The organism is Nonomuraea maheshkhaliensis (assembly GCF_039529435.1).
Classification (GTDB): Bacteria; Actinomycetota; Actinomycetes; order Streptosporangiales; family Streptosporangiaceae; genus Nonomuraea; species Nonomuraea maheshkhaliensis.
The window spans coordinates 55,146-105,927 of the sequence record NZ_BAAAMU010000010.1; the positions used below are offsets into that span (position 1 = coordinate 55,146).

General features: G+C 68.6%; 60 protein-coding genes, 1 tRNA gene and 1 pseudogene (1 of these 62 running past the window's edge). 31 read left to right on the forward strand and 31 right to left on the reverse strand.

Features of this window, described 5'->3' with window-relative positions:
• A protein-coding gene (locus tag ABFX54_RS09240) for a class I SAM-dependent methyltransferase (RefSeq protein ID WP_346103178.1) crosses the window boundary here: on the reverse strand, positions 1-141 show its 5' end (the start). It extends 654 nt beyond the left edge of the window; only the first 141 of its 795 coding nucleotides appear in the window; the start codon lies at positions 139-141; its stop codon lies off the left edge, out of view.
• On the reverse strand, positions 134-877 hold the full coding sequence (locus tag ABFX54_RS09245) for an SDR family NAD(P)-dependent oxidoreductase (RefSeq protein WP_346103180.1): 744 nt from the start codon (positions 875-877) through the stop codon (positions 134-136). The genes ABFX54_RS09240 and ABFX54_RS09245 overlap by 8 nt, the downstream gene beginning before the upstream one ends.
• Before the next feature lie 117 nt (positions 878-994).
• Between ABFX54_RS09245 and mshA the strand changes: the two genes are divergently transcribed.
• The 3 genes from mshA (at position 995) to ABFX54_RS09260 (ending at position 3,593) form a co-directional block, all read left to right on the forward strand.
• The gene (gene mshA / locus ABFX54_RS09250) at positions 995-2,269 is read left to right on the forward strand and encodes a D-inositol-3-phosphate glycosyltransferase (RefSeq protein ID WP_346103182.1); all 1,275 of its coding nucleotides are present in this window, start codon (positions 995-997) and stop codon (positions 2,267-2,269) included.
• A gap of 39 nt (positions 2,270-2,308) precedes the next feature.
• The gene (locus ABFX54_RS09255; protein ID WP_346103184.1) at positions 2,309-2,788 is read left to right on the forward strand and encodes a type III secretion system chaperone family protein; all 480 of its coding nucleotides are present in this window, start codon (positions 2,309-2,311) and stop codon (positions 2,786-2,788) included.
• 61 nt (positions 2,789-2,849) lie between these two features.
• The gene (locus ABFX54_RS09260; protein ID WP_346103186.1) at positions 2,850-3,593 is read left to right on the forward strand and encodes a phosphoglyceromutase; all 744 of its coding nucleotides are present in this window, start codon (positions 2,850-2,852) and stop codon (positions 3,591-3,593) included.
• A gap of 48 nt (positions 3,594-3,641) precedes the next feature.
• On the opposite strand, the gene ABFX54_RS09265 is transcribed toward ABFX54_RS09260, so the two are convergent.
• The 4 genes from ABFX54_RS09265 to phoU all read right to left on the reverse strand — a co-directional run bounded on the left by ABFX54_RS09265 (position 3,642) and on the right by phoU (position 6,462).
• A complete protein-coding gene (locus tag ABFX54_RS09265; RefSeq protein ID WP_346103188.1) occupies positions 3,642-4,853 on the reverse strand; it encodes a cytochrome P450 in 1,212 nt (403 codons plus the stop codon).
• Between the two features lie 40 nt (positions 4,854-4,893).
• Complete coding sequence (locus tag ABFX54_RS09270) at positions 4,894-5,343, reverse strand: GbsR/MarR family transcriptional regulator (RefSeq protein ID WP_346103189.1); 450 nt, start codon at positions 5,341-5,343, stop codon at positions 4,894-4,896.
• A 113-nt stretch (positions 5,344-5,456) separates the two neighbouring features.
• Positions 5,457-5,738: a hypothetical protein gene (locus ABFX54_RS09275; RefSeq protein WP_346103191.1), complete on the reverse strand. Its 282-nt coding sequence runs from the start codon at positions 5,736-5,738 to the stop codon at positions 5,457-5,459.
• Between the two features lie 79 nt (positions 5,739-5,817).
• Positions 5,818-6,462 carry a phosphate signaling complex protein PhoU gene (gene phoU / locus ABFX54_RS09280; RefSeq protein WP_346103193.1) on the reverse strand — a complete coding sequence of 215 codons (645 nt, stop codon included), beginning with the start codon at positions 6,460-6,462 and terminating at the stop codon, positions 5,818-5,820.
• Between the two features lie 124 nt (positions 6,463-6,586).
• Between phoU and ABFX54_RS09285 the strand changes: the two genes are divergently transcribed.
• A complete protein-coding gene (locus ABFX54_RS09285; protein WP_428834515.1) occupies positions 6,587-7,768 on the forward strand; it encodes a sensor histidine kinase in 1,182 nt (393 codons plus the stop codon).
• The gene (locus tag ABFX54_RS09290) at positions 7,765-8,457 is read left to right on the forward strand and encodes a response regulator (RefSeq protein WP_346103194.1); all 693 of its coding nucleotides are present in this window, start codon (positions 7,765-7,767) and stop codon (positions 8,455-8,457) included. The genes ABFX54_RS09285 and ABFX54_RS09290 overlap by 4 nt, the downstream gene beginning before the upstream one ends.
• Before the next feature lie 38 nt (positions 8,458-8,495).
• Here ABFX54_RS09290 and ABFX54_RS09295 read toward each other — a convergent pair whose 3' ends face one another.
• The gene (locus tag ABFX54_RS09295) at positions 8,496-9,149 is read right to left on the reverse strand and encodes a copper chaperone PCu(A)C (protein ID WP_346103196.1); all 654 of its coding nucleotides are present in this window, start codon (positions 9,147-9,149) and stop codon (positions 8,496-8,498) included.
• Between the two features lie 179 nt (positions 9,150-9,328).
• Here ABFX54_RS09295 and ABFX54_RS09300 point away from each other — a divergent pair, with 179 nt between their 5' ends.
• The 4 genes from ABFX54_RS09300 (at position 9,329) to ABFX54_RS09315 (ending at position 11,140) form a co-directional block, all read left to right on the forward strand.
• Positions 9,329-9,811 carry a CarD family transcriptional regulator gene (locus ABFX54_RS09300; RefSeq protein WP_043624891.1) on the forward strand — a complete coding sequence of 161 codons (483 nt, stop codon included), beginning with the start codon at positions 9,329-9,331 and terminating at the stop codon, positions 9,809-9,811.
• A 17-nt stretch (positions 9,812-9,828) separates the two neighbouring features.
• On the forward strand, positions 9,829-10,299 hold the full coding sequence (ispF, locus tag ABFX54_RS09305) for a 2-C-methyl-D-erythritol 2,4-cyclodiphosphate synthase (RefSeq protein ID WP_346103199.1): 471 nt from the start codon (positions 9,829-9,831) through the stop codon (positions 10,297-10,299).
• Positions 10,300-10,485: 186 nt separating this feature from the next.
• Positions 10,486-10,773 (forward strand): GlsB/YeaQ/YmgE family stress response membrane protein, encoded by a 288-nt coding sequence (locus ABFX54_RS09310; RefSeq protein WP_346103200.1) that lies wholly within the window; start codon positions 10,486-10,488, stop codon positions 10,771-10,773.
• Between the two features lie 97 nt (positions 10,774-10,870).
• A complete protein-coding gene (locus tag ABFX54_RS09315) occupies positions 10,871-11,140 on the forward strand; it encodes a GlsB/YeaQ/YmgE family stress response membrane protein (RefSeq protein WP_106244160.1) in 270 nt (89 codons plus the stop codon).
• Between the two features lie 315 nt (positions 11,141-11,455).
• On the opposite strand, the gene ABFX54_RS09320 is transcribed toward ABFX54_RS09315, so the two are convergent.
• Positions 11,456-12,661, reverse strand: coding sequence for a DUF2637 domain-containing protein (locus tag ABFX54_RS09320; protein ID WP_346103202.1), 1,206 nt, complete (start codon positions 12,659-12,661; stop codon positions 11,456-11,458).
• Positions 12,662-12,965: 304 nt separating this feature from the next.
• Between ABFX54_RS09320 and ABFX54_RS09325 the strand changes: the two genes are divergently transcribed.
• The 4 genes from ABFX54_RS09325 (at position 12,966) to ABFX54_RS09340 (ending at position 15,890) form a co-directional block, all read left to right on the forward strand.
• Positions 12,966-13,352, forward strand: a complete 387-nt coding sequence (locus ABFX54_RS09325) for a PPOX class F420-dependent oxidoreductase (protein ID WP_346103204.1) — start codon at positions 12,966-12,968, stop codon at positions 13,350-13,352.
• Between the two features lie 43 nt (positions 13,353-13,395).
• Positions 13,396-14,787, forward strand: coding sequence for a cysteine--tRNA ligase (cysS, locus tag ABFX54_RS09330; protein ID WP_346103205.1), 1,392 nt, complete (start codon positions 13,396-13,398; stop codon positions 14,785-14,787).
• A gap of 44 nt (positions 14,788-14,831) precedes the next feature.
• Positions 14,832-15,797, forward strand: a complete 966-nt coding sequence (gene rlmB, locus ABFX54_RS09335) for a 23S rRNA (guanosine(2251)-2'-O)-methyltransferase RlmB (RefSeq protein WP_346103207.1) — start codon at positions 14,832-14,834, stop codon at positions 15,795-15,797.
• Positions 15,798-15,817: 20 nt separating this feature from the next.
• Positions 15,818-15,890, forward strand: a tRNA-Thr gene (locus tag ABFX54_RS09340).
• A 109-nt stretch (positions 15,891-15,999) separates the two neighbouring features.
• Here ABFX54_RS09340 and ABFX54_RS09345 read toward each other — a convergent pair.
• Positions 16,000-16,632: a site-specific integrase gene (locus ABFX54_RS09345; RefSeq protein WP_346103209.1), complete on the reverse strand. Its 633-nt coding sequence runs from the start codon at positions 16,630-16,632 to the stop codon at positions 16,000-16,002.
• Positions 16,633-17,078: 446 nt separating this feature from the next.
• Complete coding sequence (locus tag ABFX54_RS09350; RefSeq protein WP_346103211.1) at positions 17,079-18,023, reverse strand: ADP-ribosylglycohydrolase family protein; 945 nt, start codon at positions 18,021-18,023, stop codon at positions 17,079-17,081.
• Positions 18,024-18,425: 402 nt separating this feature from the next.
• Here ABFX54_RS09350 and ABFX54_RS09355 point away from each other — a divergent pair, with 402 nt between their 5' ends.
• Positions 18,426-19,853 (forward strand): hypothetical protein, encoded by a 1,428-nt coding sequence (locus ABFX54_RS09355; protein ID WP_346103213.1) that lies wholly within the window; start codon positions 18,426-18,428, stop codon positions 19,851-19,853.
• Positions 19,854-20,083: 230 nt separating this feature from the next.
• Here the strand turns inward: ABFX54_RS09355 and ABFX54_RS56880 are convergent.
• From ABFX54_RS56880 to ABFX54_RS09380, 4 genes and pseudogenes are all read right to left on the reverse strand, one after another.
• Positions 20,084-20,821 (reverse strand): annotated as a pseudogene (locus ABFX54_RS56880) (DUF3885 domain-containing protein).
• A gap of 97 nt (positions 20,822-20,918) precedes the next feature.
• Positions 20,919-21,626 carry a site-specific integrase gene (locus ABFX54_RS09370; protein ID WP_346103369.1) on the reverse strand — a complete coding sequence of 236 codons (708 nt, stop codon included), beginning with the start codon at positions 21,624-21,626 and terminating at the stop codon, positions 20,919-20,921.
• Between the two features lie 318 nt (positions 21,627-21,944).
• The gene (locus ABFX54_RS09375; RefSeq protein WP_346103220.1) at positions 21,945-22,136 is read right to left on the reverse strand and encodes a helix-turn-helix domain-containing protein; all 192 of its coding nucleotides are present in this window, start codon (positions 22,134-22,136) and stop codon (positions 21,945-21,947) included.
• Positions 22,133-23,671 carry a replication initiator gene (locus ABFX54_RS09380; RefSeq protein WP_346103222.1) on the reverse strand — a complete coding sequence of 513 codons (1,539 nt, stop codon included), beginning with the start codon at positions 23,669-23,671 and terminating at the stop codon, positions 22,133-22,135. The genes ABFX54_RS09375 and ABFX54_RS09380 overlap by 4 nt, the downstream gene beginning before the upstream one ends.
• Between ABFX54_RS09380 and ABFX54_RS09385 the strand changes: the two genes are divergently transcribed.
• Together ABFX54_RS09385 and ABFX54_RS09390 are read left to right on the forward strand one after the other, a co-directional pair.
• Positions 23,657-23,836 (forward strand): hypothetical protein, encoded by a 180-nt coding sequence (locus ABFX54_RS09385; RefSeq protein ID WP_346103224.1) that lies wholly within the window; start codon positions 23,657-23,659, stop codon positions 23,834-23,836. The two genes, ABFX54_RS09380 and ABFX54_RS09385, sit on opposite strands and share 15 nt — an antisense overlap.
• Positions 23,833-24,078, forward strand: a complete 246-nt coding sequence (locus ABFX54_RS09390) for an HFCD family protein (protein ID WP_346103226.1) — start codon at positions 23,833-23,835, stop codon at positions 24,076-24,078. Before ABFX54_RS09385 ends, ABFX54_RS09390 begins: the two co-directional genes overlap by 4 nt.
• Positions 24,079-24,105: 27 nt before the next feature.
• Here ABFX54_RS09390 and ABFX54_RS09395 read toward each other — a convergent pair whose 3' ends face one another.
• The 4 genes from ABFX54_RS09395 to ABFX54_RS09410 form a co-directional block, all read right to left on the reverse strand.
• Positions 24,106-24,618: a DUF4240 domain-containing protein gene (locus ABFX54_RS09395; RefSeq protein ID WP_346103228.1), complete on the reverse strand. Its 513-nt coding sequence runs from the start codon at positions 24,616-24,618 to the stop codon at positions 24,106-24,108.
• A gap of 37 nt (positions 24,619-24,655) precedes the next feature.
• The gene (locus tag ABFX54_RS09400; protein ID WP_346103230.1) at positions 24,656-25,030 is read right to left on the reverse strand and encodes a hypothetical protein; all 375 of its coding nucleotides are present in this window, start codon (positions 25,028-25,030) and stop codon (positions 24,656-24,658) included.
• Positions 25,031-25,448: 418 nt separating this feature from the next.
• The gene (locus tag ABFX54_RS09405; RefSeq protein ID WP_346103232.1) at positions 25,449-25,607 is read right to left on the reverse strand and encodes a hypothetical protein; all 159 of its coding nucleotides are present in this window, start codon (positions 25,605-25,607) and stop codon (positions 25,449-25,451) included.
• Between the two features lie 215 nt (positions 25,608-25,822).
• Positions 25,823-26,185: a winged helix-turn-helix transcriptional regulator gene (locus ABFX54_RS09410; RefSeq protein WP_346103234.1), complete on the reverse strand. Its 363-nt coding sequence runs from the start codon at positions 26,183-26,185 to the stop codon at positions 25,823-25,825.
• 156 nt (positions 26,186-26,341) lie between these two features.
• Between ABFX54_RS09410 and ABFX54_RS09415 the strand changes: the two genes are divergently transcribed.
• Positions 26,342-27,232 carry an NAD(P)-dependent oxidoreductase gene (locus ABFX54_RS09415; RefSeq protein ID WP_346103236.1) on the forward strand — a complete coding sequence of 297 codons (891 nt, stop codon included), beginning with the start codon at positions 26,342-26,344 and terminating at the stop codon, positions 27,230-27,232.
• Positions 27,233-27,299: 67 nt separating this feature from the next.
• On the opposite strand, the gene ABFX54_RS09420 is transcribed toward ABFX54_RS09415, so the two are convergent.
• The gene (locus ABFX54_RS09420; protein ID WP_346103238.1) at positions 27,300-27,539 is read right to left on the reverse strand and encodes a hypothetical protein; all 240 of its coding nucleotides are present in this window, start codon (positions 27,537-27,539) and stop codon (positions 27,300-27,302) included.
• 119 nt (positions 27,540-27,658) lie between these two features.
• Between ABFX54_RS09420 and ABFX54_RS09425 the strand changes: the two genes are divergently transcribed.
• Positions 27,659-28,054 (forward strand): hypothetical protein, encoded by a 396-nt coding sequence (locus ABFX54_RS09425; protein WP_346103240.1) that lies wholly within the window; start codon positions 27,659-27,661, stop codon positions 28,052-28,054.
• A gap of 338 nt (positions 28,055-28,392) precedes the next feature.
• Here ABFX54_RS09425 and ABFX54_RS09430 read toward each other — a convergent pair whose 3' ends face one another.
• Positions 28,393-30,216: a serine/threonine-protein kinase gene (locus ABFX54_RS09430; protein ID WP_346103242.1), complete on the reverse strand. Its 1,824-nt coding sequence runs from the start codon at positions 30,214-30,216 to the stop codon at positions 28,393-28,395.
• Between the two features lie 248 nt (positions 30,217-30,464).
• Here ABFX54_RS09430 and ABFX54_RS09435 point away from each other — a divergent pair, with 248 nt between their 5' ends.
• The 3 genes from ABFX54_RS09435 to ABFX54_RS09445 all read left to right on the forward strand — a co-directional run bounded on the left by ABFX54_RS09435 (position 30,465) and on the right by ABFX54_RS09445 (position 32,216).
• Positions 30,465-30,779: a hypothetical protein gene (locus ABFX54_RS09435; RefSeq protein WP_346103243.1), complete on the forward strand. Its 315-nt coding sequence runs from the start codon at positions 30,465-30,467 to the stop codon at positions 30,777-30,779.
• A 646-nt stretch (positions 30,780-31,425) separates the two neighbouring features.
• Positions 31,426-31,707 (forward strand): hypothetical protein, encoded by a 282-nt coding sequence (locus tag ABFX54_RS09440; RefSeq protein ID WP_346103244.1) that lies wholly within the window; start codon positions 31,426-31,428, stop codon positions 31,705-31,707.
• Positions 31,708-32,039: 332 nt separating this feature from the next.
• Positions 32,040-32,216 (forward strand): hypothetical protein, encoded by a 177-nt coding sequence (locus tag ABFX54_RS09445; protein ID WP_346103245.1) that lies wholly within the window; start codon positions 32,040-32,042, stop codon positions 32,214-32,216.
• Here the strand turns inward: ABFX54_RS09445 and ABFX54_RS09450 are convergent.
• On the reverse strand, positions 32,211-33,317 hold the full coding sequence (locus ABFX54_RS09450; RefSeq protein ID WP_346103247.1) for a DUF418 domain-containing protein: 1,107 nt from the start codon (positions 33,315-33,317) through the stop codon (positions 32,211-32,213). The two genes, ABFX54_RS09445 and ABFX54_RS09450, sit on opposite strands and share 6 nt — an antisense overlap.
• A 228-nt stretch (positions 33,318-33,545) precedes the next feature.
• Here ABFX54_RS09450 and ABFX54_RS09455 point away from each other — a divergent pair, with 228 nt between their 5' ends.
• Entirely contained in the window at positions 33,546-34,196 is a 651-nt protein-coding gene (locus tag ABFX54_RS09455) for a 2'-5' RNA ligase family protein (RefSeq protein WP_346103249.1), read from the forward strand.
• A 59-nt stretch (positions 34,197-34,255) separates the two neighbouring features.
• On the opposite strand, the gene ABFX54_RS09460 is transcribed toward ABFX54_RS09455, so the two are convergent.
• The 5 genes from ABFX54_RS09460 to ABFX54_RS09480 form a co-directional block, all read right to left on the reverse strand.
• Positions 34,256-35,602 carry a carotenoid oxygenase family protein gene (locus ABFX54_RS09460; protein ID WP_346103250.1) on the reverse strand — a complete coding sequence of 449 codons (1,347 nt, stop codon included), beginning with the start codon at positions 35,600-35,602 and terminating at the stop codon, positions 34,256-34,258.
• A gap of 201 nt (positions 35,603-35,803) precedes the next feature.
• Positions 35,804-36,082 carry a hypothetical protein gene (locus ABFX54_RS09465; protein ID WP_346103252.1) on the reverse strand — a complete coding sequence of 93 codons (279 nt, stop codon included), beginning with the start codon at positions 36,080-36,082 and terminating at the stop codon, positions 35,804-35,806.
• A gap of 258 nt (positions 36,083-36,340) precedes the next feature.
• Positions 36,341-37,072, reverse strand: a complete 732-nt coding sequence (locus ABFX54_RS09470) for an SDR family oxidoreductase (RefSeq protein WP_346103254.1) — start codon at positions 37,070-37,072, stop codon at positions 36,341-36,343.
• Between the two features lie 114 nt (positions 37,073-37,186).
• The gene (locus ABFX54_RS09475; protein ID WP_346103256.1) at positions 37,187-38,302 is read right to left on the reverse strand and encodes an NAD(P)/FAD-dependent oxidoreductase; all 1,116 of its coding nucleotides are present in this window, start codon (positions 38,300-38,302) and stop codon (positions 37,187-37,189) included.
• Between the two features lie 42 nt (positions 38,303-38,344).
• Positions 38,345-39,319, reverse strand: a complete 975-nt coding sequence (locus ABFX54_RS09480) for a helix-turn-helix transcriptional regulator (RefSeq protein ID WP_346103258.1) — start codon at positions 39,317-39,319, stop codon at positions 38,345-38,347.
• A gap of 106 nt (positions 39,320-39,425) precedes the next feature.
• Here ABFX54_RS09480 and ABFX54_RS09485 point away from each other — a divergent pair, with 106 nt between their 5' ends.
• The 3 genes from ABFX54_RS09485 (at position 39,426) to ABFX54_RS09495 (ending at position 40,942) form a co-directional block, all read left to right on the forward strand.
• Entirely contained in the window at positions 39,426-39,821 is a 396-nt protein-coding gene (locus ABFX54_RS09485; RefSeq protein ID WP_346103371.1) for a RidA family protein, read from the forward strand.
• On the forward strand, positions 39,799-40,026 hold the full coding sequence (locus tag ABFX54_RS09490; RefSeq protein ID WP_346103260.1) for a DUF488 family protein, N3 subclade: 228 nt from the start codon (positions 39,799-39,801) through the stop codon (positions 40,024-40,026). Before ABFX54_RS09485 ends, ABFX54_RS09490 begins: the two co-directional genes overlap by 23 nt.
• 97 nt (positions 40,027-40,123) lie before the next feature.
• Positions 40,124-40,942, forward strand: a complete 819-nt coding sequence (locus ABFX54_RS09495; RefSeq protein WP_346103262.1) for a methyltransferase domain-containing protein — start codon at positions 40,124-40,126, stop codon at positions 40,940-40,942.
• Between the two features lie 17 nt (positions 40,943-40,959).
• Here the strand turns inward: ABFX54_RS09495 and ABFX54_RS09500 are convergent, their stop codons facing one another.
• Positions 40,960-41,643: a DUF4352 domain-containing protein gene (locus ABFX54_RS09500; protein WP_346103264.1), complete on the reverse strand. Its 684-nt coding sequence runs from the start codon at positions 41,641-41,643 to the stop codon at positions 40,960-40,962.
• Positions 41,644-41,779: 136 nt separating this feature from the next.
• Between ABFX54_RS09500 and ABFX54_RS09505 the strand changes: the two genes are divergently transcribed.
• The 3 genes from ABFX54_RS09505 to ABFX54_RS09515 all read left to right on the forward strand — a co-directional run bounded on the left by ABFX54_RS09505 (position 41,780) and on the right by ABFX54_RS09515 (position 44,547).
• Positions 41,780-42,379: a chloramphenicol phosphotransferase CPT family protein gene (locus ABFX54_RS09505; protein WP_346103266.1), complete on the forward strand. Its 600-nt coding sequence runs from the start codon at positions 41,780-41,782 to the stop codon at positions 42,377-42,379.
• A 48-nt stretch (positions 42,380-42,427) separates the two neighbouring features.
• Positions 42,428-43,177 (forward strand): hypothetical protein, encoded by a 750-nt coding sequence (locus tag ABFX54_RS09510; RefSeq protein WP_346103267.1) that lies wholly within the window; start codon positions 42,428-42,430, stop codon positions 43,175-43,177.
• 140 nt (positions 43,178-43,317) lie between these two features.
• A complete protein-coding gene (locus ABFX54_RS09515) occupies positions 43,318-44,547 on the forward strand; it encodes a ricin-type beta-trefoil lectin domain protein (RefSeq protein ID WP_346103269.1) in 1,230 nt (409 codons plus the stop codon).
• 163 nt (positions 44,548-44,710) lie between these two features.
• Here ABFX54_RS09515 and ABFX54_RS09520 read toward each other — a convergent pair whose 3' ends face one another.
• Positions 44,711-45,463 (reverse strand): class I SAM-dependent methyltransferase, encoded by a 753-nt coding sequence (locus ABFX54_RS09520; RefSeq protein ID WP_346103270.1) that lies wholly within the window; start codon positions 45,461-45,463, stop codon positions 44,711-44,713.
• A 74-nt stretch (positions 45,464-45,537) separates the two neighbouring features.
• Here ABFX54_RS09520 and ABFX54_RS09525 point away from each other — a divergent pair, with 74 nt between their 5' ends.
• Entirely contained in the window at positions 45,538-46,107 is a 570-nt protein-coding gene (locus ABFX54_RS09525) for a CGNR zinc finger domain-containing protein (RefSeq protein ID WP_346103272.1), read from the forward strand.
• A 2-nt stretch (positions 46,108-46,109) separates the two neighbouring features.
• Here the strand turns inward: ABFX54_RS09525 and ABFX54_RS09530 are convergent, their stop codons facing one another.
• The 3 genes from ABFX54_RS09530 to ABFX54_RS09540 all read right to left on the reverse strand — a co-directional run bounded on the left by ABFX54_RS09530 (position 46,110) and on the right by ABFX54_RS09540 (position 47,977).
• A complete protein-coding gene (locus tag ABFX54_RS09530) occupies positions 46,110-47,054 on the reverse strand; it encodes a D-2-hydroxyacid dehydrogenase family protein (RefSeq protein WP_346103273.1) in 945 nt (314 codons plus the stop codon).
• A 221-nt stretch (positions 47,055-47,275) separates the two neighbouring features.
• On the reverse strand, positions 47,276-47,641 hold the full coding sequence (locus tag ABFX54_RS09535) for a ClpX C4-type zinc finger protein (RefSeq protein ID WP_346103275.1): 366 nt from the start codon (positions 47,639-47,641) through the stop codon (positions 47,276-47,278).
• A gap of 18 nt (positions 47,642-47,659) precedes the next feature.
• On the reverse strand, positions 47,660-47,977 hold the full coding sequence (locus tag ABFX54_RS09540; protein WP_346103277.1) for a hypothetical protein: 318 nt from the start codon (positions 47,975-47,977) through the stop codon (positions 47,660-47,662).
• A 367-nt stretch (positions 47,978-48,344) separates the two neighbouring features.
• On the opposite strand from ABFX54_RS09540, the gene ABFX54_RS09545 reads away from it, so the two are divergent.
• Entirely contained in the window at positions 48,345-50,159 is a 1,815-nt protein-coding gene (locus ABFX54_RS09545; RefSeq protein ID WP_346103279.1) for a glycosyltransferase family 2 protein, read from the forward strand.
• Positions 50,160-50,277: 118 nt separating this feature from the next.
• On the forward strand, positions 50,278-50,782 hold a 505-nt coding region (locus ABFX54_RS09550; protein WP_346103281.1), incomplete at its 3' end, for an energy-coupling factor ABC transporter permease.

Sequence of the window (50,782 nt, forward strand, 5' to 3'; positions counted from 1 at the left end):
GCCGTACCCGAGATCGACCACGAGCGGCCGTCCGGCCGAGCGCAGCAGCGGGCCGTGCACGGCGGCGATCCAGCGGTCGCCGCGCCGCAGCCGGTTGTGCCCGGTCGTCCCCCGGGTGATCGCCCCGACGGGCTTAGCCACCGACCCGGTGCACCTTGTGCTGGGCGGCCTGCGCCCGCGGGCGGATGACCATGCGGTCGATGTTCACGTGGGCGGGCCTGGTCACCGCCCAGGCGATGGCGTCGGCCACGTCGCCCGCGGTCAGCGGGTCGGGCACGCCGGCGTACACACGGGCGGCGGCCGCCTCGTCGCCCCTGAACCGGGTGACCGCGAAGCCCTCCGTCTGCACCATGCCCGGGGCGATCTCGACGATCCGCACGGGCTTGCCGACGAGTTCGAGGCGGAGGGTCTCGGCCATCGTGCGCTGGGCGTGCTTGGCCGCGACGTAACCGCCGCCGCCCTCGTACGCGTCGAACGCCGCCGTGGAGGTGAGCATGACCAGCACCCCGTCACCCGACTCCACCAGCCGGGGCAGCAGCGCCTGGGTCACGCGCAGGGAGCCGAGCACGTTGACGTCGTACATGCGCTGCCAGTCGTCCAGCCGGCCATCGGCCACCGGTTCGAGGCCGTGGGCGCCGCCGGCGTTGTTGACCAGCACGTCGCAACGCTCCAGCGAGGCGGCCAGCGCGTCCACCGACTCCTGCGAGGTCACGTCGAGCGTCACCGGCCTGATCGAGGGTGTCTCCGCGGCCAGTTTCTCCAGCCTTTCGCGACGGCGCGCCCCCGCCACCACGTCATACCCTTCGGCGGCCAGCCGCCGCGCGGTCGCCTCTCCGATCCCGCTGCTCGCACCGGTCACCACAGCCGTCTTCCGCATGTGTCACATCCTGCCAGGCGGGGTCGCGGACGGCGGTTGTGCACCCCCGGTTGTGACTGTCTGTCGGGAATGTCGAAAAATTCGGATTTGTTGTACATCGCTTGGAGGTGATGTCGAGTGAGGCGACGACGGGTGAGCCGGGTCGCGACCATCAGCATGCACACATCACCGCTGGACCAGCCCGGGACGGGCGACGCCGGTGGCATGAACGTGTACATCGTCGAGTCCGCCAAACGGCTGGCCGAACTCGGCGTGGAGGTGGAGATCTTCACCCGGGCCACCTCCCGTGACCTCCCGCCCGTGGCCGAACTCGTCCCCGGCGTCCTCGTCCGTCACCTGACGGCCGGTCCTTACGAGGAGATGGACCGCGCCGACCTGCCCGGCCAGCTCTGCGCGTTCCTGTCGGAGGTGCTGCGCACCGAGGCCGTCTACGACCCGGGCCGCTACGACGTCATCCACTCCCACTACTGGCTGTCCGGCCAGGTCGGCTGGCTGGCCAAGGAGCGCTGGGGCGTTCCGCTCGTGCACACCATGCACACCATGGCCAAGGTCAAGAACCGGCTGCTCGCCCAGGGCGACCGCCCCGAGCCCCAGGCGCGCGTGGTCGGCGAGGAACAGGTCGTGAGCATCGCCGACCGCCTCGTGGCCAACACCTCGGAGGAGGCGTCCGAGCTGATCGGCCTGTACGGCGCCGCCCCCGGCCGCGTCGTGGTCGTGAATCCCGGCGTCAACCTCACCCTCTTCCAGCCCGCTTCACAGGGCGCCGCCCGGCACCGGCTCGGCCTGCCGCAGGACGCCCACGTGCTGCTGTTCGTCGGCCGCATCCAGCCGCTCAAGGCGCCGGACGTGCTGCTGCGAGCCGCCTCCAGGATGCTCATCGACGACCCCTCCCTGCGCGGGCGCCTGGTGGTGGCCTGCGTCGGAGGCCCGTCGGGCAACGGCCTGGCCCGGCCCTCGTTCCTCGCGGAACTGGCCACCGAGCTGGGCATCTCCGACGTCGTCCGCCTCGTGCCCCCCGCTCCCCAGGAGGAACTGGCCGACTGGTACCGCGCCGCCTCCGTCACGGTCGTGCCCTCCTACAGCGAGTCGTTCGGGCTCGTGGCGCTGGAGTCGCAGGCGTGCGGCACGCCGGTGGCCGCGGCGGCCGTCGGAGGGTTGCGCACCGCCGTACAGGACGGGGTCTCCGGCCTGCTCCTGGACGGTCACGACCCCTCCCAGTGGGCGCGGGCGCTGCGCCGCTTCCTCACCGAGCCGCGCTGGCGCGACCAGCTCTCGGCGGGGGCGCGGACGCACGCCACCGCGTTCGGCTGGCAGGCCACGGCCGCCCACCTCAGGGAGGTCTACGCCGCCGCCGTCGCGAACCTGCACCCGATCTCCGTGGCCGCCGTCTGACCGCGCCTTCTGACCGTACTTTGTTCTAGCCTGGGCGGCATGCGCGAAGTCGTCGAAGCCGCGCTCAAGGCCGCGGACGTCTCCTATGACGAGCCGCGGCCGGGGGCGTTCCTCGCCAAGCTGCCCGGGCAGCACAAGCTCGCCACCATGACCTGGCTGATCGTGGGGGAGCGGATGCTGCACGTCGAGGCGTTCTTCTGCCGGCAGCCCGACGAGAACCACACCGAGTTCTACCGCTGGCTGCTGGGCAAGAACGGCTCGATGTACGGAGTGCACTTCTCCCTCGACCCCGTCGGTGACGTCTACCTGGTCGGCCGCCTGCCGCTGACCGCCGTCACGGAGGAGGAGATCGACCGGCTGCTGGGGTGCGTGCTGACGTACTCCGACGAGTGGTTCGACCGGGCGCTGGAGCTCGGGTTCGCCTCGTCGATCAGACGGGAGTGGGAGTGGCGGGCCAAGCGGGGAGAGTCGCTGGCCAACCTCCAGGCCTTCGCCCGCTTCGCCGACCCGGACCGGTAGCCTGCCCCCGCTTCGCCGACCCGGACCGGTGACTCCTCCTGGGAACCATAGGATTGGCCGCATGGCGACTTTGGTGCTGCTTAGGCACGGCGAGAGTGACTGGAACGCGAAGGGCCTGTTCACCGGCTGGGTGGACGTGAGCCTGTCGGCCAAGGGCGAGGACGAGGCGCGGCGCGGCGGCAAGCTCCTCCAGGACGCCGGGGTGCGTCCCGACGTCCTGCACACCAGCCTGCTGACCCGGGCCATCCAGACGGCCCAGCTGGCGCTGGCGCAGGCCGACCTGCTCTGGCTCCCGGTCAAGCGCAGCTGGCGGCTCAACGAACGCCACTACGGCGCCCTCCAGGGCAAGAACAAAGCCCAGACCCGCGAGGAGTTCGGCGACGAGCAGTTCATGCTCTGGCGCCGCTCGTACGACACGCCCCCGCCCCCCATCGCCGACGACGACGAATACTCCCAGGTGGGAGACGCCCGCTACGCCCTGCTGCCCTCCGAGCTGATGCCCCGCACGGAGTGCCTGAAGGACGTGGTCGAGCGGATGCTGCCGTACTGGTACGACGAGATCGTCCCCGACCTGGCGGCCGGCCGCACCGTCCTGGTGACCGCTCACGGCAACTCCCTGCGGGCGCTGGTCAAGCACCTCGACGGCATCGACGACGAGACCATCGCCGGGCTCAACATCCCGACGGGCATCCCGCTGGTCTACGAGCTCGACGCCGACTACCGGCCGGTGCGGCGGGGTGGCGAATACCTCGACCCCGAGGCCGCCAAGGCCGCCATCGAAGCCGTCGCCAACCAGGGCCGCTGACCCTCAGGTCGCCACGGGGGCGGGGCCACGCGGCCCCGCCCCGCGACCTCACATCGACGGCTTCCCGAGCAGCGGAAGGCGGCGCAGCCCGGTCAGCGACGGCGCCTGGATGAACTCCACGGAGTCCTCCGGATCGGTACGCAGGACGGCGAAGCGGTCGAGCAGGATGTTCAGCGCGATCCGCCCCTCCAGCCTGGCCAGGGGCGCGCCCAGGCAGAAGTGGATGCCCCGGCCGAACGCCAGATGCGGGTTGGGATCGCGATCGGGATCGAACGCCTCGGGGTCCCCGAACTGCCGCGGATCCCTGTTGGCCGCGGCCATCCAGCACATCACCAGCTGATCGGCCGGGATCGTCACCCCGCCGAGCTCCGCCTCACGCGTGGTGGCCCGGCCGAGCAGCGCGAACGGCGTGAACAGCCGCAGCGACTCCTCGATCACGGCCGGGACCGAGGCGCGGTCGGCGCGCACCCTGTCCTGCTGATCGGGGAAGGCGTCCAGGCACAGCACGGTGTTGCCGAGCAGCATCGTCGTGGTGATGTGCCCGGCCAGCAGGAGCAGGATGGCGAAGTTGACCACCTGCTCGTCGGGCAGGCGCTCGCCGTCCACCTCGGCCTCGACCAGCCTGGTGAGCAGGTCGGCGCGCGGCTCCCCGCGGCGCTCGGCCGCGTGGCCGGCCAGGTAGTCGCTCATCTCGCGCCACGGCTTCATCGTGGCCTCCAGCGCCGCGCCGCGTTCCTCGGGGGACGGGTTGACCGAGATGTCGGCGTCCCGCTGGAACAGCGCGTCCGCCCACCGCTTGAACAGCGCGCGATCACCGCTGGGCACGCCGAGCAGCTCGGCGATGACGATGACCGGCAGCGGATAGGCCAGGTCGCGCACCAGCTCGAACCGCTCGCCCTCCCGCGCCGCGTCGAGCAGCTCGTGGGTGATCGCGGCGATCCGCGGCTCCAGGTCCGCGACCACCTTACGGGTGAACGCGCTGCTCACCAGCTTGCGCAGCTTCCCGTGCTCCGGCGGGTCGATCTGGGTGATGAAGCCCTCCAGCGAGAAGCCGTCCTTCGGCACCAGGTCCTTCGGCACCACCCGCATCGTGTCGGAGGAGAAGGTCGCGGGGTCGCCGAGCACCTCCTGCAGCTCCGGGTATCCGTACACGGACCACATCCCGGTCCGTGCGTCGAACTCGACGGCCGGGCCGGTCCGGGGCCCGTGCAGCCAGAACAGTTGCTTGGGGACGTCGTACCGCTCGACGATGTGCGCCATCGTCACTCCTTGGTTGAGGATCCCTCTGCTGTGGCGTACGTCATGACGACTTCTCGCGGTATTCCTCCCAGCGCTCGATCAGCCGGTCGGTGTCCTGCATGAGGAAGGCGAAGAACTCGCGCGCCTCCGTCAGCCGGGCGCGCGGCTCCGGCCGGTCCTCGGGGAGCACCGACAGCCCGAAGTCCAGCGCGTCGAGACTGACCTCCAGGCCGGCGAGCTGAACCCGCATCGCGTGCGTCCAGCCGCCGTCGGCCACCCGGTAGCGGTGTTCGCGACCGGCCGTGGGCACCCGCTCGGCCATGCCGATCATCTCCATCTGCCTGGCGACGGTGCTGATCGCGGTCTTGCTCACGCCGAGCTCGGCCGCCAGGTCGGTGAGTGACTGGTCGGGCGGGTCGCAGACCATGAGCCAGGCGTGCAGGCGGCCCATCGTCCGCGTGCCGCCCAGCCGCTCCATGACCAGCCCCATCCGGTCGACGAACTCCCTCACCGGGGGCTCCACCGGCATCAACTCCGCAATTATCGTCAAGTACGTACTTTACGTACGGTACGCCGTGATTCGGGAGTTGTGAAGAACCGCGTCGTCGACCCGCCGGGACGAGGTCAGTTCTCGGGCGGGGGCCAGCTCGGCCAGGTGGGCGGCGGCGCGTTGTAGGTCTGCCAGAGCCTCGCCGCCTTCTCCAGGCAGGCGGGGCAGATCGGCTGGTCGGCCGAGCGGGCCACGGCGTCCGGGCCGGCCGGGCGGAGGGTGCCGAGCACGGTGAAACCCGGCGGCAGGCCGGTCTCAGGGTCGATCAGCACCGTCTCCACCGTCTCCGGGGCGGCGCTGAACGTGCGCTTGCACGCGAAACACCGCCTGGTCGCGCGCGCCTCTTCCTCCGCCATCGGCCAGACCTCCAGAACGGCACCCGTACCCGGCCCAGCATGGACCATCCCGTCCCGGCGTCAAGCCCGGCCCCGGTCGTCAGCTCGGGCGGGTCCCGGTGACGAGGTAGACGACGTCCTGCGCCACGCGTACCGCATGGTCGGCGTACCGCTCGTAATAGCGTCCCACCAGCGTGATGTCGATCGCCGGCTCGACCCCGTGCTCCCACTCCTTGGACAGGATCTTCCTGAACAGCCGCCGATGCAGCCGGTCCATCGCGTCGTCGTCCTGCTCCAGCTCGAGCGCGGACTCGACGTCGCGCGAGGCCACGCAGCTGCCGGCCTTCGTGACCAGCGTCTCGGCGATCTGGCCCATCTCCAGGATGGTGGAGCGCAGCTCGGGTGGGATGGCCGAGTCGGGGTGCCGCAGCCGGGCGACCTTGGCGACGTGGACGGCGAGGTCACCCATCCGTTCGAGGTCCGTGCCCATGCGCAGCGCCGTGATGACCATCCGCAGATCCACCGCGACCGGCTGCTGCCTGGCCATCAGCTCGAAGATCGAGGTCTCGATGTCGGCGAAGGTCGCGTTCACCTCCTCGTCGCGGGATATGACGCTCTCCGCGAGGGTGAGGTCGGCGTCGAGGAGGGAGGTGGTGGCACGGGAGATCGCCGAGCGGACAAGGCGGGTCATCTCGACCAGCTTGTCGGTCAGTGCGTCGAGTTCTTCGTGGTACGCGTCACGCATGCCGTCACCGTACGACTCGCTCGATGAACGAACCCCTACGGCCAGATGAACTTTCCAGGAAAGGGGCGTTCATCCCCTGATGAGGGGGTCTGTCCCTGCGAAAACGCCGCCTACCATCGGAGACATGAGTGAGATGGCCATGAGCTTCGCGGCCCTGGCCGGGTTCGTGGTGGGCGCCCTGGCGGTCCTGTTCTACCGCAATCAGATCGAGGCGCCCAGCCGCACCACCGCCGCGGACGGAATCGAGACAGGCGCCGCACTGCCACAGGGCGTCGCGTCCGTGCTGGCCGTGCTGCCCTCGTCCGCCGTGGTCCTCGACGCCCACGACCGCGTGCTGCGCGCCAGCTCGGCGGCGCGGGCGTTCGGGCTGGTCAAGGGCGACCGGCTGATGGCCGCTGAGCTGCTCGCCCTGGCGAGACAGGTGCGTCGCGACGGCGAGATCCGCGAGAGCGAGATCGACGTCGCCGGCCACAAGTTCGGCCAGGAGACCACGAACTTCGCCGTCCGCGTCGCCCCCCTCGGCTCCTACGGCCAGGTGCTGGTGCTGGCGGAGGACCAGACCGAGCGGCGCAGGGTCGAGGCCGTACGCCGCGACTTCGTCGCCAACGTCAGCCACGAGCTGAAGACCCCGGTGGGCGCCATGAGCCTGCTGGCCGAGACCATCCAGGACGCCGCCGACGACCCCGAGGCGGTCAGCCGCTTCGCCGGGCGCATGCAACTGGAGGCGGCCCGGCTCAACTACCTGATCCAGGACCTGATCACGCTCAGCCGGATCCAGGGCGCCGAGCCGATCCCCACCCCCGGCCAGGTCGTGATCGACGAGACCGTGTCCGACGCCATAGACCACTGCAACACCAGGGCCTCCGCCAAGGACATCACGCTCGTCACCGGCGGCACCGAGGGCCTGCGCGTCTGGGGCGACGTCGAACTGCTCGTCACCGCCCTGCGCAACCTGATCGACAACGCCGTCGCCTACAGCCCCGAGCACACGAGGGTCGTCGTCAGCGTGCGCCCCGCGGGCGATTCGGTCGAGATCAGCGTCAGCGACCAGGGGATCGGCATCCCCGAGGAGGCGCTGGAACGCATCTTCGAGCGCTTCTTCCGCGTCGACGCGGCCCGGTCGCGCGCCACCGGCGGCACCGGGCTCGGCCTGGCCATCGTCAAACACGTCGCCGCCGCGCACGCGGGCGAGGTGTCCGTCTGGAGCAAGGAAGGGTCCGGCTCCACCTTCACGCTCCGCCTGCCCGCCTTCGGCGGCACGGCGGTGGCAGTACCACCCTCGATTCCCCTGGAGGCAGCCCCATGACCCGTGTTCTCGTCGTCGAGGACGAGGAGTCCTTCTCCGACGCCCTGTCCTACATGCTGCGCAAGGAGGGCTTCGAGGTGTCGGTCGCGGCGACCGGGCCCGAGGCGCTCGACACGTTCGACCGCAACGGCGCCGACCTGGTGCTGCTCGACCTGATGCTGCCCGGGTTGCCCGGCACGGAGGTGTGCCGCTCGCTGCGGCAGCGCTCCAAGGTGCCGGTCATCATGCTGACGGCCAAGGACAGCGAGATCGACAAGGTCGTGGGCCTCGAACTGGGCGCCGACGACTACGTCACCAAGCCGTTCTCCTCGCGCGAGCTGGTCGCCCGCATCCGCGCGGTCCTGCGCCGCCAGGGCGACCTCGTCGAGGAGCTGGAGACGGCCGTGCTGGCCGTCGGCCCGGTGCGGATGGACGTCGACCGCCACGTCGTCGCCGTGCGCGGCGAGCAGGTGCAGCTGCCGCTGAAGGAGTTCGAGCTGCTGGAGGTGCTGCTGCGCAACGCCGGGCGGGTGCTCACCAGGGGCCAGCTCATCGACCGCGTCTGGGGTGCCGACTACGTGGGCGACACCAAGACGCTCGACGTCCACGTCAAGCGGCTGCGCGCCAAGATCGAGTCGGACCCGTCCAACCCGCGCTGCATCCTGACCGTGCGCGGCCTGGGCTACAAGTTCGACGCCACCGAGGAGTGAAGGGCCCCGGCACGTGTCCGGGGCCCTCTCACCCGCTGTCAGTGGGCCTCCTCCGCGGGGGCGGTGGCCGTCGGGGTGGGCGTGGGCGCCGGGGTGGCGCCGGGGGCCGGGGGATACTGCGCGAACTCACGGCTGCGCGTGACCACAGGCACGTTCATGGACACGACACCGGCCTGGGCGAACTGGAGGTCCAGCTTGATGCTCTCGCCGCCCCTGAGGCTCTTGGGGATCGCCTCCAGCATGAGCTGAGGGGTGGGCTTGCCGGTGTTGACGAGCTGGCCGACCGGGAGCTGGATCGGGGCGGTGACCTTGACGGTGCCCATGTTCCCTGCCGAGACGGCCTGCAGCGTGTCGGGGGCGCCGGCCGTGTTGAGGATGTTCAGGTAGATCGGGGCCGAGCCGCGCCAGGGGAGCTGCGCTCCTGAGTCGGGGCCGAGGATGAACGCCTGCGGGATGTGAATGCCGCTCTTGCTGCCGTACTGGCCGTTATCGAGCAACACTTGCGCCTCGTTCGGCGCGTACGGCTTGTTGGTGGTGGCGTCGAATCCTGCCCCGCAGCCCGCCAGCACGGGGGCGGCCAAGAACGCGGCGGCTACGACAATCCAGCGACGGCTGGTCACGGGCGGGTTCTCCTTGGTCTTGCGCAGGTGTCGCGCGTGCGTGATGTGCAGCGCCCACCATATCCACCCCAATGCAAGGTCATATCCGCACCCCCGCAGGTCATTCGCTATGTCCGGAAATGCGATTCATACTGTTGAGCGCTTGTCAAGCCCCAATATGCGGCGTTGACCTGCAGTTATGAGGATTTCACTGTTCCGGGAGGCTGTGGACGCGTGGTACCCTGGAGTACAGCGGAAGGGGTACTTGTCACATGACTTTCCAGGTCGGCGACACTGTCGTCTACCCCCACCATGGGGCTGCTCGGATCGAAGCAATCACGAAGCGATCCATCAAGGGTGAGGAAAAGACCTACCTGGTGCTCAAGGTCGACAAGGGCGACCTTACCGTCCAGGTGCCAGCTGAAAACGCGGAACTCGTCGGTGTGCGCGATGTTGTCGGCCAGGAAGGCCTTGAGCGGGTTTTCGACGTCCTTCGCATGCCGCACACGGAAGAGCCGACCAACTGGTCTCGTCGTTACAAGGCCAATCTGGAGAAGCTCGCCTCCGGTGATGTGAACAAGGTCGCCGAGGTGGTTCGGGATCTGTGGCGCCGGGATCGTGAGCGTGGCCTGTCGGCGGGTGAGAAGCGCATGCTCGCCAAGGCGCGCCAGATTCTCGTCAGCGAGCTGGCTCTTGCCGAGAAGACCAATGAGGACAAGGCTGAGGCCCTGCTCGACGAGGTTCTCAACTCCTGAACACACATCTTCCACGGGTGGGCGTCGGAGTCGACGTCCACCCGTTCGCATCGGATGACTCAGGACGCGAGCTCAACCTCGCCGGGCTGTCCTGGCCCGACCAGATCGGCCTCGACGGCCACTCCGACGGCGACGCCGCCGCCCACGCGGCGTGCGACGCGCTGCTGTCGGCGGCCGGCCTGGGCGACCTCGGGCGGCTGTTCGGCACGGCCGACCCACGCTGGGCCGGCGCCACGGGCGCGGCCCTGCTGGAGGAGACCGCGCGCCAGGTGCGCGCCGCCGGTTACGAGATCGGCAACGTGGCGATCCAGGTGATCGGCAACCGGCCCAAGCTGGCGCCACGCCGCGAGGAGGCCGAGAAGGCGCTCAGCGCGGCCCTGGGGGCGCCGGTGAGCGTCTCCGCCACCACCACCGACGGCCTGGGCCTGACCGGCCGCGGCGAGGGCATCGCGGCCATCGCGACGGCCCTCGTGGTCAACCTTTCCTGAGCGCCGGGCGTCTTTACGTAGGGATACGTGAGGGTGTCCCGGCGGGTCGCCGGCCGACCCGCTGAATGCGGAGGCGGCGGTTCGTCACTGGCGCGGTACGGGCCGCCGCCTTCCCATCTATGCGTAGTTTGCCTGATCAGAGGGTATGTGTCCCAAGACATGTGAACGTCTCGGGGGGAGCTACACATGATCGGCGCGATCGTATCCGCGGTAGTCATCGGCGCCATCGTCGGTGCGCTGGCCCGGCTGCTGGTGCCCGGCCGGCAGAACATGTCCATCGGCCTGACCCTGATCGTCGGCATCGTGGCGGCCCTGATCGGCACCCTGATCGCCCAGGCGTTCGGATGGGCCGACACGCGAGGGATCGACTGGATCGAACACATCCTGCAGCTCGTCCTGGCCATCGCCGGCGTGCTCCTCGTGACCAAGATGGGCATGGGACGCGGCGGCCGAGGCGGCCGAACAACGACCTGACCTGGCCATTTGTAAATTCGGCGCATAAAAGCCGTAGATCGGGTAGGCCACTTCCCGTGAGAGTGAACCGCTCACCCTCACGGGGAGGTTTCATGTCATGACCATCGAATCCATCCTTGGCGCCATCGTGATCGGCGCCGTGATCGGCGCAATCGGTCGTCTGCTGCTGCCCGGCAGGCAGGCCATCGGGTGGATCCTCACCATCGTCGTCGGCATCGTGGCCGCGCTGCTGGGGACGCTGCTCGCGCAGGTACTCGGTGTGGAGACGACCCCCGGCATCGACTGGATCGAGCTGGTGATGCAGGTGGTGCTCGCAATCGTCGGTGTGGGCCTGGTCGCGGGCCTGCGGCGCGGTCGCAGCGTCTGACGCGACCGCCTGAGGCGACGCGACGGCCTACGCGGCGTACGACGCGACGGAGCGTCTGACGTGGCGCAGGGCTCGGGCCGCGGCGGCTGACGCGATGGAGCGTCGGACGCGCCGGCGAAGCGGGATACATGGACCCGCCCGGGAAGCGATCCCGGGCGGGTCCCCTCATGCTGTCCTACAGGCCGTTTCCGCCGCGTTGACCCCTTCTCGGGCCTTCTGCCGCCCCGTCCCTCCCGGCGTGGGCCGTTCGGGGCCTTGGGACGGCCCATCGCCCGCGTCGAGCGTTCTGGGCTGCTGACGGCCCGTCCCTCGTGTTCAGTCCTCGGGCGGGCGCGGGGTGCTGCGCAGACGCTCGGCCGGGGCCGGGGTGTCGTCGTGGATCACCGGATGGGGCGCGGTGTCCTCCATCTCGCCCGCGTTCTCCGTCCGGCCGGCGACCTGCCTCCGCTCCTCCACGTCGGCCAACTCCGGGCCGTGCTTCGGGTCGGGCGTGTCGTCCGCGACGATGGGGTGCGGCTGGGTGTCGGCGTCCTTGTCGTCCGCGCTGGGACGGGGGTGGACGAGGACGTCGGCAGGCTTGACCCGATCCCCCCAGCGCACGGGCCGTGTCACCGGCTCGGGCTCAGGAGCAGGTGTCACTTCGGGCGCGGGCTGGGGCTCGTCAGCGGCTTCGTACGCCTGAGCCGGCCGCGGCTCGCCGGCGGCCTCATCCGCGGGGACGTCATCCGCGGGGACGTCATCCGCTGGGGCTTCGTCTGCCGGAGTCACGTCCGCTGGGGCCGGCCGAGGTGCGGGAGGGGCCTCATGAACGGGGCTGCCGGGCGCGGGCTCAGGGGCGGGACGGGGCGCGGGCACGGCGGGAGCATCGGTGGCGGGCTGAGGCGACTCCTCCTCCTGCACCGGCCACTCGCTCACCCGCGCCGACACCGGCGGCGTCTCGGGAGCGGCGGTGGGGCCGACCACCGGAGCGGACTCCAGAACGGGCGCGGCCGACGCCGTGGCGAGCGTGGGCGGGGTCTCGGCCTGGGGATGAGGCCGGTGGAAGGGCACGAGGTCCTGCTCCGCCGTACGTTCCGGATCCTGCTCGGCGGCCTGCCCGCGACGGCCCTGCACGTGCTTGATCAGCAATAACCACAGCCACAGCGCCAGGGCCAGCATCACCCACGGCGCCAGCGCCACGCCGATGGCCGCCTCCCGCACGCCGAACTCGAACCGCACCGCCGAGGCCACGTTCACCGCCGCGGCCGCCACGATGAGCAGCACCAGCACGAACGCCGCCTGCACGCGTACCAGCGTCCTGGCCGGGCGCAGCAGCAGCACGCCGATGAGCGCCACCAGGAGCAGCGCGTCGAAGGCGGCCGGATAGAGGAAGGCGAGGTCCTGCCGGGCCTCGCCGGTGAGGGCCAGCGCGCGCAGGTCGTCGAAGGACAGCGCGCAGGCGGCCCCGGCGAGGGCGGCGACCGCGAGACCGGCCAGAGCGAGGCCGAGTCGGCGGAGCACAGAGGGGGGAGTCACGTCCATGGCGGTTCGAGCCTACAGAAGATTGACTTCTTCCCCGCTCATGGCGGCGGGCGATTCCTCGGCCAGTCGCGGGATTCCGGCCTTCCGGCGCGCCCGGCGAGGCGTACCGCGTTCATCAACACCCACCGCGACGGAGAGAGCCGGCCGCGTCAGGAGAGGACTCCCGCACCGCTCCGCCGCAGCGACGAACCCCTGCGCCGTCACACCGGAGGACGGGACCTGGGCGGCCGTGAGCATCTTTGATGAGATCCTACGACGGACCGATCAACCGCCCGCCCGATCCATCACTCATGGGAGGCATTACATGGCCGCGCTGTCAGCCGATGTCCGCAAACTCCTGGACGCGCCGAATTACGCGACCGTGGCGAGTCTCAACCCCGACGGCGGGCCGCAGTCGTCGGTCGTGTGGGTGCGTACGGATGGCGACGACGTGCTGTTCTCGACCGTGAAAGGCCGCCAGAAGCCGCGTAACTTCGAGCGCGACCCACGGGTGAGCCTGCTGGTGATCGATCCGGACAACCCGCTGCGCTACGTGGAGGTGCGCGGCCGGGCGACCGTGACGCCCGACCCGGAGGGCGCGCTTATCGAGGAGCTGTCGCAGAAGTACCGAGGTCGCTCATGGGAGGACAAGCCGGGCACGGAGCGGCTCATCGTACGGATCTCGCCGGACTGGGTCTACTTGCGAGGCTGATTTATCGGCGTGATGACGGCTCTGAGGCGTTAGCCTTGCGTTCGTGAGCCTGCACATCTACGACACCAGTACACGCGCCATCCGTGAATTCGTTCCGGTCGAAGCCGGCCGGGCGTCGATTTACCTGTGTGGCGCGACCGTGCAGGCTCCCCCGCATATCGGACATATCCGGTCGGGCGTCAACTTCGACGTGCTCAGGCGCTGGATGGCGCGTTCCGGCTACGAGGTGACGTTCTGCCGCAACGTCACCGACATCGACGACAAGATCATCAGGGTGTCGGCCCAGGAGGGCGTGCCCTGGTTCGTCGTGGCCGAGCGCAACCAGCGGGCCTTCACGTGGGCGTACGACACGCTGGGCTGCCTGCCGCCGACCGTCGAGCCGCGCGCCACCGGCCACGTGCCCGAGATGATCACGCTCATGGAGCGGCTGATCGAGCGCGGCCACGCCTACGCCTCGGGCGGCGACGTCTACTTCGACGTACGCTCCTACGCCGACCGCTACGGCTCCCTCTCCAACCAGAAGCTGGAGAACATGCGGGCCGCGGCCGACACCGACGACGAGTCGTGCAAGCGCGACCCGCGCGACTTCGCTCTGTGGAAGGGCGAGAAGCCGGGCGAGCCGACCTGGCCGACCCCGTGGGGCCCCGGGCGTCCCGGCTGGCACCTCGAATGCTCGGCGATGGCCACGAAATACCTCGGCCCGGCGTTCGACATCCACGGCGGCGGGATCGACCTGATCTTCCCGCACCACGAGAACGAGATCGCCCAATCCCAGGCGGCCGGCGACGACTTCGCCCACTACTGGATGCACAACGGCATGCTGAAGATCGGCGCCGAGAAGATGAGCAAGTCGCTCGGCAACTCGCTGCTGATCCCCGACATGGTGCAGAAGGTGCGCCCGGTCGAGCTGCGCTACTACCTGGCGGCGCCCCACTACCGTTCCTCGATCGACTACTCGGAGGAGGCGCTGCTGGAGGCCGCGGCCGCGTACCAGCGGATCGAGGGCTTCGTGACGCGGGCCGCCGAGGTCATCCACGACGTCGACGCCGACGCGCCGCTGCCGCAGGCGTTCGCCGACGCGCTCGACGACGACCTGGGCACGCCCCAGGCGCTCGCCGTCGTGCACGAGGTGGTGCGCGAGGGCAACGTGGCGCTGGCGCGAGGCGACAAGGAGGCCGTGGCCCGGCTGCTGGCCGAGACCCAGAACATGCTCGACGTCCTCGGCCTCGACCCGCGCTCGCCGCAGTGGCGCACCGCCGGCACCGACCTGACGCCGGTGGTCGACGCGCTGGTGGCGGTGGCGCTGGAGCAGCGCAAGGCGGCCAGGGAGCGCAAAGACTACGCCGCCGCCGACGCGATCAGAGACCAGCTCTCGGCCGCGGGCATCACGGTCGAGGACACCCCCCACGGCGCCCGCTGGGAGCTCACCCGCTAGATCATCTGGGCCGAGATGGGCGGCGGCCCGAGTACCCTTGTTCCATGGCAGCTGGGGGTAGATCGTCGGGCAGGCCCGCGAAGAAGAAGGGCCCGGCCAAGGGCACCGGTGGGCAGAAGCGCCGGTCGCTTGAGGGCCGCGGCGCGACTCCGCCTGCCGAGATGCGTCACTGGTACAAAGACAAGGCCCGCGGCGAGCGCATCGCCCGCGAAGACCAGGGCGGCGGCGCGCGCCGCCCTGCACCCGCCAGGCAGCGCCGCTCGGAAGACGCCCCCGAATACATCGGCGGCCGCAATCCGGTGCTGGAGGCGCTGCAGGCCGGGGTGCCGTGCAACGCCCTCTACGTCGCGCAGCGCATCGACAACGACGATCGCGTACGCGACTCCATCAAGATCGCGGCCGAACGCGGCATCGCCCTGCTCGAAGTCACCCGCGACAAGCTCGACCGCCTGACCGAGGGCGCCGTCCACCAGGGCGTGGCCCTGCAGATCCCGGCCTACGACTACGCGCACCCGTCGGAGCTGGTGGAGCTCGCCCACGACGCCGGCGAGGTGCCCCTGATCGTCGCCCTCGACTCGGTCACCGACCCCCGCAACCTGGGCGCCATCGCCCGCTCCGCCACCGCCTTCGGCGCCCACGGCCTGCTCATCCCGTCCCGCCGCTCGGCCGGCGTCACGGGCGGCGCCTGGAAGACCTCCGCCGGCACCCTGGCCAACCTCCGCGTCGCCCGCGCCGCCAACCTCACCGCGGCCCTGCGCGAATACCGCGAAGCCGGCCTCTTCGTCGTCGGCCTCGACGGCGCCGGCCAGACCGACATCGGCGACGCCGACCTCCTGACCGAGCCCCTGGTGGTCGTCGTAGGCTCGGAAGGCAAGGGATTGTCCCGCCTGGTCCGCGAACACTGCGACGTGGTGACCCGCATCCCGATCCATGCCGCCACGGAGTCACTGAACGCGGGGGTGGCGGCGGGGGTGGCGCTGTACGAAGTCGCTCGTCACAGGCGTCTCTAGCGTCTACACTGGTAGGCCGTGCCGACGTAGCTCAATCGGCAGAGCATCTGTCTTGTAAACAGAAGGTCAGGGGTTCGATTCCCCTCGTCGGCTCTGCAACAAGAAGCCCCTGAACAGGCGATTCGCCGTCAGGGGCTTCTTGGTTTGTCAGGACAATGTCGAGATCTTGCTAACGGGCTTGCTAACACGGTGGCTCCCGTCTTCAGCCGTTGACGGCCCTGGCGAAGACGTCGGCGGCGGACGCCGCTTGCTCGTGGATGACGTGGGCGTAGACGCGCAGGGTGATCGCCGGGTCGGCGTGCCCCAGGCGGGCCGCGACGACGTGGACTGGGACGCCGGCCAGGAGCAGCGTCGTGGCGTGGATATGGCGGAGATCGTGTAGGCGGGTGTGGGGGAGCTGGGCTCTCGGGTTCTGGTTGTTGTGGGTCTCGATGAGCTTGGGCATCAGGGAGCTGGGCGTATCTGGGAACAGTGGGTCTCCCCAGCCGGTCGTGAAGACGTACGCGCCGCCGCCCTTCCACGACTCGCCGAGGCGGAGACGTTCCTCGTCCTGGCGGGCGCGGTGAGCCTTGAGGACCCTGACCGTGCCAGGGTCGAGGGACACCACGCGGGAACGTCCGCTCTTGGTGGTGCCCTCGACCCGCTGGCGGTCGATCACTGGCCCTGTGCCGGTGATGTGGATCTGTGGCTTGTCCAGGTCCACATCTGTCCAGCGGAGGTTGAGCAACTCGCCGCGACGAGCGCCCGTATAAGCGGCCAGGTGGAAGAAGGCGTACAGGCGGTGCTCGTGAGCCGTCATGAGGAACGCGCGGAGCTGGGCTGGGGTCCAGATCATGCCGGGCTCGGTGGCCTGGGTGCGTGGGAGCTTGGCGCGTTCGGCGGGGTTCTAACAATGGCTTCGGGCAACTGCGGCGGCGGCTCCCCGACCATCGCTCGAGCAGCCGTCCAAGTGCTCGGTTGGCCTAGGGGACGATCTTCTAGCGCTCACTATTAGTCATAGATTGATCACTGACGGCCGTGACGATCGCTGACTTCGGTTCTCACCGTAGGTGGCCTGGGCGATCGGCTGCCGCGACCCTCCTTCGTCGGGTCTTGCCATCGGATGCCGTGGCTGAGGTGGTATGAGCGTTGACGACAGCAGCGATGACAACGTCGGCCACCACGAGCGTTCGACGGCAGCCTCACGCTACCGCTGACCTTGGTCGATAATCCGGGCACCAAAGCAGTTGGTCCGCCTGAAAAGCGGACAGTCGTCGCACTCTGGTGGGCCCGGCTCAGCCGTCAGTTTGTGCTCGGACGCTCTGCGAGGTCACGAGCAAGGTCGAGCAGGTGAGGCAGGCGCAGGATTCGGCCGCTGCTTCCGGGTAGCGGAATGTGTAGGGGGTCGGTCCAGTGGGTGGGAATTGCTGTCGGTCCGTATACGGCTCCGGCCAGGCCGCCGGTGACAGCGGCGACGGTGTCGGTGTCGCCACCCAGGTCGATGGCGGCGCGGATGGCGTCCTTGTAGCTGCGGGTGGTGCGCAGGGCCCAGACGGCTGAGCCGAGACAGGGCCAGACGGCGCCGTTGAACTCGGTGGCGTGGTCGGGATGCCAGTCGGTCGCGAGGACGGTGGCGTAGCGCTGACGATGGTCGGGTTGGACGGCTGCGAGGGTCTGGGAGAGCTCGTCCACGGGGTCCGCGCCGTTCAGGGCGATACGTATCAGGTCGTGGAAGATCGCGGTGCCTTCCCGTGCCGCCGGGTCGCCGTGGGTGAGGGCGGCGATGTGTCGGGCGGCGTCCATGGTGGCCTGTCGGCCGTCGCGGGCGAAGTACACCGCCGACGGGGTGGCCCGCATGAGCGCGCCGTTTCCAGCGGCTCGGTGGCTGCTTTGGTAGTGGGCGGTGGCGGCCTGGTCCCAGGGCAGGCCGCGGGTCAGTACGTCTTCGGTCTGTAGTCCGATGTCTTTGGGATCATCGGCTGCCCACCGTTGGAAGCGGGCGAAGATGTCCGGCAGGTTCAGGCCGCCATGCTCCAACAGTGACTCGGCTACGTGAACGGCCATCTGCGTATCGTCGGTGGCCTCACCGGAGTCCCAGCCGCCGCCTCCGCTCATCTCGCCGCCGGCACTCGGTAGCGGGAAGCGGGAGGAGAACGCTCCTGGCGGGCCGAACTCGAATGGCGCACCCAACGCGTCGCCCACAGCCGAGCCGACGATCGCGCCAACGGCACGCTGCGTAAGGTTCACTTTGGCAGGCTACCGAGCTGATCGACGGAGAGGGCGGGGCAGGTCAAGACGGGTCAGGGCGCCGGGCAGAGCGTTGCGTACAGCAGCGGAATACAGCAACGTCGGCTTACGAGATCACACGTTGTCAACCCGCATCTACCGCTTGACTAGGGATGCGGGCCCTCGATGAGGTCACTGGCTCCCGTTTGCAAGCAGGAAGTCAGGAGTTCGAATCTCCTGGGCTCCACCAGGGAAAACGCCCCGCCACTGATCACGTGGCGGGGCGTTCGTGCCATTAACGTGCCATTAGCCCTTGGCGATCTGCTCTTGTTCGGCCTGCACGCGAGCGCTGAGGGAGTCGGCGATTCGCTAGATCGGGCGTCGCTAGGATGCCCCTACTCGGCGATCTTCAGGCGGGCCACTATGTATGTGATCTATCGATCGTGGAATCAAGGGATATTGGGCAAGTCGGTACGGCATGTGGCCGAGCCAACGGTGCTGGACTGGGTCCGCAATGTTTGGAGTGATGCTTGCGCCCAAGACCCCTATGACTGGCTCACACGCGAGCTGGGCACGACCGCCTATGGGCTGGACCGGCTTTTCTCGGAGGGGGGCCCAGCTCCGCAAACCATGCAGGAACTGCGAACTCTGGCCAGAACGCGGCTCCCGGAGTCCTACCAGTGCAACGTCGACGAGCACAGCGTGCGCGTTCTCGCCAACGGACTGGACTACGACGTGGCCTACTATCTCGTGGACGATGCCGCCGTCGCTGCCAATCTCGAGCGGTGGTCTTTCGCCGTACACGACGGGCCGCTACCCGAGGCCGCCGGCCCTCCTCTGAGCACCACGGCGTTCACGGCGCCGCTACAGGTCACCGATTTGACCGACCACCCGCCTTCGGGGGAAGGGACCGTGTACGCCGTCCTGCTCACCTGCAAGGCGAAGCATGACAGCATCGGCTGGAATCCCACTCATGCGTTACCCGGCGTACGACTCCCACAGTTCGGCGTCGCGCTACGCGACCTCGACACCTCCACCGACGAATGGCCCCTGGAACTGGAGGTGCTGCGCGCACTGGTCGCACCCGACGAGGATGGCATCGCCGCTGCGCTGGAGCGCTGCAACCGCTGGCCCGAGTACAGGTGGCTTTCAGGGGAGCAGCCTCACCCGCCTCGCTCCCATATAGAAGCGCTGCGTCTACTGGACACCATCCCACCCGAACGAGAGCGTCATCGCGAACGCACCGTCATCCAGGTGGGCGAGCATGTGGCCCAGATGTTCATCCACGACGGTTATGACGACTTCGAGCAGTGGTTCCTTTTCGACGATCGATGGACCGGCACCCATCCTGATCTGGCCGCGTCACTGATCTGGTTCGCCTACCACTGGGATCCGCTCTGCTCACGCCGCCACATGTACCTCACCCCATGCTCCGACAACCGGATCCGGTATGTCGCCGTGGTCGGCGAAGATGGTCAGGTGCAGGTACGAGAGGCTGAGTTTCAGGACGAGCCGCGGGTGTGGGATCTTCGCCGATGGTCCTATGAGAAGCGACCATCGGGCGGTGTGACCGCCGGAGAAGTCCTCGGCACCGTGGAGATTCAGTTCCAGCAGCCGTCACTTGATTTGTGCAAGTTCACCGACTTCCGGATCACCCGCACCCGTCACGGACAGGCCGTCGCCGCGATGCTCGCCCGCCGTATTCGCCACGACCTGCAAGACGCCGGCATTACCCGCGCCACCGGCTGGCTCCCTGAGGAATACCTGTATCCGCACAGCCGCCGTTTCCTGCGCACGCTCGGCGAGATCCACGAGCCCGCTGACGGGCCCAGCGTCCTGTTCATCCAGTAACCACAACTCGTTGTGGTTACTGGCAGAGAAATTGGCCCCTTCAGATCGATGCACCCGTTTGGACGGCCCCGACAAGCCAACCAGAAGCTCACATCCGGGCTCTGCGTGACAACCGGCAGAGACGATCACAAACGTCAGCGGACGTTCTCACACTGTCAGCGCAGGTCACAGGCTATGCGTGGCCACCGGGAACTGGAGTTCGATTTGCTTTGCAAGTAGGACGGGTGGGATCAGAGTCCGAGCGGGTGTGTAGAGAGCCAGTCGGCGTGCCTGTTCTTCAGGGCGTCTCGTTCTTGCGGGCTGGGCAGGATGACGTCGGCGCCGCCGTCGTAGGGGAGGTAGAGGCGTCGCAAGTCGGTGTCCATGATGATGACGCCGGCGCACTCGTCATCGGCGACCGCCCGCAGCAGGGGGTCCAGGATTCGTGGCTTCCAGAGCTGCTCGCTGACGTGTAGGTGCATGGTTCCGCCGGGATCGGCGTCGTCGTCCTCGCGGAGCCTCGTCCATGGGCGTGAGCCGGGATTGAGGGCGTGCGGATCGGTGGGGGACCACACCTCGATGCCTTCGTCGGGAACGAAGCTCATGGTCACGATTTAGACGGGGTGGCTGGCGCACAGTTCGGTGAGCACGGTGTTGTAGCGGTCGAGCAGGATCTGGTATTCGGCGGCGGTGTCGGCGTACCGCTTGGGTTCCGGCAGGCTGTGAAAGCGTACCCAGCGGTCCCGATCGCCGTGAAGCTGGTGAGCGATTGGGGGACTGTCCGGCCAGTGCGACCACCACAATGCCGACAGCTCGGGTAAGTCGGGGCTCGGGAGTTCTTGGAAAGGCACTCGCCCAGGGTAAAGGTTGATCACCTTGTGGCACGATCTTGCTAACGCTGGCGCTAACAGCTGTTCTGGACGATCATGGATGGCTGCGGATCGCCGGTCCTCCGATGCGGGGAGCGACCAGGGGACCGCGAGAGTCATGGACAGCTGTGGACAACCTCGAAGTCTCTTGTAAACAGAAGGTCAGGGGTTCGATTCCCCTCGTCGGCTCCGCAATCAAAGGGCCCCTGAACAGGCGTTACGCCGTCAGGGGCCTACTGATTTCCGATCTTCGACCGGTGTCTTCGGCGTCTTTGGGAGCCACCTTGGGAGCCACCGGGGGCTGTTTCCCCAGGAGAGCGCCGGAGATGGCTTCGGTCGCGGCGCGGCGGTCGCCCTCCAGGAGGTGCCCGTAGACGTCTTTGGTGATCGCGATGCTGGCATGGCCGAGGACCTCGGACACGACGTGCAGCGGGTTGCCCTGGGCGAGCATGAGCGACGCGCCTGAGTGGCGAAGCTCATGCGGGTGCCAATGGCCGAGGCCCGTCTTCTTGGCCAGCCGGGAGAACAGGTGCGAGAAGGTGTCCGGGTCAGACGGATTGCCGAAAGCCGTCGGGAACATCAGGCCGTGCTCCGTCCAGTCCGCGCCGGCCTTGAGTCGCTCCTTGTTGTGGACGGCTTTGTGGTGCTTGATCGCCTCGATCAGTTCGGGCGTCAGGCATAGGACGCGACGTGAACGCCTCGTCTTGAGTTCGCTGATCACGATGCGGGTCTTGTTGATGCCGTCTGGGTCACGGTTCTTGAGGCGCTTGACGGAGTGGGTGACTCGAAGCGTGCGTGCGTCCGGATCGAAGGCGTTCCACATGAGCCCGAGCACCTCGCCACGACGTAGGCCGAAGACGAGGGCCAGGAGGACGAGGACGCCCATACGGTGATCGGCCACGCCTGGCGCCATGCAGAGATCCACCCCCTTCAATTGGCCGCTCCTGCCTCCATTCGTTGTCCTCGTAGTCGTCCAAGGTCCCATCCGAGATGTGGCCCGGCAGGTGGAGCAGCCAGCGATCGAGGAACGCGGCGACCGTCAGCCGGTCGTCTGGGACGGGAGCACCTTTGGCAAGGGTCTCCTTGAGCTTGCGAACCTTCTCGACGACTTCGGCGCGGGTCTTACCGGAGACCTTCTTGGGGGTGCGCTTCCCGTCCGGGCCGTAGCCGAGGGAGACCGCACCACGCCAGCGGTCGCCGTCCTTGTAGATCGAGTCCTCGTTCTGGCCGCGCTTCTTGGTGCTCATGCTGCTTCCTGTTCAAGTTGGGTCACGAACTCGGTGAGTGAGGTTGCCGGAATGCGACGGAGGGTGCCGATGCGAACGGACCTGAGCGCGCCGGAGCGGATCAGTTCGTAGATCTTGGTCCGGCCGATGCCGAGGTAGTCGGCCGCCTCTTCGGGCCGGAGGAGGAGAGGAGCGATGTTCGCGGTCATGCGGCCCTCCCTGTGGACTCGGTTGCCGAAAGATCTTGTCCGGCTGCTCTGGCCTCCAGGTCTCGGAGGTGGGCTCGCCAGCGTTGGCGTTCGTGGACGGTACGGAGCAGCCGGACGGCCAGCGGTGGCACGTTGGCGTCTCCGGCCGGGGCGGGTTTCCACATGTAGCGGTGTGGGTCGGTGGGCTGGTCGGTCTGGCCGAGAGCTTCCAGGACCCAGGTGCGGCGGTCCTGCTTGTGTTCGGCGAGGGTCTTGTTGGACCACTTGCGGGAGACGAGGACGCGGCGTCCGGCGTAGCCGAGGTGTTCGGGCTTGTGGGCCTTGGAGCGGCAGCGGCCCGGAGCCATCCCGGGCTTGGCTCCTTTGGGCTGGATGCCGTAGCGGAGCCAGTTCGGGCAGGCGGGTGAGCAGGGCTCGTAGCGCAGCGCGTCCAGCATGCGGGCGGCGTGCTGTTGCTGGGCCTGCCCTGCGTCGAGGGCGTCGCCGAGGCTCTTGGTCAGGTACTTGGACAGATACCGGATGCACTGGTCGGCATCCGGGGTTCCGGCGAGTACGCCTTGCACGTCGACCTGTTCGCCGAAGCGGATGACGTGGAGTGGTTCGGCCTCCTCATCGAGCGTGTCGAGGGCTTGGTCCCAGGTGGGCAGGACTTCGCCGGTAATCGGGTCGAGGTAGCCGGCCTCCTCGTCCCACACTGGTAGATGATCGCCGTCGAAGCGCACTTCGTCGGCTTGTGGCCACCAGACCTGGTGGTAGGTGGCGGCGGCGATCTGCTTGATCTCCGCTCGTGGGAGCGTTCCACGGATGGCCATGTGCAGGTGCGGGGCGAGCCGCTTCTGAGGCTCCACGCTCGCGAAGTACTGCACGTCATAGCCCGCGACACGGCGCAGGTTCTGTACGAACCGGTCCACCAGCTTGGAGAAGTGCAGCGCATCGCGAGCCGCCCGCGCGTAGTCGTAGGTGTCCGGATCGACGGGAATGCCGTCGCGTACCTTGCCGTACGAGGGCAAGGTGAGCGTGACGAACAGGGACGGCCGGTAGACCTTGCCGTCCGTGCCGTGGAAGGTGCGTCCCAGGGTGGTGTGGATCATCTTGCGCTTGGGCGGATTCGGCGCGTCCTGCCGCCTCTTGGTGGAGCGGGAGCGCTTGGCGGTGGTGCGGCCGAGGACATTGCCGCGCATCCCGGCGGCGTTGATCTCCTCGTCCAGGCCGGTGATGATCGCGTCGAGTTCGGTGGTGTCGTCGCCGGCCTTCTCGGCGGTCTCACGCTGAGCTTGGTAGTCGGCGCGGAACTCCACGAGCCAGCGTTGTTCCTCGTTCGGCTCGTCCGGTGTGATGGTGGGTTCGGTATCGAGGTGCCAGCCTTCGCGGCATTGGGCCTTGCGGAGTTGCTTGTTGCGCTTGGCACACGGAGGGCACTTGCTGTCGAGGGTGGCCCCGCACGGGACGTCGAGCTGGACCAGCTCCCCATCAACGAACGCAAAGCCGCCCTCCTCCTCGACACCGCCCGCGCCTTCCTCATGTGGAACCACCACGACAAAGCCCTGAACATCCTGCGCGCCGCAGGCGAGATCGCCCCCGAGGAGATCACCGGCCGCCCCGCGGCCCTCCGGCTGGTACGTGACATCCTGGCAACCGCCCCGATCTGCGTCCGCCGTGAAGCCCGCGAATACGCGGCAACCCTGGGAGTCATCGCGTGACCCAACCCGGCAAAGTCCTCTACATCATCGTCTGCGCCGCAGGACCAGCCCCCCAAGTCGGCCGCCTCGTCACCCTCGCCCAAGACGCCGGCTGGACCGTCCAGATCATCGCCACCCCATCAGCACTCGACTTCATCGACGCCGCCGAGCTGGAGAAACAGACCGGCCGTCCCGTCCGCAGCCAGTACCGCAAACCCGATGAACCCTTCCGCGTCAGAGTTCATGAACCAGTTCCGGTCTGAAACACCTATCAGCCGCGGGTAGTTTGATCATTCCGTGGAAGAGGTTGGAGCAGGTGGCAGGACCACATAAGGAACCCAGGCCGTCCCAGGCGCAGGCGAGCCAGGCGGGTAAGCGTACGCGGCTGGCCCGATCAGCCAAGCCTGGAAGTACCAGAAGCTGTCGGTGGAACAGTAGCCATCGAGGATCAGGTCGGCGGCTTCCCACATTTCGTACGTGTCGGATCGTCGTCGTATCTGGTTGAGAAGGACTTGGAAGTCGACGATCCGGGCCAGCGGGCTCCGCGCGAGGTGGAAGGCGAGCCACTGCAGGCGTTCATCAGGATCGCTGGTCACTTCCTGGGACCGCCGAATGAAGAGCCAGAACTCGTCAGCGTTCATGACGCTGCATGGTGCCAGGCTCGACTGACAATGCCGCGACGCGAAGACCTCGATCGCGTGCCAGATCCGTGCCAGAACAGTCGGACAGTCGCGGTCTCTCTCACGGTCACTCACGGGCAGGCGATCCGTGCTGACCTGCACCCCGTTTTCCCAGATCAGCACGGAAAGATCAGCAGCCGGTTCCCAAGCTGACAGCGCATTAAGCCGGGTAGTCGGTGTTCCACGGATAGGCGAGGCGCTCGGACGGAACACTCCATGTCTGCAGTCGCCTCACGAGTTCTGCCTCATCCCGAGCCAATGCCTGCTTGATCTCGCTGCTCCCTGTGTCGTAATCCCAGCCATCGAGGTGCTCGGTGACGAACTCACGATGTGCAAGCTGGAAGGCACGCCCCGCGTCGCTTCGTGTCCACCCCTCTCGCTGGGCGGCGGCATCAGCCTCTGTAAGGATCGGGCGAATCTCGACCCACGCCCGACAACCCGGCCGACTCGCCTTTACCTCAGCGACAAGAAGGCGGCCGAGCCGGAGCGCATTCAACTTGTCTAGGGGAAGCGTCTCGCCAAGGTCATCGGTCATCGAGCACCCTCCAGGCACATTGCCAGCACGCCTCGATCCTGTCGCGTCTGCGGAGATGTCCTCCCCGCCTCCTGGGAGCCACCCGAGTGGACGATCATGAACTGAGGCGAACGTATCTGAACACCCGTACGTCTGGCGACCGGCGTGGCGAACGGGTCCGAACTATCGCGAAGATCGTTTGGGGACCTTGTAAACAGAAGGTCAGGGGTTCGATTCCCCTCGTCGGCTCTGCACCAGAAGGCCCCTGAACCGCGCTCAGGGGCCTTTCGGCTTTCGGCGGGGAAACGCATGGCATCGCGGGGGAGCGCTACGCGCACGTGGACTCAGGCCGTGGCACCGGGGGCGCGCCCCCAACCCCAGCCAGATCCCGCTGGCGCCCCTTAGTACCTCCAGACGGGAGGGTAAGTGCGCTTACTTCCTACGCGCCTGCCCGTTCGGCCAGTTCCCACAGCTCGAATGACGCCGAGTCCTGCATCGACAGCAGGTCGGAAACGAGTTGCCGCGCGACCCGGCGGGTATGGATGTGGTCCGGTGTGATGCTCTCGGCTTCCAGCAGCCGAGCCACCGCTTCGTCCACCTGGCGAAGCTGCGCGTGTGCCCGGGCGAGTTCCGCTGCCGGCCGCACCCGCCGTTCGGCCGACAACGTCGAGGTGTCCAGCGCGTTCCCGGCCCACAGCGCCTGCCCGGCTCACCGACCTCCACCGCCACCTCATCTGGACACGTCCGGGTGATCGGTCGCGTTCATGGCGCCCGCCCCGCCCGGTTCGACCACGACAAATGGCAATCCCAGAATCACGTCATCCTGCGATCCACGTCGAACGGGATGGCCTCGATGCGTTCGATGTGTTCCTCGCCCCACTCTCCGAGCGGCGCCATGGCGGTGTTGAGTGAATGACCGAACTCGGTGAGCGAGTACTCCACCTTCGGCGGAACCTGATGATAGACCTCACGATGCAGCAGTCCGGTGGTCTCCATCTCCCGCAACTGCAAGATCAGCACCCGCTCGCTGATGCCGGGGACCGCGCGCCGCAACTCCCCGAAGCGCAGGGGACCATCCTGGAGCGCGAACAGGATCAGTCCCTTCCATTTGCCTCCCATGACGGCGATGGCTGCGTCGAGACCGCAGGTGAACGTCCGTTTCTTCGTCTCCTTCACCGACCCATACTCACACTTATGTCAGTACCCGACAAAAAAGTAGGTACTTGAGAGAATGTAGGTGCTCCAGCCAGCATGAAGCAGGCCCGCGCCAAGACCACGACGGTCTCCAAGGCAGCGCTCTCGCCTCCTTACCTCTGCGACTGGAGTATGCATATGACTGCGAAGAACATGACACCGGTGACCGTCATCGGTCTGGGCTCGATGGGCACGGCACTGGCCGAGGCTTTCATCAAGGCCGGACACCCGACCACTGTCTGGAACAGGACCTCCGCCAAAGCCGCGCCCCTCATCGCCAAGGGAGCCAGGCATGCGGAGGCCATCGAGGACGCGGTGGCGATAAGTCCCCTGGTCATCACCTGTCTGACCACCTTTGATGACACCCGGCTGGCACTGCAGCCGGCCGGCGCGCCGCTGCGTGGGCGGGCCCTGGTCACCCTCAACAGCGGTTCCCCGGCCGGCGCCCGCGAGACGGCGGCCTGGGCCATCGAGCACGGCGCCCGGTTCCTGGCCGGAGCGGTCAAGAACGTGCCCTCGGCCGTGGGAGCGCCGGACACCCTGCTGTACTACAGCGGCGACAAGACGGTCTTCGAGGAGTTCGAGACGGTCCTGGAGGTGCTGGGCGGCGACACCGTCCACCTCGGCGACGAAAGCGACCTCGCCGCCCTGTACGAGATGGCGGTGGGTGCCATGCTGCTGCCGGCACTCGTCGGCTTCTTCCAGGGCGCCGCCGCCATCCAGGCGCGTGGATTGGAGGTGCACACGATGGTGCGCTTCGCCGGCAAGTGGCTGGACATGATCAAGTCCCTGATGCCGATCTACGCCAAGGAGATCGACAGCGGCGACTATGCCGACGCCGCCTCCTCCGTGAACCTTTTCTTGGCGGGGGCGGCCCACGACGAGGACCTGGCCAAGGAGACGAACGTCGACACGGCCTGGCTCGCCCCGCTTCATGACCTGGTGAGGCGGGCAGCCGAGGCAGGCTACGGCGATCAGAGCATCTCGGCCCTCACCGAGGTGCTCAGAAAGCCGGTGCGACAGCCATAAGCCGGACGGTTCCAAACCCGGATAAAGCGTCCATCGGGGCCGCACCTGACGGACTCGCCGGACCGGCTCAACTCATCGGTAGGAGTCGATAAGCCGTGCGAGGGTGTCTGCCGGCGATCTCCAGCGATGCCTCGCTCTGGGATACCTGCGCCGACAGCTCCGCGCCCGTTTTCGTGAGGTGCAGCTCGTCCTCTGGGATCGGCTCCAGATAGCGCTTGTCGTCGATGCGCACACGGGCGCAGCGGGCTGCGGACAGCACCATGCCGTCGCCGTGGGTGCCTGCGAGCTCCCCTTCGGCCGGCCGCACGCGACGGAGTACATCGCGAAACGGGACCAGTCCACCGGTCGCCGGGCACCTCGTTCGGGTGCGCGTATCGTGGCGGCGACCGCCCCCGGGAATGAGATCAAAGCAGGGTAGCCGATTTCATGGAACTTGCGAGTCTGGCGACCAAGCGTCTGATCGACGTAGTAGTCGCCCAGTTCGTGCATGGAACCAACGCCCCTGAAGTCATCGAGGTGCGGCTTCGCTTGGAGTCAGTGATCATTGGCGTTGAAGTCGCCGCCGATTGGTCGTTCCGGATCGAGCCAGGCGAACCAGGGCAGAGCTACGTGATGGAAGAGCTGGGCAGCCGCGTCGATGTGGTCTCCGCCCCGGATGGCGTTCCCTTCGTGCGGCACATCGGTGAACGACTCGTCCGTGTTGTCGAGCGGTTCGGCGGCGGAGTGGACGGCACCGAGCGGGTGGGAACTGAGTTCGTGTTCGATTCGGGGACTGTGGTTGCGGAGAGTTGGGCCGGCGACCTTCGGATGACCAGCGGCTGACTCATGATGAGGAAGGTCCAGCTTGTGTTCATGCGGCTCGATTGCTCTACGGTGCAAGGGGCGATTCGGTGCTAGGGACGCATTCCTTCGGTGTGCAGCAGCGCCTATGGCAACGCCGTCTTACCGGCCACATGCCGACTGTTCACGTTCACTGCCTGAGCGGCCAGCAGCGTATGGACGGGCTTTCTGCCCTGCCCATGTAAACGAAGGTCAGGAGTTCGACTCCCAGGGCTGACAAGACCCCGGACGGCTACCTCACGGGCCCACCTGCGCGCCTCGGTGATCTGGCTCAAGGACCTCACGACAACCGCTTCTTGATCACGACTCGACACGGGGTCTTAGGGGACGCTGCGGAGGATTCGGGCCGCGGTGACGGCGCCGTCCTGCAGGCCTCGATCGGCGAGCATCTCGCCGTACTCGCCGTTCTTGATCAGGGTGTTGAGCGCTTTCACGATCGCGTCGCGTAGCGCGGGTTTGGCGCTGTCGACGGCCATGACAAGGGGGACGTCCTCGGTCAGATCGGCTTTCGAGAGATGGAGCTCGCCCTTGGAGTCCCGCGCGCGGTCGACGGCCCAGGGAAGGCTGGTGACATATGCGTCCAGCCTGCCGTTTCTCCTGGCCGGCTTGATGGGATTCGGGCCGCACTTTTCGTAACTCGTCTTCTCCACCAGGTCCTCATAGCTGCCCATCGAGAGGCTCAAGCCACAGAGGTCGGCTTTGGAACGGATGCGCTGAGCGGTCTTCCACGTCGCGTAGACCGCGAATCCGATGTCGAAGTAGTGGATGAGGGCGAGTTTCTCGGCTTGCCCGGCGGAAAATGTGCCCGTGCTCGGCAGGGCCACATCGAACTGTTCGGTCTCCAGCACTCCGTCGATCATCTGGCTTGGCGTCGAGACTCTTTCGACCTCTACCTTCAGGCCGAGCCGGTCACTGATGGCGAGGGCCAGGTCCGGGTCGAGGCCGCGTGGGTTGGCGCCGTTGGAACCGTCGTCAGCGGAATAGATGCCCGGCTGGTCGACGGCGGTGCCATCGTATACAGCGACTTTGAGGGTGCCGGGTTTCAGGAGGCCGAGCTTGTTCTGGGCAGTGGGTTTGTGATCGCCGGTCGATGCCTTCTGCGAATCGTTCACGAAGTAGATCGTGGTCGCGATCAGCGCCGTGGTCAGGGCTGCGGCTCCGGCGGCGAGCCAGGCGCGCTTACGGCGGGGAGGTGTGGGCGGGGGGTGAGCTTCCGGTTTCGTGATGGCGAGTGGCGTGGGCCGGTCCGGTTCAGGTAGTAGGCGGGTCCGGGCCGTGCTGCCGTCCGCAATGGGGGCCAGCATCGCGTCGAGCCGCTCGGCCGTGGGCCGTGCCGCCGGATCGGCTACGAGGAGCTCTCGCAGTACGGGGGCCAGAGCGCCGGCCTGGACCGGCGGTGGCACCACGCCGTCGATGACCGCCGCCATGGTGGCCAGTGCGGTCGGCCGGCGCATCGGGCTGTGGCCCTCCACGCAGACGTACAGCATGATGCCCAGCGACCACAGATCCGAGGCGGGGACGTCGTCGCTGCCTCGGATGCGTTCTGGGGCGAGATACTCGGGCGTGCCGATGAGCTCGCCGGTCGCGGTCAGCGGCACGGACCGGGCCGCGGTGTCGGCGGAGCCGGTTCGCTGGAGGGCGGCGATGCCGAAGTCGGTGAGGACCGCGCTGCCGTCAGGGCGCAGCAGCACGTTGGCGGGCTTCACGTCGCGATGGCAGATGCCTGCGGCGTGCGCGGTACGCAGCGCGGAAAGGACCTGGCGGCCGATGCGGGCGGCCTCCTGTGGCTCCAGCCGCGTCCTTTTCTCCAGCCGGTCCGCCAGGCTGCCGCCGGGCACCAGTTCCATCACCAGCCAGGGGTAGGAACCCGTACCCTCCTCGACGATGTGATGGATGGTCACCACGTGCGGGTCGCTGATGCGCGCCAGCGCGCGGGCCTCCCGAAGCACTCGCTCCCGCAACACCCGGAAAGCCTCCGCGTCCTGGACGGGCTCAGGAGCCAGGGGGCTGACCTGCTTGACCGCGACCTCGCGATGCAGCGCCAGGTCACGCGCGCGCCACACGGTGCCCATCCCGCCGCTGCCCAGCCGCTCCACCAGTTCGAAGCGTCCGTCAAGGACTTGCCCGCCAACGCCATCGATCACATTCGCAGGCTAACGCTTCTTGATGTTGTCGGCGGCGAGTGAGAATTTCTCGTGCGCGTAGCAGAGCAGGAGAAGGAAGCCGTGACTTGTCGGTGGATCTTGGCGTTCGTGAGCTCGTCGGCGCTTGCCGGTGGAAGTCTGGTCCGGGTGGCTGCCAGGAGGCTCGGTATACGCGGATGATCTTCCTATCTTTCATGCTGGTGGCCTGACGTCGCGGTCGGTACCGTGCCCGGGTGCTCACTCTTCGGATGAACGAGGCGGCGGCATCCGCGCATCGACCGCTGGCAAGCGTCGATCCGCCGCCCGCCGTTCCCAGCCTGAGCCAGGGTCTCCGTGACAAGTTCGCCCGGGGGCTCACCTACGACGAGGGTGCCTGGATATTCACCGAGCACGTCGGCCAATGGGTGGGCGCGCCGGCTTCCCCTTCAGCGGCGATCGCCAAGATGGGCTGGCAGGATCTGTCCGGCTACGAGTGGAACGTCAACGCCTTCCACCTGGAGGACTACGCGCCGATACGGGTGGAGAACCTCGATGGACAGCCTCAGATCAGTCGCGAAGATTAGGTCCTGGTGCTCCGGCTCGGCCTTGTCGTGGCCGACAGCGTGTTCGCTCTCATCCGAGCATCGCCGGAGCCGGTGCCCGTCCGATGCGTCATCAGCGCGAACGACTCCTGTGTCGTGTTCCGCTTCCACCAGATCCGCCCCGGGGATGAGTGGATCGACGGGACTCTGAGGAGCGACCCAGAGATGGTTGTCGTTGCCGACCGCCATCCATGAGTGTGCTCGCTACGTGTTGCAGGTGAGTTCTCCTGCGGGCCACTGCCACCGAGTACAGGCCGGTAGAGGAAGTGGCGTCCATCTGGATTCAGGAGCCACCAAGGCCCTTTCCCGCGATTGGGAGAGGGCCTTTCGAACTGCAACTGGGATTAATCAACTGAAGGGGTCCTGCCCGTCGCGGCCTGAGGGGTTCATGGTGAGCAGGCTCTCATGAAGGCTCTGCAGGGCTCTGCCGGTGAGTTCGCCTGACGGCGTGGTTTGCATGAGGCGCCGGCCAGGCGTGTCTGCGGGCGCCTCGTGATCGCGGTCGTAGGCGGTAAAGCTGTGGAGGAGGGCGAACGCTGTTTCACAGGCGACAACCTGGGTGAGCCGAGCGAGGTCCGCCCGGCTTGGCTGTGAGACCCTCCGGGCAGGCACCGCACAGCCGGTGCTCGTGAGAGTCGAGGAGCTCAGCGTGTTGCTCGCCATGATCCTCTGGTACGCGATACCGGTCATTGTCGTGGGTGCGTCGCTCTTTGTGTGGTCACCCAGCCCGCGACGCAAGGTTGTCTACTTGTCGCTCGCCCTCGTCGCCTTGGTCGTGACGCTCGTGATTGCCCGGGTGGTGGATCGGGAGGGGTGGGGAGTCTGGCTCTTCTTCGTCCTTCCCGCTGCGCTGGTCACAGGGGTCCGGTTGATCGTCACAGGGGTGACAGCTGAGAGCCCGGCGGATTGATGGGGAGGCAGCGCTGCGTAGCCGATTGGGGCGGCTCAGCGATGATGGAGGCCGTTACGCAGAGTCGTTCGGGGAGATCTGGGTCACTGCGTCAAGGTGAACGCCCTGCTCGCCGACAGTGATCACGTGAGCTTCGAAGTATGAGTATCTAGATCCCGCAACCAGATCCGTTCACCTGCCGCTGGAGATCGGCAGGCCTGTCGGCGCGGGGCCGCAGTGGGCAGCCGCGGGAATCGATCGCTTTTGCCTGCGCAGTCGGCCCATGTACGAACGGCCCGCATACAGCGGTGTGATGATCGTGACGGGCAGGGTGGTGGTGGGATACTCGCCGGGTGCCGCTCTACATTCCTCGCGCGGAGCTCGGTTATCTCGATGGTGCCGTTCCGGTGCTGGTTGTCGACTCGCATGGCCCGGTGGATGACTGGGCGGAGCTGGCCGTTGATGAGAAGGCCCGGGGCGGGTTTGTGCCTGCGGTTCAGCGGGAGTTGTCGGAACGGCGGCGTTCATGACGGCTTGGCTCGGCTGAGGGGTGGGCGGTGGGTCCAGGTGGCCCAGCGCCAGAGCCACTCGATCGGGCCCTGGCGGTAGCGGCGCAGCCAAAGGGTGCAGAACAGCCATTGGGTCGTGAGGATGGCTGCCGCGGTCCAGTACGCCGTCGTCAATGACTGTCCGATCGGCAGGCCCAGGATGTGACCGGCCGCCAGCACGAGGAGTGTGGAGGTCAGGTAATTGGTCAGCGCCATCTGGCCCAGTGGTGCGAAGAGGAAGCGCAGCGCCGGTCGTAGCGGTGTTCTGAGCAGGATCAGCACGACGCATACGTACACGCCGACGAGCAGCAGGTCGGCGAGGCTGGACACGGAGGGCAGGTACGTCGTGGCACTCACGGCCCGCATGCCGGCCTGGACCCACAGGGCAGAGGCCAGTCCTGCGGCGAAGAGGAGGCCCAGCAGGATCGGGCCTCGGGTGGACCGTTCGATGCGCTCGATCACCCCGTAGCGGACCAGTGCGGAGCCCAGCAGGAACAGCCCGGCGATCAGCAGGGGGCCGCCGCCGCCGAAGATCAGCGCCGCCGGGATGAGTGCGGCGGCGAGGCAGGCCATGGCCCACCGTGGCAGCCAGGTCGAGGGCAGCAGTACCAGCATGCCGACGACGGCGTAGTCGGTCAGGATTTCGCCTGGCCAGAGCAGCATGTGGACGAGGCCGACCGCGAGCAGCGCCCCGAGTCGGCGTAGCAGGACCAGCCGGGGTCGGGGGACGCGGCGCGTGGCGGAGTCCAGCAGCAGTGCGAAGCCGATGCCGAACAGCAGGGAGAAGATCGGCAGTCCGAGCCAGGGGTCCCAGTCGCCCATGGGCTGTACGACGACGGCGGAGGTGCCGGTGGCCATGAGCTGGATGTTGGCGAGCAGGATCTCGCACAGCGCGAATCCACGCAGTACGTCGAGCGCGATGATTCGAGGTCGGCTGGAGGAGGGTGTGGTGGTCCGGGGCCGGCCGGACGCGCGTGCGGGGGTCTGAGGCGGATCGGAGGAGACGGTGGGCCGGTTGTGGGGGAGGCGGTGGCCGGCCGGCTCCTCGGGAGGTGATTCCCAGGGGAGTTCTTCGTGTGGCATGGGGCCTTATCTTGCGAGGTCACCCTGGTGGACGGCACCGGTCGAAAGCAGGGTCCGCTGCGCCCGCGACAATACTTTCGGCCGGTTCAGCCGGCGAGGGCGGAGCCTGGCTCACAATGATCTCTGTGGCGCCGTACTTCAGGGGGAGGAACGCTCGCAGACCGAGGTGACGATCACTGATGTCCACCAGGGCGACTGACGTCGCTCCCCCAGAGATGAGGCAGGTCGATGACCATACGTGACGAGGTTCGCTCCCACTGGTGGCCACGGGAGGGGTGGTGGCCGGGGCGTCTGGTCTACACCTGGCATCTGACCTTCGAGGGCGCGCCGCAACTGCACCGCCTCGCCGAGCGGTACCAGCAGGCGCTGACGGCGGTCGGCGGGCACAACCCGGTGCCGGTCCGATGGCTGCACCTCACCGTGCAGAGTGTCGGCTGGGTGGACGAGGTCGCCGACGAGACCCTTGACCAGGTCATCCAGGCTGTGGCCGTACGGCTGGGCAGGCTCGCGCCGGTGGAACTCACCTTCGACCGGCCGGCAGTCATGGACGAGGGCGTCGTTCTGGCGCCCACGCCGGTGGAGCCGCTGCGCGAGATCTGGGGTGAGATCAGGAAGGGCATCGCCGAGGTGACCGGCGAAGCGCCTACGGCGGCCGAGCAGGTCGGTGGGTTCCATCCGCACGTGAGCCTGACTTACGTCAACACGCCGGGGCCGGCGCGGCCCTACGTGGAGGCGCTGGGCGGCGTCGATGCGGAGCCGGTTCGGGTGAACGTCGATCGGGTCACGTTGATCGTTCAGAACCGGGTTCTTGAGCCGGAGTGGGTGTATCGGTGGAGCACCCACGCGGTCGTACCGCTGGGAGGCGACAACGGCGCTTGAGCAGCAGCGACAGGGTCAAGGTAAGCAAGTCGGCATACTCGCCGGATACTCCCTGACGCTCAGGACGGGAGCCAGTTGCCGTGAAAGCCGGCCGGAATGCGTACCGGGACATGAACCTCGGCGAGCGGCCGCGCGGGCAGGTCGGTGGCGTCCAGGATGGCCAGGTAGCCGGTGCCGGTGCCGCGGTCGTGGGCGAATGTCAGTAAATAGCCGGTGTTCTCCCCCGGCCCGGCGGCCTGGGGGACGAAGACGGCCTCGCCGCAGGTGTGGCCCACAGGGAAGCGGTGCGCCGTCCGTTCGCCGGTGAGGTCGTAGGCGTAGATCTCCGAACGTTCGGGTTCGGCGTCCAGGGAGAAGCTCGTCGTGTAGCCGTACCGGTGCGGGAGCCCGAGCGTCGCGTCGGCCACCCGGGGATATTCGCTGGGCGCGTCGTCGAGCGGCGCCTCGGTGACGGTGCCCGAGCGCAGGTGCAGCGTCCAGCGGTACGCGACCGGGAGCCCGCCCTCCAGGTCGCCGGCGCCGCCGCGCCACAGCGTGGGGACTCGGGTGCCGGTGACGGTGATCGTGCCGGCCGCCGGGTCCTCGAACGCGTTCATGGTGTGCCACACATAGCACGGTTCGACGTCGAACCAGCGTACGGGCGCGTCGTCGCCGGCCGTGCGCGCCAGCACGCCGAACCGGGCGCCGTGGGCGTCGTCCCAGCGCCACGGTGGCCCGCCCGCCGCGGCCTGGGCGCGGTCGAAGACGACCGGGAGGTCCATGAAGATCACGTGGTGGCGGGTGATGGCGAAGTCGTGCATCATCGTCGCCCGCGGCACGTCCACGGTGCGCGTCTGCACCACCTCGCCGGTGGGCGAGGCGCGGTAGTAGGTCAGGTACGGCGGGCGCAGCTGGTAACCGAAGAACAGCAGCTCACCCGTGCTCGGGCAGGTCTTAGGGTGCGCGGTCATCGGGGTCCGCAGGGCTCCGTCGAACGTGTACGGCCCGATCGTGGCGAGGTCCGGCGTCACCTCGTACGGGAAGCCGCCCTCCTCCAGGGCGAAGAGCCGGCCCGCGTGCGCGATCAGGTGGGTGTTGGCCGTGGTGACCCGGTAGTCGATCCGTCCGCTCTCCGCGTCGAAGGCGAGGGCGAAGCGGGACTCGCCGGGGTGCTCGTACAGGGGCGTGCGTACGTACCGGTTGCGGTACCAGCGCGCCCTGCCGCCGTCCAGTGCGATGGTGTGGATCATGCCGTCGCCCGCGAAGGAGTGGGGCGACCAGCCGGTACGCGGGTTGGGCCCGTTGCGGAAGAACTGCCCGTTCAACTCGGCCGGGATCTCGCCGACGACCTTGGACGGCTCCAGGGACACCTCGTCGGCGACCGGCGCGTTGTTGCCCGCGAGATGCAGCGGCACCGTTTCGGACATGCTGGGACTCCTGTCGATTGGGGTGGGGGTCCGGACGCCGACAACCGTGCAGGAGAAATCTCGCGGACAACAGTCTTGTTCTTCTCGCCCGCCTCAGCCGGTCGGAAAGAGCCCAGGTGAGGGCCGTACCAGAAATATCCGTACTGGCCGGGTATCGCGCCACTCGGCCTGGACGGCGCGCGGAACCACGTCCGCGTCGACTCAGGCCGGGGCGGTCTCCCCGGTGAAGCGGCGCAGCTCCCGGCTGAGCGCCGCCGCGGCGGCGGTCGCGCCGAGCAGCCCACCCAGGACGACGAGCGCCGCCGCGCCGCCCAGGGCCGCGGCCAGCGTTCCGCCGAGGACAGGCCCGAAGGGCTTGAGCGCCGTTCCGCCCATGCTCAGCACCGCGCCCATCCGGCCGAGCATCTCGTCCGGGACCATCCGCGCGATCACCACGTTCAGCACCACATTGAGAGAGGGAGTCGACAGCGTGATGAACACCAAGGGGACCATCGGCCACCACGCCCCCACGGCAGCGCGGTGGCCGCCGGCGCGGGCACGTTCCTGCGCAGCGGGACAATGCCGGTCACGGACCATCTTCCTCAAAAAAGGGGGTGCCGCTCCCGGCTTGCGGCGTGGGGCGGGGCTGCTGCCACGATTCAGGCTTCTGGGACGGGCGCGAAACGAGATCCGCGGAAGCTACTCAGCGGACATGGCGCTGTCTACTGAATATCGCCTGCGGGCCGGGCGGGGGCCGAATCAGCCGGGTTCTTCGAAGTGGAAGGACTTGATGAAGCAGTCACGCGGCTGGCCGATCGCGAAGAGGATGCAGTTGATCAGAGATTCGCTGGTGAGGGGGTTTTCGGGACCTCGTGGTGCAGTGTGCCAGCCGGGCGAGAGCGGGTCCGCGTTGTCGAAGTCGGGCGGATAGAGGGAGATCACGCGTACCCCCTGCGGGCGGAGGCGCTTGGAGAGGATCTCGGTGAAGCCCGCCTGAGCGTTCTTGGCGCCGTAGAAGGCGGCGTGAGCGGTGGAACGTGCGTGTCCTGGGAGCCCGGCGGTGGAGATCATGGTGATGATGTCGGGTTTGGCCGAGCGCAGGAGCAGGGGCAGGAAGTTCTTGGTGACCAGGACGGTGCCGGTGGCGCCGGAGGCCAGGGTGTCGGCGACGTCCTCGTCGGAGACGGCCAGCAGATCCTCGCCTTCGAGGTAACGCGCCCCGTTGTTGACCAGGACGTCGATGTGGTCGGTATGCGCGGCGACCTGGTGGGCGAAGCTGCGAATGGAGGCCGGGTCGGTCAGGTCGCAGGCGAACGCGTACGCCTTCCCGGCGCCTCGGTCGCGGATGTCGTCCCGGGTGCGTTCGGCGGCGGCGAGCGTCCGGGCGGAGAGGAAGACCGTGGCGCCGAGGCCGGCCAGGGTGATGGCCAGAGCCCGTCCGAAGTCGCGTCCGGCCGCGGTGATGACGGCGTTGTGATCGTCCAGTCTCATGTACGCGTTCCTGTTCGTGGTCGGCCGCCTAGATTATCCAGTCGCCGGTGTCGGCTACGCCGACCGGCAGCCTCGTTTGTGCCTGACCGTTGACGTGTGCGCTGGTCCAGGCGGTTACAGAAGGAAGCGTTCCGGGCGGAAGTCCGCGAGTGACTCGGCTCTCTCGCCGTTGAGGATCTCCGTGGCGAGCAGGCGGCCGATGATCGGGCCGAGGGTGATGCCGCTGTGGGAGACGGCCTCGTAGTAGCCCGGCACGGACGGCACCGTTCCGACCGAGGGATAGCCGTCGGCGGGGATGGGGCGTTCGGCCACGCGTGACCCCGTGACGCGGGAGTCGCCGAGGCCGGGTACGACGTGCCGCGCCGCCTCATGGAGCTGCCGGGCGAGGGCCGCCGGGTCTTCGCCGGCGTCGAGGAGGGCGTCCAGCTCGACGCTGTGCAGGACCGTCGTCGTGTCGCCGTCGGGGCGGAGGGCGAGGTGAGGGGCGTGGACGACCCGGTGGATCGGGGTCCGGGCGCTGCTGATTCGCAGGACGAGGCCGGGTTCGTGGCGCATGGGGAGGTGGCGTCCGAGGAGGCCGGCGATGTGGGCGGCGCCGGGGCCGGCCGCGTTCACGATGATGTCGACGTCGAGGCGGGTTCCGTCCGAGAGGGTGATGGTACGGATGCTTCCGTCCGGCGCGGTGCCGATGGCGGAGACAGCGGTGCCGAAGCGGTGTTCCGCGTCCGTCTTGCTGACCAGGCGGCCGACGAGGTGGCGGCCGTGCACCCAGGCCTCGTCGGGGTAGAGGACGACCGGGGCCTCGTCGGGGATCGTGAGCGCGGGTTCGAGGCGGTGGCGGGCCTCGGAGCCCATGAAGATCTCGACCCGGTAGCCCAGGTCGGTCAGCCGTCCGGCGGTGCTCAGGAGTTCCGCTTGCGCCGCGACATCGTCCGTCCAGCGCAGGTGGCCGCTCGGGTGCCACCACGAGTCGGGGCCGATGGCGGTGGCGAGGTCGCGGTAGGCCGCCATGCCGGCGATGTTCAGGTCGAAGTACGACCTGCGCGCGGTCTTGTTACTGGCGTTGACCCACGAGAACGACCAGTCGGTGACGCCTTCGCCGGGGCGGTCGGCATCGATGAGGGTCACCTGGGCGCCGTGCCGGGACAGGTGCCAGCCCACGCAGGCTCCGATGACACCCACGCCGATGACGGCGACACGGTACGGCCGCTTCATGGGCCTGGTGGTCATGAACGCCCCCTCCCGGATTTCAGTATGCACAGGTGTGGATGATCACGCCGGCGGTCCGTAGCGGGTGGCGATGGCGGTGGCGCGTTTGTGCAGGGAGTCGCGTAACCACTGCGGGGACAGCGCTTCCGCGCTCGTCCCGAGCTGCCACAGCGCCCACTCGGCGTGCCTCGGATCCTGGAAGGTCGCCTCCAGCCGCAGCCACCCGTCCGGCTCGGTCTCTTCCGCGAGTACGGCCAGCGCGGTGCCCACCAGGTCCTCCCGCCGCGCCGGGTGCAGCCGCACCCCTACGGTGACCTGGTCGCCGCCGGTGCGGAAGCGGGTGCTGCGCTCCTGCCAGGCCCGGTCGAGGTCGACCCGGTCCGGGCGTTGCGCGGGCTCGGCGAGTGCTTCGGCGTCGAGGATGCGGGACAGCCGGTAGGTACGATCCGCGCCGGACCTCATGGCCAGCAGATAGCTCCGATCGCGTACGGTGACCAGGCCGATCGGGTCCACCGTGCGCCACTGCGGAGCCTGGTCCACGGCCGCGTAGTGGATGCGCAGCTTGTGTCCGGCCAGCACCGCGCGCAGGACCTCGGCCGCGATGGCGCCGGGCGCCTCCTCGGAGACCAGCCGGCGCGACAGCAGGTCGGTCTCCGGGTCGATGAGCAGCCGTTCGGCCGCGCCGGCCGCGGTGTCGCGGTAGCTGTCGGGCAGCGCGTCGACCACCTTGAGCATCGCCGACGCGAGCGCCGAGCCGAGGCCGAACGCCTGCGCGCCGCGCCGCGACCCGGCGACCAGCAGAGCGAGGGCCTCGTCGTGGTTCAGGCCGGTGAGCTCGGTACGGAAGCCGGGCAGCAACGCGAACCCGCCGTGCCGTCCGCGTTCGGCGTAGACCGGGACGCCGGCCGCGGACAGCGCCTCGATGTCGCGCAGCACCGTGCGGGTGGACACTTCGAGCTCGCGGGCCAGCGTCGCCGCGGACAGCCGGCCGTGCTGCCGCAGCAGCAAGACCAGCGAGACCAGCCGGTCGGCGCGCATACGGAAACTCTATTCGCATACACGACAAAGGATGTCGTGATTCTCCGGGAGGCTGATCACCGCAGGCCGGAAGACGTACCGGCCCCATGATCGAATGGAGCAGCTGATGGAGCGGACGGCGGTCAACCCGTGGGCGTGGTCGACGGAGCTGGGCTACGACCAGGGTGAGCTCGTCTCGGGGCACACCCGGACGTTGTACTGCGCCGGGCAGACCGCGATGAGCGGCGACGGCAAGCCCGAGCACGCCGGCGACATGGCGGCGCAACTGGCGCTGAGCCTCGACAACCTGGAGGCCGTGCTGGGGGAGGCGGGCATGTCGCTCGCGAACCTGGTCCGGCTCAACGTCTACACCACCGACGTCGACCGGCTCTTCCAGCACTACGGTGTGCTGGCTGCGCGGTTGGGGGCCGCCGGGGTGGCGCCGGCCACCACGATGCTCGGGGTGACGCGGCTGGCGATCCCCGACCTGATGGTGGAGCTTGAGGGCACCGCCGTGGCCTGACGCGTTCTCCGCGTACACCCGCCGCTACACCGAGGAGATCCTCGACCGCGCCGACCTCACGCCGATCGTGGCCGCGCCGCCGGGCGGCGGGAGCGCGGCGCTGCTCTGCGTCGAACGTGACGCCGAGGCGTGCCACCGCTCGCTGATCGCCCAGCGGCTGGTCGAACGGTACGACGTCGCGATGGAGCACCTGCTGCCGTTGTGACAGGATTACAGGGGTATTGACGAAGAGTTCGGCGTCGATGGCAGATCACTGTCGGCGTCGTACGACGTGCTCGTCCAGCGAAACTCAGGGGGGTCGCATGGGACGACGTGAATACTTCACGGAATACCAGCAGGCCGAGGAGGAGCGGCTGCTGGCTCAGGGCGAGCTGTTCGATCCGCTGACCCGGCGGCTGTTCGCCGCGGCCGGGCTGGCGCCGGGGCTGCGGGTGCTCGATCTCGGCAGCGGAGTGGGGAACGTGTCGCGCCTCGCCGCCGAGTTCGTCGGGCCCGAGGGCAGTGTCGTCGGCGTCGACCGTGATCCGGACGCGGTGCGCCGCGCGGCCCGGCTGGCCGCGGCCGGCGGGCAGGGCAACGTGGAGTTCCGCGTGGGCGACATCGAGGCGCTGACCGGCCTCGACGGCGAGTTCGACGCGGTGGTCGGGCGCCTGGTGCTCATGTACCTCGCCGATCCGGCGGGCGCGCTGCGGAACGCCGCGTCGCTGTTGCGCCCGGGCGGCCTGATCTGCGTGCACGAAGCCGACCTGACCTACATGTGGTCGAGCGTGGACGGGCCCACGTGGCGGCAGCTCAGGTCCTGGATCGTCGGCGTGTTGCAGGGCATTGGCGCCGACCCGCGGATGGGCCCGTCGCTGTTCGCCACGTTCCGCGCCGCCGGGCTGCCGGACCCGGAGATGAGCATGGAGGCGGCGGTCGGCGGGGGCGAGCGCGCACCGGCCTTCGGCTGGGCCAACATCGCACGCGTCGCCCTGCCGCTGATGGAACGCGCCGGCATCGCCACCGCGGCCGAGGTCGACCCGGACACCCTGACCGAACGCCTGCTCGCCGAGGTCCACGCCGAGCAGGGGGTGGTGGTCGGGCCGTGCCTGTACGGAGCCTGGGCGAGGACGCCGGGATGACGCAGTCGGGCTCGCTGTCAGAGCTTCACCTTGACACCGTTGGAGAAGATCGAGTCGTGCAGCTCGATGGCGGCCGGGTCGATGTTCTTCGGGATGTCGAACAGGACGACGCCCTTCACGGAATTGCCGGGATTGATCTTCTCGTACAGGCTCTTGGAGTCCTGCAGATAGATGGCCGCCTCCGCTGACGCCTCGAATTCCCGGCCCTTCGCGTCGTAGAGCTTCTGCGCCGATCCGGTGAAAGCCTGCGCTTCGTCGCCGATGTTCTCGACCGTGATGTGGACGAGCAGGAAAACGCCTTGGGCGTCCTTGCTGAGGAAGGCGCCGCCGACCCGAGCCCGCTTCTCCATTTTGGTGACGGTGAAGGAGAACTCGCCGTCGCGAACCGCGGTCCCGACACCCGCCTGCTTCTCCCGCTTCTTCGGCCGGGCGGTGGGCTCGCCGGCGGGGGCGTCCGACTCGGCGATCCGCCCGGTGGTCACCCGAGAGGTGTCACCGGCGCTGCCGATCGCCGCGACGATGGCGGCGCAACCGCCGAACAGGAGCAGGACGAACGCGCCGATGACGACCAGCACCACGGGGGCGCTGCTCTTCCTTCTGGGTGGAGGAGGAGGCGGGTAGCCATATCCGGACGGGTAAGTCTGGTAGGGCTGAGAAGGTGGCTGCTGTTCGTAGGGGTCGTGCCCGTATGGCTGCGTCATCGAAGCCTCTCCGTTCGGCGTCATGCCTGGATGAGGATTGGGACGTTCCAAAAGCCGATGTGGTTGGCGTTGGCGATGCGATTCCTGTGTCCACAAGCGGACACAGGGGCGACGGTGGTGCTGTGGGAAAGGCGGAATGGTGAGAAACGGCGGTTTCGGGCGGGTCGTCTTCTTGAACGGGACGTCGAGTTCGGGCAAGACCTCGCTGGCTCAGGCGATTCAGGAGGAGAGTGACACCCCGTTCGTCCATTGGGGCATCGACACCCTGTTTCAGCTCGTGCCGCCGAAGTGGGGTGGTGGGTTCGACGGGCCGCTCAGCCGGGTGGGGTTCTGGTATGACAGGACCGGCACGGACGAGGACGGCACGCCTTTCGTGGTGGTGCGTCACGGGCCGGTCGGGCGGCGGATGCTGGAGTCGGGGTGTGTCGCGGCCGCCGCCTTCGCCCGCGGGGGTGACGACGTGGTCATCGACGAGATGTTGCTGACTCCCGACCTGCTGCCGGTGTGGAGCAAGGCGCTGGACGGGCTGGACGTGCTGTGGGTCGGCGTGATGTGCCCGCTGGCGGTGGTTGAGGAGCGGGAGGCGACCCGGCGGCGCGGGGTGAAGGGGCTCGGGCGGGGGCACCTGCGTACGGTGCACGGTCACGGCGCCCGCTATGACATGACGGTCGACACCAGTACGGGGACCCCGGCCGAGCTGGCCAGGGCGGTGTTGCGGCGGCATCGAGGGCGATAGTGATCGTTTTCCGGCGCCGGAGGGCGTGAGCGCGAGACAATCGCTGTCGTGGCTTGGGAATGGGTGGCACCCGTCATCGTGGGCGGGGCCGGTGCGGTCGGTGTGTTCTTCACCTGGTTCGCGGGTGCGCAGGGGCGGGCGCACGCGGAGCGGATGGTCGGTGCGGCCAAGGACGAGGAGGCGCGGGTCTGGCGGCTCAAGGAGCGGCGGGACGCGTACCTGGAGGTCCTGAAGGTCGTCGAGCTGGAGCTGCGGCGTCAGCGATACGCGCGGGACGGTGAGGATCGGAAGCTGGCCGAGCTGGAGCAGACCTGGCCCGAGAAGCAGCGTGCCCGGATGGGCGTCGAGGCGGTCGTCGGGGTGCAGGTCTTCGGCAGCGCCGGCTTGCGTGAGCTGGCCGAGAGCTGGCGGGTGGCGGCGGAGAACGGCGACTACGCGACCATGGTCATCCTGGGCGAGCAGCTGCGGGGGCAGGTGCGGCGGGAGCTGGGGCCGCGGGAGGGCGACGGGATCGTGTTCGGATCCGTCCCGGTGGAGATCGAGGTGACGGGTGCACGACCGGTGGAGCTCGGGGCGGTCAGGGCTCGTCCAGTCGCCGGCGCCGATGAGGCCGCCGAAGCTCCGCCGGTGGCCGCCAAACCAGCCAAGCCGGCCACACCAGCCAAGCCGGCCAAACCGGCCGAGCCTGCTGAGCCGGCCGAGCCTGCTGAGCCGGCCGAGCCTGCTGAGCCGGCCGAGGCTTCCGAGGCCGAGAAGGTGAAAGCCGGGGCGGGGGTTTCGGCCGAGAAGCAGGGCTGAATTCGGCGGGGCGGCAACCAAGGCACCAGGACCGGAGAAATGCCCGCGAAATTCGAGAGAGCGCTCTCTTGACAGCACCGCTCGACGTGCCGCAAGGTTTCCGTAAACTCACCCCCGTGGATCGGATGAGGTAACCCCCCATGGCACGCACCCCCCGTTCCAGAACGTTGTTAGCCATCGGCGCCGCTCTCGCCGCGGTCGTCGCGCTGGTCGCACCCATGACCGGCACCGCCAGCGCCGCACCCGCCCCCGGCCCGCTCGTCTGGTCCGACGAGTTCGACGGAGCCGCAGGCAGCGGGGTCGACCAGTCGAAGTGGCGCTTCGACACCGGCGGTGGCGGCTGGGGCAACAACGAGCACCAGTACTACACCGACACCACCCGCAACGCCGCCAAAGACGGCAGCGGCAACCTGGTGATCACCGCCCGCCGTGAGAACCCGGCCAATTTCCAGTGCTGGTACGGCACCTGCCAGTACACCTCCGCCCGCCTGCTCACCCGTGACACCTTCACCCGCGCGTACGGGCGGTTCGAGGCGCGCATGAAGCTGCCGCGCGGGCAGGGCATCTGGCCGGCCTTCTGGATGCTCGGCGGCCCGACCTGGCCCGACAACGGCGAGATCGACATCATGGAGAACATCGGCCGCGAGCCGAACACCGTCCACGGCACCATCCACGGCCCCGGCTACAGCGGGGGCGGTGGCATCGGCGCCGGTTACACCATCGGCGGCGCGTTCGCGGACGCGTTCCACACGTTCGCCGTCGACTGGTCGCCCAACCTGATCATCTGGTACGTGGACGGCAACGAGTACCAGCGCCGCACCCCGGCCGACCTGGGCGGCAACCGCTGGGTCTTCGACCACCCGTTCTTCATGATCATGAACCTGGCCGTCGGCGGCAACTGGCCCGGCTACCCCGACGGCAGCACCACGTTCCCGCAGACCCTGACCGTCGACTACGTCCGCGTCTACGCCCCGCCCACCACCGGCGGCGGAGGCCGGATCAGCGGGTACGGCGGCAAGTGCGTGGACGTCGCCGGCGCCGCCACCGCCAACGGCACCCCCATCCAGCTCTGGGACTGCAACGGCACCGGCGCGCAGAGCTGGTCATGGGACTCCGACGGCTCCGTGCGGGCGCTGGGCAAGTGCATGGACGTGACCGCCGCCGGCACCGCGAACGGCACCCCCATCCAGCTGTACGACTGCAACGGCACCGGCGCGCAGCGCTGGACCTTCAACTCCGGCACCGGCCAGATCGTCAACCCGCAGTCCGGCAGATGCCTCGACGCGACCGGGCCCAGCTCGGCCAACGGCACCCGGCTGCAGATCTGGGACTGCGCGGGCAGCGACAACCAGCGGTGGACCCGCTCCTGACGACCCCGCTGTGATCGCCGATGGGCCCCGTGCGGACTGCACGGGGCCCATCAAGTGATCATTCGCGGCTGTGGAAAGGCGGGGGAGCGGCGCCCCGGACGGGCAGCCCGGTGTCGCCCGACAGTGAGAGAGCGCGTTCTCGACCCTGCCCTCCAAGACGGCGTCAGCGCACGGCGCACAGCAGCCGGTTGTTCCCCCGCTGCCACAGCGTGCCGACCTCCGCGAACCCCGCCTCCCGCAGCGCCTCCACGTGGTGCGACAGCAGGCGGGACTCCGAGCCGTGGTGGTCGGCCCCGGCCGTGGTGCGCTCGCGGTTGAGGTCGGCGAAGGCCGGGTCGGCCTCGACCGCGTCCCACCAGGCCCGCCAGTCCTCCGGCCGGTCGGCGCCGAACTGCCGCTCGGCCTCGCGCTCGTGCAGTGCGTGCTCCAGCCGTGAGAGCGCGGGCGTGACCTCCTCGGTGTCCATGTGGTCGCCGTTGAGCAGCAGGCCGCCGGGCCGCAGCACCGTCGCCAGCTCGGCGTACACGGCCTTGAGGTCCTGCTCGGAGATCCAGTGCAGCGCCGTCGTGCTCACCGCCGCGTCCACCGGGCGTGCCAGCCCCAGGCATCCCGTCCATCCGCCGGTACGCAGGTCCGCGGAGACGAACCTGAGGTACGGGTACGCGGCCCGCCCGAGCCCGAGCAGCAGCGGATCGGCGTCGACGCAGACGACCTCGGCCCCTGGCAGCCGCTCGACCAGCCGGGCCGCCAGCGATCCTGGACCGCAACCGAGGTCGAGCACCAGCGGGTCGGGCCGGCCCAGAGCCTCCACGGCGTCGATCAGCGTGGTGAAGCGCTCTTCGCGGTCGGGCAGGTAGCCCTCCTGCTGGCGGTCCCAGCGCGTCATCCACTCGACCGCGGCATCGTGAGTGAGCACGAGAACGTCTCCTTGTAACTGTCGTCTAAGATTTGGGCAGTTACAAACTACGACGCGAAGGTGTAACCGGTCAATTGGATTACAACAGTCACACGGATGCGGTGGTGCGGGTCGCGGTGGCGCTCGTCAACGCGCTGACCCCGGGCGAGCGGCGAGGGCGGGCCTTCCCCGAGCCTGCCGACGCCGGCGCCGCGGCCACCGCGGGCCTGCGTACCGTCTATCCCGACTACCGCGAGCTCGGCGAGGAGGACGGCGACGAGCTGGCCGCGGTCGCCGCCCGGCTGCGCGCCGTCTTCACCGCGGTCGCGAACGACGATGCCGACAGCGCGGCGAGGCGGGTGAACGCGTTGCTGGAGGAGTTCCACGCCAGGCCGAGGCTCGACCGGCACGACGGCGAGCCGTGGCACCTGCACTTCCACGGCAGCGGCGGCACCAGGGCGGGCGAGTGGGCGGCCAGTTGCGCGACGGGCCTGGCGATCGTGCTGGGCAGCGAGTTCGGCGACCGGCTCGGCGTCTGCACGGCGCCCCACTGCGACCGCGTCTACGTGGACGTCTCACGCAACGGCACCCGCCGCTTCTGCTCGACCGCCTGCCAGAACCGGGTGAAGACGGCCGCGTTCAGGGCCAGGACCAAAACCGGCTGAGGTCAGGTGAGCAGCCGGATCGGGGTGCCGGCGGCGAAGGCGTCGATGTCCTCGACGGCCTCGCGGAAGTACGTCGTGTAGTTCGCCTCCGTCACATAGCCCAGATGCGGCGTGGCCAGCACGTTCGGCAGCCGGCGGAACTCGTGCCCGTCCGGCAGCGGCTCCACCTCGAACACGTCCAGCCCCGCGCCGGCGATCCGCCCCTCCCGCAGCGCGGACGCGAGCGCGTCCTGATCGACGATCGCCGCCCGCGAGGTGTTGACCAGGTAGGCCGTCGGCTTCATCAGCGCCAGCTCCCGCGCCCCGACCAGCCCCCGCGTCCGGTCGCCGAGCACGAGGTGGATGGAGACGACGTCGGCGGCGGACAGCACCGCGTCGAGGCCGGGGGCCAGGCGCGCGCCGGCCGACTCGGCCCGTTCCTGGGTCAGGTTCCGGCTCCAGGCCAGGACGTCCATGCCGAAAGCCCGCCCGACCGCCGCCACGCGGGACCCGATCCGGCCCAGGCCGAGCAGCCCGAGCGTCCGGCCGTGCAGGTCGGTGCCGAGCGTGCTCTGCCACGGGCCGCCGGAGCGCAGGGCGCCGGCCTCGGCCGGCAGGTGGCGGGTCAGGCCGTGGATCAGCGCCCAGGTCAGCTCGACCGTCGGCGTCGCGCTGCCGCCCGTGCCGCAGACCGTGACGCCGTGCTCGCGTGCGGCCGCCAGGTCGATGGAGGCGTTGCGCATGCCGGAGGTGATGAGCAGGCGCAGGTTGGGCAGCCGGGCGAACAGCTCGGCGGTGAACGGCGTGCGCTCGCGCATGGCGACCACGATCTCGCAGTCGTGGATGGCGGCGACGAGGTCGTCCGCGTCGGCGAGGTGCTCGCGCAGGCTTCTGGCCCGCACCCGGGACCAGTCGGCGAGTCCGAGTGCCACATCCTGGTAGTCGTCGAGCACGGCGCAGCGCAGCATGAGCGGCAATCTACCGGCCGGCCCCCTGCTCCAGCTCCCCGGGGCCAGGCCCGGGGAGCTGGAGCCCGTTCATTCGGCGGCCAGCCGTTCCGCCTCCTCGTGCAGCGCCAGGATCAGGACCAGCTCCAGGTGGAGCCGGTCGAGCTCGGGCGCCGCGAGACCTTCCAGGACGCGCATGTGGGGCCTCCCTGAAGATGAGACGCCTCACATGTCACAAAGGTTCACGCCTCGCTCCTGAATCGCTCCCACGCCGACTGCCGCGTCATGTTCAGCGACGCCCCGATGCGCTCCCAGCTGACGTCACGGGTGCGGAGGTGCGCCACCCAGTCGCGCAGATTGTCATCCACCTGCGCCTGTACCGTGGCGATTTTCGGCAGATGTTCGAGAATTTGCTCTTCTGTCATGCTCTCCCACATGGGAAGGCGGGGCTCGGTCGATTCCGCGAGTCGTTCCTGTTCCAGGATTTCGTTGCACAGACCGACGCACTGGTCGCAAATATGCACACCAGGGCCGGCGATGAGTTTGTTCACGTCCCCGCTGTTCTTGTGACAGAACGAGCAGTGGAGGTTGTCCTTCCAGTCAGGCATGGCCTGACACTAACTCCGTCAGGCCACTCCTGACAAGCCTGAGATCCGGCCGCGGTCCATCTGGCCCTCGATGATCTCCTGCCGCTCCTCGGTGATCCGTTGCAGGATCCGCATGTACGCGTCCAGCACCTGGGCGTACTTCGCCCGTGCCAGCTCAAACTGCTCCCGCAGCAGGACGACCCGTGCGAGGTCGCCGTCCCGTCTGGCCTCCTCCAGCAGGGCGCGAGCCTCGTCCACGATCTCTTCCGACCTGGCTCTCGTACGGCGCAGCAGTGCGGCGCACTCGCACAACTCCGTCAGACGCGCCGACGCGATGATCAGCTCAGCGCTTCGCACGGCCGGACCGTCGGCCGTTTCCTCGCGGAGATCGGATCCCATTTCACGCCACCTCCTGGTCAAGGTTGCCTAACTGTAGACGCGCAACCCGGCCCCGCGGATCACCGGCGGCTCACGGTAGGAACTGAACGCTCCCAGCGGTTGTGTTTCTTCTCCCAGGTAGAAAATCATCACCCCTGAAACTCGTTCGGTGCGGCAAGTATCAACTATTTGCCAGCCGATGGCTCCGCTTATCTGCAGAATGCCGTGTTTTGCCGGTGTGGGGAAAAGCCGCCGGAGGAAGACGTCCGATCTGCCCGCACGGGCTCGGCGTTGGTCACATACTGAAACGGACCGACAGCGCGACGTGACTCTGGAGTGGTGGGCGATGGCGGCGACAGGGAGCGAGGGCGACGCGGTGGACGTCAGTGTCGTCATCCCCGTACACAACTGCCGGGCCTATCTCGACCGGTGTCTCACGTCCGCGCTCGTCCAGCGGGTGCGCAAGGAGATCGTCGTCGTCGACGACGGCTCCACCGACGGCAGCGGCGAACTGCTCGACCTCTACGCCGAATATCACCCCGAGAGCGTCAAGGTCATCCACATCGAGGCCAGCGGCGGCGCGGGCCGGCCGCGCAACGTCGGGATCGAGCACGCGACCGGCCGGTACGTCTTCTTCTGCGACGCCGACGACCACCTCGGCCCCGAGGCGCTGGAACGGATGGTCGCCGCCGCCGACGGCAACGGCACCGACATCGTGCTGGGCAAGATCGTGGGCCACGGCAGGCGGGCGCCGGCGTCGATGTTCCAGCAGGGCGCGGAACGGGTGGGGCTCGGCGACAGCAACGTCTACAACAGCCTGAGCTGCTTCAAGCTGTTCCGGCGCGAGCTGCTCGAACGCCACCGCATCAGGTTCGGCGAGGGCATGCTGGTCGGGGAGGACCTCCTGTTCACCGCCCACGCCTACTGCCACGCCGAGGCGGTCTCCGTGGTGGCCGACTACGACTGCTACCACCTCGTGTCCAGGTCCGACGGCAGCAGCATCATGCAGCAGCCGGGCAGCAGGGACCCGCTGGCCTGGCTGGCCATGATCAGGGGCCCGATCGAGGTCATGGCCCGGCACGTCGAGCCGGGCCCGCTGCGCGACCACCTGCTCCGCAGGCACTTCAGGCTCGACGTGTTCACCCAGCTCGGCACCGTGTTCCTGGAGAGCGACGACGTACGGCGCAAGGACATCGCGCGCGAGGTCGCGGCCCTGTGCGACGAGTGGTACACCCCCGGCGTGCACGAACGCCTCAACACCATCGACCGGCAGCGGGCGGGCGCGCTCGACGACATCGACCGCCTGGTGCGTCTGGCCCGCATCGAGAGCGCCACCGTGCGCAGGAGGCTGACCGGGCTGCGCTGGGACGGCGACTGCCTGGTGGTGACGGGCGCGGCCAGACTCGACGGCATCACCAGGGACGACGGCCTGGCCGTGGTGCTGCGCGCCCGCCACGATCCGGACGTCGAGCTGGTGCTGCCGGCCGAGCGCAAGGGCGGCGAGTTCACCGCGCGGGTGGACGTGGCCGCGCTCGCGTCCGGCATCTGGGACCTGCGGGTGGCGGTGGAGATCGAGGGCGTGATCCGGCTCGGCCGGCTCGGCGCCGACCGTGACAGCGACATCGCCCGCCCGCAGCCCCGCCTGATCGGCGGCGTGGTGGCCGTGCCCTACTTCACCAGGGACAACGGCAACCTGAGCATCGACATGGGCGGCCACGCGGTCGCGGTGCCGGGCCTCGCCAGACTGATCAGGGCCCGTTGGGCGCTGGGGCACCGGCTGATCGTGGACGGTGAGATCACCGTGGTCGGCACCGCGCCGGCGGCCTCGGCGATCAGGCGGATCGTCTGGCGCGAGCGGCGCACCGGGCGCGAGCGCGCCGACGCGGTGGTCGCGCTGGCCGGAGGCGGCTTCGCGGCCAGACCCGCCGTGGGCCGGCTCGCCCCCGGCACCTGGGACGCCTACCTCGAACTCGACCTGGGCGGGCCGCCCGCGCGCTTCAGGATCGAGACCGACGCCGAGACGGTCGCGACGCCGCGCCGGTGGTGGGGAGCGCCGCTGCTGAGGAGCGTGCGGCCGTACGCGACGTCGGGCAAGGGGCGCTTCAGCGCCGTGGTGCGCCGGCTCACGGCCGAGATGTTGATCAGGAGGATCATCAGGTAGCGAGGGGCGATCAGAGGATTCTTCCGCTATTGCCAATGATGTGCAGGTGCAAGATGATGTCGTAAAGTGAGGCCGTTTGGTCTGTCCGCTTTGGATCCGTCCTCTTCAGGAGGGTGCCGTGCACGTTCCCGATGGCTTCTTCAACGCAGCGACGTCCGTGTCGGCCGGGGCCGTGGCGGCGGCGGGGGTCGCGGTCTGCCTGCGCGGCGCCCGGCGTGAGCTCGACGACAGGACCGCGCCCATGGCCGGTCTCGTGGCCGCGTTCATCTTCGCCGTGCAGATGCTCAACTTCCCCGTCGCCGCCGGCACCAGCGGGCACCTCCTCGGGGGCGCGCTGGCCGCGATACTCGTGGGGCCGTACACAGGGGTGCTGTGCATGGCCGTGGTCCTGCTGGTGCAGGGCGTGTTCTTCGCCGACGGCGGGCTGACCGCGCTGGGCGTCAACATCACGATCATGGGCATCGTCACCGTGCTGGCCGGCTGGGGCGTCTTCCGGCTGGTCACCGGGCTGGCCAGGGGAAAGGTCGTGATCGCGGCGTTCCTGGCCGCGCTGATCTCGGTGCCGGCCTCCGCGCTCGTCTTCACGCTGCTGTTCTGGCTCGGCGGCACCGCGCCGATCGAGG

Coding starts and splice junctions, on each gene's coding strand:
- ABFX54_RS09435 (WP_346103243.1), top strand. CDS start 30,465: ATGAACGAGGCGGCGGCATCCGCGCATCGACCGCTGGCAAGCGTCGAT.
- ABFX54_RS09375 (WP_346103220.1), bottom strand. CDS start 22,136: ATGACCGCGAACATCGCTCCTCTCCTCCTCCGGCCCGAAGAGGCGGCC.
- ABFX54_RS09300 (WP_043624891.1), top strand. CDS start 9,329: ATGACTTTCCAGGTCGGCGACACTGTCGTCTACCCCCACCATGGGGCT.
- ABFX54_RS09505 (WP_346103266.1), top strand. CDS start 41,780: ATGGTGAGAAACGGCGGTTTCGGGCGGGTCGTCTTCTTGAACGGGACG.
- phoU (WP_346103193.1), bottom strand. CDS start 6,462: ATGCGTGACGCGTACCACGAAGAACTCGACGCACTGACCGACAAGCTG.
- ABFX54_RS09275 (WP_346103191.1), bottom strand. CDS start 5,738: ATGGCGGAGGAAGAGGCGCGCGCGACCAGGCGGTGTTTCGCGTGCAAG.
- ABFX54_RS09545 (WP_346103279.1), top strand. CDS start 48,345: ATGGCGGCGACAGGGAGCGAGGGCGACGCGGTGGACGTCAGTGTCGTC.
- ABFX54_RS09255 (WP_346103184.1), top strand. CDS start 2,309: ATGCGCGAAGTCGTCGAAGCCGCGCTCAAGGCCGCGGACGTCTCCTAT.
- ABFX54_RS09470 (WP_346103254.1), bottom strand. CDS start 37,072: ATGAGACTGGACGATCACAACGCCGTCATCACCGCGGCCGGACGCGAC.
- ABFX54_RS09315 (WP_106244160.1), top strand. CDS start 10,871: ATGACCATCGAATCCATCCTTGGCGCCATCGTGATCGGCGCCGTGATC.
- ABFX54_RS09345 (WP_346103209.1), bottom strand. CDS start 16,632: ATGATCTGGACCCCAGCCCAGCTCCGCGCGTTCCTCATGACGGCTCAC.
- ABFX54_RS09485 (WP_346103371.1), top strand. CDS start 39,426: ATGGAGCGGACGGCGGTCAACCCGTGGGCGTGGTCGACGGAGCTGGGC.
- ABFX54_RS09455 (WP_346103249.1), top strand. CDS start 33,546: ATGACCATACGTGACGAGGTTCGCTCCCACTGGTGGCCACGGGAGGGG.
- ABFX54_RS09310 (WP_346103200.1), top strand. CDS start 10,486: ATGATCGGCGCGATCGTATCCGCGGTAGTCATCGGCGCCATCGTCGGT.
- ABFX54_RS09425 (WP_346103240.1), top strand. CDS start 27,659: ATGGAACTTGCGAGTCTGGCGACCAAGCGTCTGATCGACGTAGTAGTC.
- ABFX54_RS09535 (WP_346103275.1), bottom strand. CDS start 47,641: ATGCCTGACTGGAAGGACAACCTCCACTGCTCGTTCTGTCACAAGAAC.
- ABFX54_RS09500 (WP_346103264.1), bottom strand. CDS start 41,643: ATGACGCAGCCATACGGGCACGACCCCTACGAACAGCAGCCACCTTCT.
- ABFX54_RS09460 (WP_346103250.1), bottom strand. CDS start 35,602: ATGTCCGAAACGGTGCCGCTGCATCTCGCGGGCAACAACGCGCCGGTC.
- ABFX54_RS09415 (WP_346103236.1), top strand. CDS start 26,342: ATGACTGCGAAGAACATGACACCGGTGACCGTCATCGGTCTGGGCTCG.
- ABFX54_RS09495 (WP_346103262.1), top strand. CDS start 40,124: ATGGGACGACGTGAATACTTCACGGAATACCAGCAGGCCGAGGAGGAG.
- ABFX54_RS09325 (WP_346103204.1), top strand. CDS start 12,966: ATGGCCGCGCTGTCAGCCGATGTCCGCAAACTCCTGGACGCGCCGAAT.
- ABFX54_RS09260 (WP_346103186.1), top strand. CDS start 2,850: ATGGCGACTTTGGTGCTGCTTAGGCACGGCGAGAGTGACTGGAACGCG.
- ABFX54_RS09450 (WP_346103247.1), bottom strand. CDS start 33,317: ATGCCACACGAAGAACTCCCCTGGGAATCACCTCCCGAGGAGCCGGCC.
- ABFX54_RS09475 (WP_346103256.1), bottom strand. CDS start 38,302: ATGACCACCAGGCCCATGAAGCGGCCGTACCGTGTCGCCGTCATCGGC.
- ABFX54_RS09285 (WP_428834515.1), top strand. CDS start 6,587: ATGAGTGAGATGGCCATGAGCTTCGCGGCCCTGGCCGGGTTCGTGGTG.
- ABFX54_RS09320 (WP_346103202.1), bottom strand. CDS start 12,661: ATGGACGTGACTCCCCCCTCTGTGCTCCGCCGACTCGGCCTCGCTCTG.
- ABFX54_RS09290 (WP_346103194.1), top strand. CDS start 7,765: ATGACCCGTGTTCTCGTCGTCGAGGACGAGGAGTCCTTCTCCGACGCC.
- ABFX54_RS09400 (WP_346103230.1), bottom strand. CDS start 25,030: ATGACCGATGACCTTGGCGAGACGCTTCCCCTAGACAAGTTGAATGCG.
- ABFX54_RS09385 (WP_346103224.1), top strand. CDS start 23,657: ATGTGGAACCACCACGACAAAGCCCTGAACATCCTGCGCGCCGCAGGC.
- ABFX54_RS09265 (WP_346103188.1), bottom strand. CDS start 4,853: ATGGCGCACATCGTCGAGCGGTACGACGTCCCCAAGCAACTGTTCTGG.
- ABFX54_RS09530 (WP_346103273.1), bottom strand. CDS start 47,054: ATGCTGCGCTGCGCCGTGCTCGACGACTACCAGGATGTGGCACTCGGA.
- ABFX54_RS09480 (WP_346103258.1), bottom strand. CDS start 39,319: ATGCGCGCCGACCGGCTGGTCTCGCTGGTCTTGCTGCTGCGGCAGCAC.
- ABFX54_RS09355 (WP_346103213.1), top strand. CDS start 18,426: ATGTATGTGATCTATCGATCGTGGAATCAAGGGATATTGGGCAAGTCG.
- ABFX54_RS09515 (WP_346103269.1), top strand. CDS start 43,318: ATGGCACGCACCCCCCGTTCCAGAACGTTGTTAGCCATCGGCGCCGCT.
- ABFX54_RS09245 (WP_346103180.1), bottom strand. CDS start 877: ATGCGGAAGACGGCTGTGGTGACCGGTGCGAGCAGCGGGATCGGAGAG.
- rlmB (WP_346103207.1), top strand. CDS start 14,832: ATGGCAGCTGGGGGTAGATCGTCGGGCAGGCCCGCGAAGAAGAAGGGC.